Source organism: Brachybacterium massiliense (assembly GCF_900184245.1).
Classification (GTDB): Bacteria; Actinomycetota; Actinomycetes; order Actinomycetales; family Dermabacteraceae; genus Brachybacterium; species Brachybacterium massiliense.
Map to the genome: position 1 here is coordinate 342,837 of NZ_FXXB01000008.1, position 54,842 is coordinate 397,678.

Sequence of the window (54,842 nt, forward strand, 5' to 3'; positions counted from 1 at the left end):
GAGCGCGGCCGGGGATTGCCGGGCTGGGCCTTCGCGGTCACGGTGCCCACCTCGACGTGGCCGAATCCGAGATCGAGCAGCGCGAGTGGGGCCTCGCCGTCCTTGTCGAAGCCGGCCGCGAGGCCGAGCGGGCTGCGGTGCTCCGTGCCGAGGATCCGACGGGACGGGCGGGCGTCCCGCATCGGGTCGGGGGTGCCGAAGAGGGTGCGCAGCAGGTGCGGCCCGCCGGGCAGCCCGTGAGCCCCGGCCAGGGCACGCATGGTCAGGCGGTGGGCCTGCTCCGGCTCGAGCCTGCTCAGGACGTGGCGGAACAGCGCGGCGTACGGCCCGGTGCGGGCGGTGTCGTCGGAGGTCACGAGGAATACGGTACGCGCTCGCGGGGCGGGATCATCAGTCCTGAGGTCCCTTGCTCGTGGTGCGCGAGAGGTAGAGCAGGGCGATCAGGGGCAGCAGCAGCGGCACCAGGCCGTAATCCAGCCCGTACGCGCCCCACACGGTCCCGTCCGGGAACAGCTCCGGCCTCACGAGGGACAGGGTGCCGACGATCACCACGCCGGCCAGCTCCAGGAGGCACAGCAGGCGCGTGAGGGAGGCGCGCCGGCCCCGTCCCACCAGCGAGATGGTCACGGCGATGTAGGTCGCCGCGGCCAGCAGCGAGAGGCTGTAGGCCACCGGGGCGAAGTCGAAGTCGCGCATCACCTGCACCAGGCTGCGGGCGGTCGCGGAGAGGGCGAAGATCCCGTAGACGGCGATCAGCACCGTCTCGAAGCCGCGCCCGGTGCGGCGACCGGCATCAGTGGTGGGTGCGGGCGCGCTCATGCGAAACCTCCTGGCCAGATCTGATGGGTCCTCATCAGCAGCACCGCCGAGACGACGGCGCACACGGTGATCACCAGGCTCCCCCAGCGGCTGCGCTCGAAGATCCCGACCCATCCGCCGCCCACCGCCATCAGCAGCGCGGTCAGCAGGTAGCCGTACAGCGTGACCCGTTCGGGAGCGGGATGCCCGCCGCCGAGGTCCCGCAGCCCCAGGGCGATGCCGAGCACCAGCCAGACCAGGGCCAGCAGCGCCGTCGCGCCGAGCAGCACCAGGTCCGCGCTCAGGTCGCGCACGGTGTAGTAGAGGCCGAGCAGTGCGACCAGTGCGCACACCGCCGCGACCACGATGCCCAGCACCGTCATGAGTCCTCCGCCCTTCGCCCGGGTCTGCGACACCGTGTCCGACCCGCCCCTACGATAGAGCCATGCCCACCATCACCATCACTGATACATCCCTGCGCGATGTCGCTGCCGACGTCCTCGTCCTCCCGCTGCTCCCCGGAGCAGAAGGAGCCCCCTCCGCCGTTCCCGGCGCACCGGAGATCACCGAGGCCATCGCCGGTCTCGACGCCTCCACCGGCCGGGGCGATCTGCACCGGATCCCCTCCTACGGGCTCGCCTCCGCGGGCTCGCTCCTGCTGGTCGGTCTCGGTGAGGAAGATCTCGCGGCGGTCAGCGACGAGGACCTCCGCCTGGCCTTCGGCGCCGCCACCCGCTCCCTGACGGGCGTCGGCACCGCCGCGATCGCCCTGCCGACCGCCTCCGCGACGCAGCGCGCCGCCGCCCTCGAGGGCGCCGCGCTCGGCGCCTACACCTTCACCGCCCACAAGACCGGCAGCGGCTCCGCCGCGCCCAAGGGCGCCCTCGGCACGATCACGCTCGTCGCCGACGGCGAGGGCGAGGGCGAGGCGGCAGCGTCCGCCGTCGAGCGCTCCGGCGTGCTGGCAGACGTGCTGACCATCGTGCGCGATCTGGTCAACACTCCCCCGAACCTGCTCTACCCGGCCGAGTTCGCCCGGCGCGCGGAGGAGCTCGTGGGCGATCTGCCGATCTCCGTGACGGTCCTGGACGAGAAGCAGCTCGCCGAGGGCGGCTACGGCGGGATCGTGGGCGTGGGGCAGGGCTCGACCCGTCCCCCGCGACTGGTGCGCCTCGAGTACGCGCCCGCAGCCGCGACGAGCTCCGTCGCTCTCGTCGGCAAGGGCATCACCTTCGACACCGGCGGCATCTCGCTCAAGCCTGCCGCCGGGATGGACGACATGACCTCCGACATGACCGGCGCGGCCACGGTGCTGGCAGCCACGGTCGGCGCGGCCCGTCTCGGCCTCGACGTCAAGGTCACCACCTACCTCGCTCTGGCCGAGAACATGCCCGGCGGCGGCGCTCAGCGTCCCGGCGACGTGGTCACGATGCGCAACGGCAGGACCGTCGAGGTGCTCAACACCGACGCCGAGGGGCGGATGGTGATGGCCGACGCCCTGGTCGACGCCGTCGCCGACGAGCCCGACCTGGTGGTCGACGTCGCCACGCTGACCGGTGCGGCCGTGGTCGCCCTCGGCAAGCGCACGGCGGGCGTGATGGGCACCCAGGAGGGGCGCGACCTGGTCATGGCCGCGTCCGAGACCACCGGCGAGCCGTTCTGGCCGTTGCCCTTCCCCAGCGAGCTGCGCGCCGATCTCACCGGCCGTGTCGCCGATCTGCGCAACATCGGCGACCGACCGGGTGGTGCGCTCTCGGCCGGCATCTTCCTGGCCGAGTTCGTGGGCGACGCCCAGTGGGCCCACCTCGACATCGCGGGCCCCGGCTACGCCTCCTCGCCGCTGGGCTACATGGGCAAGGGCGCCACCGGCATGAGCACCCGCACCGTCCTGCAACTGCTCGAGGACGTCGCCTCCCGCGCCGGAGCGTGATGCTCACCGCAGCCGAGCGCTGAAGGATCGCGCGAAGCGGTCGGCCCGGCGCCGCCTGGTGCCCTAGCATGGGACACGCAGGCGGCGCCGTCGGCCATCCAGGTCCGAACGGGTCGCGGAGTTCACGTACACACCGAGGAGCACACAGGTGGCTGAGACACCCACTGACCAGTTCGACGTCGTGATCCTGGGAGGTGGCAGCGGCGGCTATGCGGCCGCGCTGCGCGGCGCCCAGCTCGGCCAGAAGATCGCCCTCGTGGAGAAGGATCAGCTCGGTGGCACCTGCCTGCACCGCGGCTGCGTCCCGACCAAGGCGATGCTTCACGTCGCGGAGCTCGCCGACGCCCCCTCCCACGCCGCCGCGGCGGGCATCGACCTCACCCTCAACAGCATCGACGCCGAGAAGGTGCTCGGTTTCAAGGACAAGATCATCGGCCGCCTCCACAAGGGCCTGCAGGGCCTGGTGAAGTCGCGCAAGGTCGAGTACGTCGAGGGCTTCGGCAAGCTCACCGGCAAGAACACCATCACCGTGGAGACCGGGTCCGGCACCCGCACCCTCACCGGCAAGAACATCATCCTCGCCTCCGGCTCCTACTCGAAGACCCTTCCGGGCATCGATCTCGGCGGCCGGTTCCTGGACTCCGAGGCCGCGCTGCAGCTGCCCGAGATCCCCAAGAACCCGATCATCCTGGGCGGCGGCGTCATCGGCGTAGAGTTCGCCTCGGTGTGGAAGTCGCTGGGCGCCGAGTCCGTGACCATCGTGGAGGGCCTGCCCCACCTGGTCGCCAACGAGGACGAGGCCCTGTCCAAGGCCCTCGAGCGCGCGTACAAGAAGCGCGGCATCACCTTCTCGCTCGGAGTCTTCACCGAGAAGGCCGAGCAGACCGAGAACGGCGTCAAGGTCACCCTCGCCGACGGCAAGGTGTTCGAGGGCGATTACCTGCTGGTGGCCGTGGGCCGCGGCCCGAACACCTCGGGCATGGGCTACGAGGAGCAGGGCATCGAGATGGATCGCGGCTTCGTGCTCGCGAACAAGGAGACCCTCGAGACGAACGTTCCCGGCGTGTACGCCGTCGGCGACATCGTCCCCGGCCTGCAGCTCGCCCACCGTGGCTTCGCCCAGGGCATCTACGTCGCCGAGCGGATCGCGGGCCTGAACCCCGCGCCGATCGTCGAGTCCGGCATCGAGCGCATCACCTACTGCGAGCCGGAGCTCGGCTCCGTGGGCCTCAGCGAGAAGCAGGCCAAGGAGCAGCTGGGCGAGGACGCGGTCGAGGTCTACGAGTACAACCTCGGCGGCAACGGCAAGTCCCAGATCCTCGGCACCACCGGCTTCATCAAGCTGGTGCGCGAGAAGGACGGCCCCATCGTCGGTGTCCACATGATCGGCTCGCGCACGTCCGAGCTGATGGGCGAGGCACTGCTCATCGTCAACTGGGAGGCCTACCCCGAGGATGTCGCCTCCCTCATCCACGGCCACCCCTCGCAGCACGAGGCCATGGGCGAGGCCGCGCTCGCGCTCGCCGGCAAGCCGCTGCACGCCCACGCCTGAGCCTTTCCAGGAGGAGAGAACCCCATGTCTGAAACCGTGAAGATGCCGGCTCTCGGTGAGTCCGTCACCGAGGGCACCGTCACCCGCTGGCTGAAGTCGGTCGGCGACACCGTCGAGGTGGACGAGCCGCTGCTCGAGGTCTCGACCGACAAGGTCGACACCGAGATCCCTTCCCCCGTCGCGGGGACCATCGAGAAGATCCTGGTCGAGGAGGACGAGGACGCCGAGGTCGGCGCCGATCTCGTCGTCATCGGCGACGGCTCCGGGTCCGAGAGCTCCGGCTCGGACGACTCCGGCGCTGAGGCCGAGGAGGCCTCCGCTGACGCCGAGGAGGCCCCTGCCGAGGGCGAGGACCTCGCCTCCGACGAGACCGTCGCTCCGTCCACCGACGAGGAGGCTCCCGCCGGGGAGTCCGAGAAGCCGGCCGACGCCTCCGGCGATGCCGGCTCCGGCGCCTCCGGCGGCGCGGCCGAGGGCCAGGAGGTGACGATGCCGGCGCTCGGCGAGTCCGTCACCGAGGGCACCGTCACCCGCTGGCTCAAGGAGGTCGGAGAGAGCGTCGAGGTGGACGAGCCGCTGCTCGAGGTCTCGACCGACAAGGTCGACACCGAGATCCCCTCCCCCGTCGCCGGCACTCTGCTGGAGATCAAGGTGCAGGAGGACGAGGATGCCGAGGTGGGCGCGGTGCTCGCCGTGGTCGGTTCGGGCGATGCCGCCTCCGCTCCCGCCGAGGACTCCTCCGCGCCCGCTCCTGAGGCCGAGGAGGCTCCGAAGCAGGAGTCCGCTCCGGCGAAGGAGGAGCCGAAGGCCGAGGAGAAGAAGCCCGAGCAGCCGAAGGCCGAGGCCTCTCAGGCCGCCGAGCCCGCGGCGGAGGAGGCCGCTGCGGCTCCCGCGCCCAAGGCCGCTGACTCCGTGACCGGTGCCGAGTCCTCCGGCTACGTCACCCCGCTGGTGCGCAAGATGGCGTCCGAGGCCGGGATCGACCTGTCCACCGTCAAGGGCTCCGGCCTGGGCGGCCGCATCCGCAAGCAGGACGTGCAGCAGGCGATCGACGCGCAGAAGTCGGCCGCTCCGGCCGCTGCTGCGGCGGCGCCCGCGGCTGCCGCCCCGGCGGCTCCGAAGGTCGAGGTGTCCTCCAAGCGCGGCACCGAGGAGAAGATGCCCCGAATCCGCAAGGTCATCGGCCAGCGGATGATGGAGTCCCTGCACGGGATGGCTCAGCTGACCACCGCGGTCGAGGTCGATCTGACCCGCATCGCGAAGCTGCGCGCCCGGGTCAAGGACGACTTCGCCGCCCGTGAGGGTGCGAAGCTCACCTACCTGCCGTTCCTGATGATGGCCGCGGTCGAGGGTCTGAAGACCTACCCGCAGCTGAACTCCACCATCGACGGCGACAAGATCGTCTACCACGGCTCCGAGAACATCGGCATGGCCGCGGACACCGAGCGCGGCCTGGTCGTGCCGGTGATCCGCAACGCCGGCGACCTGAACCTGGCGGGCCTGGCCCGTCAGATCGGTGACCTGGGCGGCCGGGCCAAGGGCAACAAGCTCACCCCGGACGATCTCGCCGGTGCCACCTTCACCATCACCAACACCGGTTCGGGCGGTGCCCTGTGGGACACCCCGATCGTCCCGGCACCGCAGGTGGGCATCCTCGGCACGGGCACGATCACCAAGCGCCCCGTGGTCATCCAGAACGCCGAGGGCGATGACACCATCGCCATCCGGTCGATGATGTACCTGTTCCTCTCCTACGACCACCGCATGGTCGACGGCGGCGACGCCGCCCGCTTCCTCACCTTCATGAAGAAGCGGCTCGAGGAGGGCGCCTTCGAGGGCGAGCTGGGTCTGTGACCCGCTGACCTCTTCCGAAGGACCTGAAGGGCCCCGGCATCACCGCGATGGTGCCGGGGCCCTTCGGCGTCCTGCTCAGTCCGGGCCCGGCACGCCGGCGTCCGGAGGGGTCTGTGCCGAGTCGATCAGCCAGTGCTGCCCGTCCCAGCTCAGCTCGAGAAGGACCTCGGCGGGCTGTGTGGCGGGGACCGTGCGCACCTGCCCCTGCGGGTCCTCGATCTCGTGCTCCGCGATCGAGGTCACCGCACGCAGTCGGGCCGTCCCCTGGGCGGTCGGGCCCTCGAGCAGCTCGACCTCATGGATCACCGGTCCGCCTCCGCTGACGAGATGGCCGGTGTAGGCGAGGCGTGTCTGCTGGTCCTGCTCGAGGGCGCTGCTGCCGGCCCCGGCGACCGGCACCTCCGAGACCCCGGTGACGAAGGCGTGCCGCCTCCCGGCGAGGTCCGCCACGAGCTGCCACGGATCCTCGATCTCCGGTGCCGCCGGGGCCTGGACCGCCTGCTGCTCCGGGGTGTGCGCGGGTGGCTGTGCGGCCCAGCGGACACCGAGCGCCGTGGCCCCGCCGAGGAGCAGCACGGTCACGGCGCTGAGCACCGCGATCCGGCGCATCGCAGGCCGATGCAGCGCGTCCGTGAGCGCGCTGCTCAGGGGCCGGGTGCGGGGCGGTGCTGCGCGGGGCGCCGGCTCGATGCGGCGGCGGCGCAGCTGCCGGCGGGGTGCGGGGAGCGCCTGGGCCAAGGCGCCGCCGGCCGCCGGGTCGGCGTCATCGGCAGCCGCCGAGGCTGGTGCAGCGGCCACAGCGGCCCCCGCACTCGGCGGCCCGGCAGGGGCCCCGGCCGACGCCAACTCCTGCGACATCGCCGTCTTCCTGCCACTGCCTGCGTCGACGGGTGCGGACGGGGCCCAGGGCGGGGCGGAGGTGTCGATCCTGCGGCGCAGCGTGCGCTGCTGATCCTGGAGCACGGTGTCGACCCAGCGGCGGTCCTCGGCACGTGGGGCGAGGCCCTCCTCACGGCGCAGCCCCTGGAGGTCGGTCACCACCACGCTCCCGTCGGCCCGCACTCCCAGTCCCTGACCGGCCGGCGCGCCCAGCACCCAGCCTCGCTGATGGAGCTCGTCGAGCAGGGCGTCGAGGTCCTCTCGGGCGCGGGAGAGCGCGAGCCGCTCCGCGGTGGGAGGGGAGCCGTCCTCGGCGGCACGGCGGCCCGTACGGCGCGTCAGAGGCGGTGCGGATTCGCGCGTGTACTCGCCGTCCTCCGTCTCGAGCACGGCGGGTGCGGCACCGATCCCCGCCACCTCGAGCGCGGCCAGCAGCTGCAGCTCATCACGCACGGCGCAGCGTCCCTCCAGGCTCCTGCCGCGAACGGCGACGCGAGGGTTCGCGTGCGCGCCGAGCAGGATCTCCTCCCGGTCCTCGTTGGAGCGCACCTGCTGGCCGGCAGTCTCCCTCTCGGGGCGCGGCGAGGGCGCCGCGCTGCTGCCGAGTGGGTGTGGGCCGCGCCGGAAGCGCTCCTCATCCATCTGCTCCATGCACGCAGTCAAGCGCACCGCCGGGATCCTCCCGCGATTCATCCACAACGCACTGGTGAGAGCAGGAGTAGTCTGGGTCGATGCTCGATGTGATCCGTCTCGGCTTCAGCGAGGACGTGCCCGGCGGGGACCGTCATGAGGAGTTCGACCTCCCGCCCGGTCCCGTCGAGTATCGGGCCGCGTGGGCGCTGCAGCGCACGCTCCATGCCGAGGTGGTCGCCGGTCAGCGGCCGGACACCCTGCTCCTGCTCGAGCACCAGGCGGTCTACACCGCCGGCAAGCTCACCGCGGACCACGAACGGCCCCGCGACGGTGCCGAGGTGGTGGACATCGACCGCGGCGGCAAGCTCACCTGGCACGGCCCTCAGCAGCTGGTCGGCTACCCCTTGGTGAAGCTGCCGATCCCGATCGACGTGGTGGGCTTCGTGCGGGACCTCGAGCACACGCTGATCGACGTCTGCGCCTCCGTGGGGGTGGAGAGTGTCCCGATCGAGGGCCGCAGCGGGGTGTGGGTCGCGCCCGAGGGCGAGGAAGCGCGCAAGGTGTGCGCGATCGGTATGCGCGTCTCCAAGCGCGCTACGATGCATGGATTCGCTCTCAACTGCGCGAATGACCTCTCCTGGGCGGAGAACGTGATCCCCTGCGGGATCGACGACGCCGGGGTCACCAGTCTCAGCCGGGAGGCCGGGCGCCGCATCGCTGTCGCGGATGTCATCGACGTCGCCGCCGAGGCGATGACCGAGCTGGTGGCGCACCGCACCTCCGCGCGGGTGGGCTGAGTCCCCCTGGGACGGGCCGGGTCGATAGACTCCAGGGAACGTCGAGATGAGGAGGCATCAGGGTGACAACCGCCCCCGAAGGCCGGCGCATGCTGCGCATCGAGGCACGCAATGCCGAAGTCCCGATCGAGCGCAAACCCGAATGGATCAAGACCCGCGCCGTCATGGGTCCCGAGTACACCGCCATGAAGAAGCGCGTGCACGGCCAGGGCCTTCACACCGTCTGCGAGGAAGCGGGCTGCCCGAACATCTTCGAGTGCTGGGAGGACCGCGAGGCCACCTTCCTCATCGGCGGTGACACCTGCACCCGTCGCTGCGACTTCTGCAACATCGCCACCGGCAAGCCGATGGCCGTGGATCCGATGGAGCCGTTCAAGGTCGCCAGCTCCGTCAAGGAGATGGGCCTGCGCTACTCCACCATCACGGGCGTGGCCCGCGATGATCTCGAGGACGGCGCGGCCGGGCTGTTCGCGCGCACCTGCGAGCAGATCCATGCCATGAACCCCGGCACCGGGGTCGAGCTGCTGATCGACGACATCAAGGGCAGCGGCCAGCACCTGCAGAAGGTGTTCGACGCGAAGCCCGAGGTGTTCGCCCACAACCTCGAGACGGTCCCGCGGATCTTCAAGCAGATCCGGCCCGGGTTCCGCTACGAGCGGTCGCTGGACGTGATCTCGATGGGCAAGGACGCCGGCATGATCACCAAGTCGAACCTCATCCTCGGGATGGGCGAGACCGATGACGAGATCATCGATTCGATGCAGCGCCTGCACGATGCGGGCTGCGACATCCTCACCATCACCCAGTACATGCGGCCCTCGAAGCTGCACCACCCGATCGACCGCTGGGTCAAGCCCCAGCAGTTCGTCGAGCTGTCCCAGGCCGCCGAGGAGATGGGCTTCCTCGCGGTGATGGCCGGCCCGATGGTCCGCTCCTCCTACCGCGCAGGCAAGCTCTGGGCGCAGGCGATGCGGAAGCTCGGCCGCGAGATCCCGGAGGAGCTCCTCCATCTCGATTCGAACCAGCCCGCCCGTCAGGAAGCTGCGAGCGTCGTCGCCCGCACCCAGCAGGCCGCCGCGAGCTGACGCCCGCCCGGCCCGAGAGGATCCCACCGCACATGGCTCGCAAGTCCGAGACCACGCCCGAGAAGGGCAAGAAGAACGCCGCCGGCACGAAGAAGCCGGGGCGGATCAAGCAGATCATCGAGGTGTACAAGTACACCCAGGAGGTCGATCGCTCCACGCTGCCGCTGATGCTGGTCGCGATCGCGGCCTCCATCGCCGTCGGCGTGCTGCTGACGATGCTGATCTTCTCCTCCCCCTGGTACGGCATCTTCATGGGGCTCGCGATCGGCGTGCTGATCGCGATGATGATCCTGGCCCGCAAGGCCGAGCGCGCGGCCTTCGGCCGTATCAAGGGCCAGCCCGGTGCGGCGCTCGCGGCGATGCAGTCGATCCGACGGGGCTGGAACGTGGACGACGAGCCGGTGCAGATCGATCCCCGCAGCCAGAAGATGCTCTTCCGCGCCTCGGGCCGGGCCGGCATCGCCGTGGTCGCGGAGGACTCCTCCTCGATCTCCATGAAGCTGCTCGAGAAGGAGCGGCGCAGCATCCGCCGGGTGCTCCAGCACGAGAACGTGCCGGTGCACCAGATCGTGGTGGGCGACGGCGACGGCGAGATCCCGCTGCACAAGCTGCCCACGCACATGCAGCGGATGAAGAAGCAGCTGACCAAGGACGAGGCCGCGCAGGTGACCAAGCGCCTGTACGCGCTGCGCCGCTCGCTGCGTGAGTCGATCCCCAAGGGTGTGGACCCGATGCGAGCACGCCCGAACCGCAAGGCGATGCGCGGCCGCTGACGGCGCCGCCCGCTCTCCCGACGGCCCCTCCTGCCCCGTGCAGGAGGGGCCGTCGACGTTCTCGGCGATACCGCGCGGGGACCTCGTTCCGCGCCCGCACCATCGCCGTGACCGTTTCGTGACCAAATTCGATGTCGCAGGTCAGAGCGATGAGGGCGGCAAGAACGCGAGGTTCCCCGTCGCCGGGTCCCGGCGCGTCGGCAGCCTGCCCGCAGGGGTGCAGGTGGGGTCAGACGGTGACCACGGCGGTGCCCGCGGCGACGTCGTGCAGGGGCTGCGCGTCGCGGTTCCACACGACCGCCGGAAGCAGCAGCAGGATCAGCGCGGTGCGCACCAGGGCGCGGCCGATCATCGGGGTGCGACCACGCACCGGCAGCACCCGCATCTTCAGCAGGAACTGCCCCGGGGTGGCCCCGAAAAGCGTCAGGAACAGCACGTTCATCGCCACGAACAGCAGCAGGTTCGCGAGCGCATCGCCCTGGAAGACGAGCGCGGACAGGAGCATGCACAGGCCCCAGTCGATCAGCAGCGCGAGCGGTCGGCGCCAGAACGGCGCGACCGAGCCGGGCCCGTCGGCGGGCAGCCCGAGCGAAGATCCCTTGACGTAGTCCGCCTCCTGGGGCGGGCCGTCGATCCAGCCTCCGAGGTCCTTGCGTTCGATCACGCGCACGACCTTAGCCGCCCGTCCTGGGAAGCGGTCGCCACCGGGCGACTCCCGCCGCCGCATTAGGATTGGGGTCACCTGAGATCCGGGTCGCAGAGATCCGCGGAGCTCATGTGGAAACGCCCATCGGGGTCAGACAGCACGCAACACGCGCCGGAGCGCGCGGACGGAGGACATGTGTTCAACAATCACAGCGAGGTCGTGAAGTACGTCGAGGAAGAGGGCGTCGAGTTCATCGACATCCGATTCTGCGACCTTCTCGGCGTGATGCAGCACTTCAACATCCCGGCCAGCACCTTCGACGAGGAGGCCATCGCGACCGGTCAGCTGTTCGACGGTTCCTCGATCCGCGGCTTCCAGGCCATCCACGAGTCGGACATGAAGCTGATCCCCGACCTGGAGACCGCGTATCTGGATCCGTTCCGCGAGCGCAAGACCCTCATCATCAACTTCTCGATCGTGGACCCGTTCACGGACGAGCCGTACTCGCGCGATCCGCGAACGGTCGCCTCGAAGGCCGAGGAGTACCTCAAGACCACCGGCATCGCGGACACCGCCTTCTTCGCCGCCGAGGCGGAGTTCTACATCTTCGACGACGTGCGCTTCAAGACCTCGGTCAACTCCGGGTTCTACTCGATCGACTCCGACGAGGCGGTGTGGAACACCGACCGCGACGAGTCCGAGTACGGCGGCAACCAGGGCTACAAGACGCGCCTCAAGGGCGGCTACTTCCCGGTCCCGCCGAACGACCAGATGGCGGATCTGCGCGATGAGGTCGTCGCGACCCTCGAGCAGGTCGGACTGCAGATCGAGCGCGCCCACCACGAGGTGGGCACCGCCGGTCAGCAGGAGATCAACTACCGCTTCAACACGCTGCAGCAGGCTGCGGACGACGTCATGAAGTTCAAGTACGTCGTGAAGAACACCGTGTGGAACGCGGGCAAGACCGCAACCTTCATGCCCAAGCCCCTGTTCGGCGACAACGGCTCGGGCATGCACACCCACCAGTCGCTGTGGAAGGACGGCGAGCCGCTGTTCTTCGACGAGCGCGGCTACGGCGGCCTCTCCGACATCGCCCGCTGGTACATCGGCGGCATCATCGAGCACTCCCCCGCGCTGACCGCGTTCACCAACCCGACGGTGAACTCCTTCAAGCGTCTAGTGCCCGGCTTCGAGGCGCCGGTGAACATGGTCTACTCGGCCCGCAACCGCTCGGCCGCGATCCGCATCCCGGTCACGGGCTCCTCCCCGAAGGCCAAGCGCATTGAGTTCCGCGCCCCGGACCCCTCGGCGAACCCGTACCTGGCCTTCGCGGCGCAGCTGATGGCCGGCATCGACGGCATCCGCAACCGCATCGAGCCGCCCGAGCCGATCGACAAGGACCTCTACGAGCTGCCCCCCGAGGAGCACTCCCAGATCCGCCAGCTGCCCGAGTCGCTCGGCGCCGCCCTGGACGCCCTCGAGGCCGATCACGACTTCCTCACCGAGGGCGACGTGTTCCCCGCGGACCTCATCTCGACCTGGATCGAGCTGAAGCGCACCACGGAGATCGATCCGTTCCGCTTCCGCCCGCACCCGCACGAGTTCGAGCTCTACTACGACATCTGAGCCGTCCCCCTCACAGAAGGCCCTCGACCTGCCCGATCAGGTCGGGGGCCTTCTCGTTGCCGCGGCCTCGCCGACGACTCGCCGCAGGCATGACTGGCGATGATCCCCGCGAAGGTATGGAATGGGGGCATGAACAGTATCGAGATCACCGTCATCGACCGTGAGGGCGTCAGCACCCCCGGTGTGCAGTGGGACGACGACGAGTCCCTCATGGAGTGCCTGGTCCGCAACCGGTACCCGATCCTCGCCAGCTGCGGCGGGAACGCCTCGTGCTCGACCTGCCACTCCTACCTCGACGAGGTCTCCTTCGAGACCGCCGGAGAGATCGACGAGGACGAGGCGGACGTGCTGGACACCCTCATGGACGACGAGCGCGAGCCGACCTCCCGGCTGACCTGCCAGATCCCCTGGGACGAGGATCTCGAAGGCGCCGTGGTGCGGATCGGCCCATTCTGATCGCGCAGCCCGCGCGCCCGGGGCTACCCCGCCACCAGATCCCGTCGGCGCAGGAGCAGCAGCCCGGCCACCACCAGCATCGCGGCCGCTGAGCCCATCACCGCGAGCGGAACGGCCTCGAGCTCCTCGGAGGGCACCAGGGCGACGTGCTCGAGCGGTGAGAGGTCCCGCGCCCACTGGGGAAGGCCCAGCAGGTCGCCGAGGAAGGTGACCAGCGCCGTCCAGATCACCAGCAGCCAGGCGAGGGCGGTGGCACGCAGCCGCAGACCGAACAGCGCGAGCGCGAAGGCGCCGTACAGGGCGATCGCGGGCAGATAGGCGAGCGAGGCCGCGGTCATCTCGCCGATCCAGGCGGTGTCCTCGGTCGCGCTCCACACGCCCAGGCCCACGCCGAGGCCGAGCAGCACCTGCATCACGGCCACCTCGAGGAGCACCACCACGAACCAGAGCAGGGCGAGCGCGGTGCGGGAGGTGCCGGCCAGGAGCATGCCGGCGAGGCGGCCCTCGAGCTCCTCGGAGCGCATCCTCAGCACGCCGGAGACGCTCAGCGCGACCGGTCCGATGGTGAGCATGGTGAGCACGAAGGCGGCGAAGGAGCCGGTAAGGTCCTCCGCGGTGATCGGCGCCCATTCTCCGATCGCGGGCATCTGCTCGACGAAGTCCGTCAGCGAGGAGGCCAGCGACCCGAAGGCGATCGCGAACAGGAACAGGCCGATGCCCCAGGCGAGCATGCCGGAGGTGAGCAGGCGCCGGGCCAGTCCGCCCGGGGCCAGCAGCGCGGCGGAGGCGCCGGCTCGGCCGTGTCGCGCGGCGCGCAGCCCCGCGCCCACGTCGCGGCGGCGGGAGAGGGCGGCGGCGATCGCGAGCAGCAGCACGATCGCCGCGAGGGAGACCAGCACCGGCCACCAGCGCAGGTCCACGTACAGGCGGGACTGCTGGGCCCAGGCGAGCGGGGAGAACCAGGACAGCCACGAGCCCTGGCGGTCGATCACGTCGCCGACGCCGCGCACCAGGAACGCGATCGCGAGCATCCCCAGCGCCATGCCGCTCGCCGTGCCCGCGTTCTCGGTGATCTGCGCGGTGACCATCGCGAGCGCAGCGAAGACGAGGCCGGTCAGCGCCGTGGCGAGCCCCAGCGCGAGCGAGTCCGCCACGGGCCCGCCCACCATCAGCGCGCCGGCGCTCACCGCGAGGCTCACGGCGAGGTTCGCGATGGTGACGATCACCAGGGCGGCCAGCGGCGGTGCGAAGCGGCCGACGGGCAGGGCGCGCACCATCTCCAGGCGCCCGGACTGCTCCTCGGCGCGGGTGTGGCGCACGGCCAGCAGCACGCTCATGATCGCCACGGCGATCAGCACGTACAGCAGCAGCTCGTTGGCGACCATCGCCCAGAAGGTGTATCCGTCGGCCGCGAAGTACGGACCGGTCATCATCACGGCCGAGGGGTTGTCCAGCAGCATCGCCCGGGCATCGAGGGCGGCCTGGTCGGGATAGGCCTCCTCCATCGCGAGGATCGAGGCGGGGACCAGTACGAGCATCGCGAGCGTCCACACGATGAGCGGCCGGCGGGAGAGCCGACCGTAGAGCCGGATCAGGGCTCCGAGCCCGGCCAGCGGTGAGGCGGAGGGGCTCTCGCGACGGTGCGAGTGCGGGACGCTGCGCGGAGGTGGGGCGACCGCGGTGCTCATGACGCCGTCTCCTGTTGCGTCGTCTCCTGCTGCGCTGCTTCCCGTCGTGCCGCGCCGTCGGAGAGGTCGTCTCCGTAGTGACGCAGGAACAGGTCCTCGAGGGACGGTGGTGTGATGGTCAGCCCCGTCACCTCCATCCTCGTCAGCTCGGGCAGGACCTCGTGCATCGCCCCGTCGTCGAGGTCGAAGCGGAGCCGTCCGTGCTCGGCGACCAGGTCGTGCACGCCATCCATCGCCGTGAGGGCCGTGTGGTCCGCGGCGGTGGTCGCCGCGACGGTGGAGCGGGTGAGGTGGCGCAGCTCCTCGAGGGTCCCGGACTCGACGTCCTTCCCGGCGCGGATGATCGTCACGGTGTCGCAGAGCTTCTCGACCTCGGCGAGGATGTGGCTGGACAGCAGCACGGTGCGGCCCTCGGCGCGCAGGCGGGCGACCTCCTGGGTGAAGATCGCCTCCATCAGCGGGTCCAGACCCGAGGTGGGCTCGTCCATGATGTAGAGGTCCACGTCGCGTGAGAGCGCCGCGACCAGGGAGATCTTCTGCCGGTTGCCCTTGGAGTAGGTGCGGGAGCGTTTGGTGGGGTCCAGCTCGAAGCGTTCGATGAGCTCCTCGCGCCGCCGACGGTGGGCGGCGCCCTTCGCGCCGTGGGTGAGCACGTCGATCGCCTCGCCGCCGGTGAGGTTCGGCCAGAGGTTCGTGTCCCCGGGCACGTAGGCGAGACGCTGGTGGATCCGCACCGCATCACGCCACGGGTCCATGCCTAGCACCTCGGCATGCCCGGAGGTGGCGCGCAGCAGGCCGAGCAGGATCCGGATGGTGGTGGACTTCCCGGCGCCGTTCGGGCCCAGGAAGCCGGTGACCTGCCCGCGGGGAACGGTGAGGCTGAAGCCGTCCAGGGCGCGGGTGGCGCCGAAGGCCTTGGTGAGGTCGCGGACCACCACGGCCGGCTCGGCAGTGTCAGCAGTGTCGGCAGTGTCAGCAGATGCTGCTGGGTCGCGGTCGTGGGCAACGGTGCGGGTCATGACGTGCTCCCATCGGTCGTCGGGTCGGAGGGCTCTTCGTCGGTGCGGGCGGCGAGGTAGGCGTCCAGCAGGGAGCTGTCTCTGAGCAGCGGCACGGTGTACAGCTCGAGCGTGGGCAGCACGATCGCCTCGGTGTAGCGGTGCAGCCAGGCGGGAAGCCCGTCGAGGTCCAGGGGCGCGCGCTGGGCGGGCAGCTGGAGCAGCAACGAGCCCAGCGCCATCTCGGTGAGCACGCGTGCTCTGGCCGCAGGGTCGCGGCTGGGGGTGATCATCCCGGTCTCCTCGCCCTGGGCGAGGTACTCCTGCGCCTGCGCGGCGAAGTGCTCGACCAGCTGTGAGGCGAGGGGCCCTCCCTCCTGGAGCCGGCGCAGCACGTAGCCGACCAGCGGGGCGTAGCGCTCGGCCGCGGCGAGCTGGGCGAGCATCACCCCCGCTCCGCCGGCGAAGACGTCCTCCTTGCTGTCCCGGGTGACCTCGAGGGCTCGCTGATCGCAGGCCTCCAGGAGGTGGGCGCGGGAGCCGTAGTGGTGGATGATCAGCCCTGCGCTGACGCCGGCGTCCTGCGCGACGGCGCGCAGCGGTGCGGACAGCCCGTCCACCGCGAAGCGTCGCAGGGCGGCCTGGAGGATGCGCTCCTCGGCGGGCGGGGTGCTCTCCATCGCGTCTCCTCGCTCCGTGCTGAACGTGTGTTCAATAGGCTATACACGCGTTCAGCGCGGCGCAAGGGACATCACAGGACCGCTGTGCGGGAGAGAGGTCGGCGCTCAGCCGAGGGTGTCGAGGCCGCCCTTGCTGCGCAGCAGCGACAGAAGCAGATCCTTGGGCCCGTCGGCCGGCTCGAGCGCGCACTCATCGGGCTCGAAGGACCAGGCGGCGCGCAGCGAGCGGAACACCTCGAACTCGGCATCCCCGGTGCGCAGCGGCACCGCCCGGTATCCCCCGGCCTCGGGGAGGTGGATCACGAACGCTCCGGTCAGCTCGGGCATCTCGCGGGTGCTGCCGTCCTCGTCCAGCAGCATCTCCGCGCGGCACACCGCCACCCCCTGCAGGGCGTAGTCGCCGCGCACCTTCTTCGAGGTCTTGATGTCGGCGCTGAGCACGGTGTTGCCGATCTTCACGATCGCATCCGTGGTCCCCGCATAGCCCACGGTGTGGTTGACGACGGTCTGCTCGACCTCGAGGAACTCCGGCTGGTAGTCGTCCAGGAACCGGCCATAGCCGTCCAGGCGCACCTCCGCTCGCGCGATCAGCGCCTGCGGGTCCTTCTCGTCGGCGAAGCAGCCCTGGTCGGCACGCATCTGTGCGGCGATCTCGCCGATCCGTGCCCCGTCGGGACGGGTGCCGCTGGTGCCCCAGTCCTCGCAGACGGCGTGCACGAGGGTGCCGAAGTCCGCCGCCGTGCGGGTGTACTCGGGGGCCGCGGCCGCGATCCGCTTCTGGGTCCCCCAGCGGTCACGGGTGACGCGGGAGATCTCCTCCGCGGCGCGGTGCGGGTTGCGGTCCAGCCAGGCGTACATCTCCAGCGCCCGCTTGGAGGCCATCGTCGCGTACCAGCCCTGCAGGAAGTCCTTCGCGCGCATCCCGGCGACCGTGGTGATCGAGGGGTACATGAGCGGGCCGTCCGGCTCGAGACGGTACATGCGGCCGCGCGGGGTGTCAGCGCTGAGGGAGGGCGTGGTCATGGATCCTCGGGGTGGCACGGTCGTCGCCGGGGCGACGGGGATGACGGACGACGACCACGGTACGACGGAGCGCACTGGGCATGGGACAGCCGCGGCCAGGACGCGCCGCGAGACGCTGACGGATCACACCTCGCTCAGCAACAGGTCGCTCAGCCGTTTCTCTGCGCTGCGCTCCTGCCGCTCGCGAGCTCGCAGCACGTCGCTCAGCCGTATCTCTCCGCTGCGCTCCTGCCGCTCGCGAGCTCGCAGCACGTCGCTCAGCCCTCCTCCCCGAAGATGAGCCGTTCGGCGATGGTGCGTGCCCGGCGGGTCAGGCGCAGGTAGCGCTCCTCGAGCTCGGAGGCGGTGCCGTCCTCTCCGTCGATCAGCAGTGCCAGGGCCCGCAGGTCGTGGCGATCGGTGGGCAGCACGTCTCCCTCCCGGCCCTTCCACAGGAACAGCCCGCGGCGGATCTGCCAGGCGAGGATCCAGGCCTCCCGCAGCTCCTCGGCCTCGCGGGCGGTGATCAGCTCCGCCGTCGCGGCCGCCTCGAGCTGCTCCAGGGTGCGCGGGGTGCGCAGGCCTTCGATCTCGTGGCCGTGCTCGAGGGCGAGGATCTGGGCGCTCCATTCCACGTCGGTCATGCCTCCCCGGCCGAGCTTCACGTGCCGGGAGGGATCGGCGTTGCGGGGCAGGCGCTCGGACTCGACCCGCGCCTTCATCCGCACGATCGCGCGGTGGGCCGACGGGTCCAGTCCGCCCTCGGGGTAGCGGTGACGGTCCATCTGCTCGCGCAGCTGCTCGGCGACGGCCTCGGAGGCGACGACGGGGCGCGCGCGCAGCAGCGCCTGCTTCTCCCAGGTCTCGGCGTCACGGCGGTAGTAGTCGGTCCACGATTCGAGGCTGCGGGCCAGCGGGCCCACCTTGCCCTCGGGGCGCAGATCGGCGCTGACCCGCATGTCGGCGCGGGCGGTGGGTGCGTTGAGGATGCGCTGGGTCTGCGCGGCGACGGCCCCGGCGATCTCGACGCTCGCGGCGCCAGCGCCCCGGTCGAGCACCACGAACTGCACGTCCGCATCGGAGGAGTAGCCCATCTCGCCCGCACCGAAGCTGCCCATCGCGATGATCGCCATCTCGATGCCCAGCGCGCGCGCCGGATCGGAGCGCTTCTCGCGCAGGCGATGCGCGGTGTCGACGTCGACCTCGGAGACCTCGTCGAGGGTCTCCGCGTCTTCGCCCACGGCCTCCCGCTCGCGGGCCACGACGTGCATCGCGACCAGCATGCCGGCCTCGAGCACGGCCTCGGCGAGGTCGGTGAGCGCTCGGGCCACCTCCTGCGGCGAGGCCACCCCGGTCAGGTGGGCCAGGCCCACGCGCAGCAGCTCGCGGTTGCGGGTGCGGCGCAGCACGTCGCGCGCCTCGTCGGCCTCGTCGACCCGGGAGATGACGGCGAGGAACTCGCGGCCCAGCACGTCCCGCGAGAGGGGGCGCAGCTGCTCGTCGCGAGCGAGCCAGCGCACCGCCTCGGGGATCTGCTCGAGCTGCTCGCCCACGTAGCGGCCGGCCGAGAGCACCCGGGTCAGGCGCTTGGCGGCGAGGCCGGAGTCGCGCAGCAGACCCAGGTACCAGTGAGCGGAGCCGATGGTGTCGGACAGCCGCCGGAAGGACAGCAGGCCCAGGTCCGGGTCGACCCCGTCGGCGAACCATTCGAGCATCGCCGGCAGCAGCTGACGCTGGATCTTGGCGCGCCGCGAGATGCCCTCGGTCAGCGCTGTGATGTGCCCGAGGGCCCGTGCGGGGTCGCGGTAGCCGATGGCGGCGAGCCGGGCGGCGGCGTCCTCCTTGCTCAGGCGGATCTGCCCGTCGCTGAGCTGGGAGGCGGTCAGCAGCAGCGGGCGATAGAAGATCTCCTCGTGGAGCCGGCGCACGCGGCGGCGGGTGCGCTGGTAGCGCTGGTGGAAGTCGTCGGTGGAGAGGTCCAGGCTGCGCGCGAGGCGGCGCAGGTCCGACGCCGCGGTGGGAAGCACCTGGGTGCGGCGCAGGCGGTGCAGCTGCAGGCGGTGCTCGACGCAGCGCAGGAAGCGGTAGGCCTCGTCCATCTCCGTGACGTGATCACGGGAGATGTACCCGCCCTCGCCGAGCCGGGCGAGGGAATCGAGGGTGGAGCGGCCCTGCAGCACCTCGTCGGCCCGGCCGTGGACCATCTGCAGCAGCTGCACGGTGAACTCCACGTCCCGCAGCCCGCCGGGCCCGAGCTTGATGTTCCGCTCCACCTCGGCACGCGGGATGTGGGCGACCACGCGGCGCCGCATCGCCCGGGTATCCTCGACGAAGCCGTCGCGGGTGGAGGCCTGCCACACCCAGGGCTCGACCATCTCCTCGAATTCCCCGCCCAGCTCCCGGTCCCCGGCCGCGGTGCGCGACTTCAGCAGCGCCTGGAACTCCCAGGAGTGCGCCCATTCGGTGTAGTAGCGCCGGTAGGAGGCGAGAGTGCGCACGAGCCGACCGTCCTTGCCCTCCGGGCGGAGGTTCGCATCGACCTGCCACAGGGAGCCCTCGCCGGTGCGCTCGGAGCAGGCGCGGGCCAGCTCGCGGGCGAGCGCCGCACCGGTGGCGAGCACGTCCTCCTCGGCGTCCTCTCCCCCGGCGGGCGCGACCACGTGCATGACGTCGACATCGGAGATGTAGTTGAGCTCGCGCGCACCCGTCTTGCCGAGCGCGATCACCGCCCAGCGCACGGTCTCCGCGCCCTCGACGGTGGCCCGGGCGATCGCGGCGGCCGCTTCGAGCGCGGCATCGGCGAGGTCGCTGATCGCGGCCGAGACACGGGGCTGCAGCGCGATGGGGTCGGCCGCGCAGACGTCTGCGGCGGCGATCTGGGCGAGTCGGCCGTGGTAGGCGATCCGCAGCGCGTCACGCACCTCCCGGCCGTGGTCGGAGGCGACGGGCACCTCGGCCCCAGGATCCGCGCCGACGGCCTCGAGCATCATCGTGCGGGCGTCGGCGGCGGTCATCGCGAGCTCGTCATCGCCCTCCCGAAGCAGCTCGAGCCGTTCGGGATGGCGGATGAGGAAGTCCCCGAGCGCGACCGAGGTGCCCAGCAGGCGGATCAGCCGCCTGCCGCCGGGCCCGCCCTGATCGATCTGGTCGAGGAACTCATCCCTGAGCGCCGTGGCGCCCGCCTCCGCGGCCGCCTCGGACAGGCGCAGCAATGCCAGCACCGCCTCGTCGCCGTCGGGCGTCCGGCCCAGGGCCCGGGCTGCGTCCTGCCCGAGCCGCGAGAGCGCCGGTTCGGACAGGAAGCGCTGGACCCGGTCGGTGCGGCTGAAGCCGAGCCTCGCCAGGGCCCCGGTGGTGGTCGCGGGTTCGGTGCTCATGGGCGAGTCCTCAGACGCGGCTGAAGGTCGAGCGCAGCTCGTGGTCGGTGACCTGCTCGCGGTAGCGTTGCCATTCCTGGCGCTTGTCCCGCAGGAAGAATTCGAAGACCTGCTCGCCGAGGGTGCTGGCCATCAGCTCGGAGCTCTCGAACACCTCGAGCGCGCGGAACAGGTCCGTGGGCAGCGGCTCGATGCCCATGGCGCGGCGCTCGCGCTCGGTGAGCTCCCAGACGGCGTCCTCCGCCCCCTCGGGCAGCTCGTACTCCCCCTCGATGCCGGCCATGCCCGCGGCCAGCAGCACGGAGAACGCGAGATACGGGTTGGCCGAGGAGTCCAGGCCCCGGAACTCGACACGCGAGCTGGTGCCCTTGGTGGGCTTGTGGAAGGGCACTCGCACCAGGGCGGAGCGGTTGTTGTGCCCCCAGCACACATAGCTCGGCGCCTCCTGCGCGCCCCACAGGCGCTTGTAGGAGTTGACCCACTGGTTGGTCACCGCGCTGTACTCCGGGGCATGGCGCAGCAGCCCGGCGATGAACTGCCGGCCCATGCGGGAGAGGCCGTACTCGGCCCCGGGCGCGTGGAAGGCGTTCTTCCCGCCCTGGAACAGGGAGAGGTGGGTGTGCATGCCGGAGCCGGGCTGGTCGATCATCGGCTTGGGCATGAAGGTGGCGACCTGGCCCATCGACAGCGCGACCTCCTTGACCACGGTGCGCAGCGTGACGATGTTGTCCGCCGTGGTGAGGGCGTCCGCGTAGCGCAGGTCGATCTCGTTCTGGCCGGGGCCGTTCTCGTGGTGGGAGAACTCGACCTGGATGTTCATCGCCTCGAGGTGCTGGATGGCGGAGCGCCGGAAGTCCTGTCCCTGCCCGCGGTGGACGTGGTCGAAGTAGCCGGCGTTGTCGATCGGGCGCAGCGGCTCGCCCTGGGTGTAGGGCTCCTCGAAGAGGTAGAACTCGATCTCGGGGTGGGTGTAGAGCTCCAGGCCCTTCTCCTCCGCCCGGGCCAGCGCCTCGCGCAGCACGCGGCGCGGGTCCGACGCGGCGGGCTCCCCGTCGGGGGTGAGCACATCGCACATCATCCGCCCGGTCGCGTTGGTCTCTCCACGCCAGGCCAGCAGCTCGAAGGTGTCCGGATCGGGCCGCAGGATCATGTCCGATTCGTAGCTGCGGGTCAGGCCCTCGATCGTCGAGCCGTCGATGCCGATGCCCTCGGTGAAGGCAATCTCCAGATCGGAGGGGGAGATCGCGATGGACTTCAGCGTCCCCGCGATGTCGCAGAACCACAGCCGGATGAAGCGCACGTCCTGGTCCGAGACGGTGCGGATGACGTCGTCGTGGAGATGTCCCATGCGCCCAGTGTGCCTCAGGAGCGCACGGCGCCGGAGACACGGCACCCCGGCATCCGAGGAGCGGATGCCGGGGTGCGCATGAGGCGGCGAGCAGAGCTCAGACGAAGTCCGAGCCGTCGATGTACCACTTGCCGTCCTCGCCCTTGACGAAGACGACTCGGCCGTCCTGGCCCATCATCGTGACTCCTGCGGTGCCATCTCCGTTGTCGACGCCCTCGATCATGGAGGGGTCGATGATGTCGAGCAGCGACTCGTCCATGCCCTCTTCCTCGGCGGTGCTGCTGAAGCCCTCGGCACAGGCCTCGAGCGCACTGCCCTCGAGCGGCGCGTCCGTGTACGGGTTCATCAGGAGACCGCAGCCGGCCTTCCCGTCGCCTTCCACGGTGGCCTGCAGGAACTCGTAGTAGCGGTCTGCGACGGCCGAGAGGTCGTCCTCGCTGAGCGCATCGCCGGAGGCCGAATCGCCGGCATCGTCCGCAGTGTCCTCCGACTCGTCCGAGTCCTCGGCGTCGCCGGCATCGTCTGCGGCGTCGTCCGCATCCTCGGTGTCGGTGCCATCCTCGGTCGCGCCGGAGTCATCGGACTCCGTGTCCGCGCCCTCGGCGTCCTCGTCTGTGCCCTCGTCCGCCGGATCCTGCTCCTCGACGGTCGGGTCGTCGCCTCCGTCGCCACCGGTGACCTCGTCGATGAGGCCGCCGCACGCTGCGGTGCCGGCGACGATCGCGAGAGCCCCCAGGCCCGCGGCGGTTCCTCGAACTGTCCTGCGCATGATCGACGTCATGATGCTGTCCTCCCTCACTGTGCCGGCGCGGATGCCGAACAGCTCCAGGATGGCACGGAGCCGGTCGCCTGTCTGTGGGGAGAACTCCCCACCCTCGCGGCGGCGGGACGGCTCAGAACGGGATGGAGAAGTACCAGCGGCCGTCCTCGCCCGGCACCATCGGGACGTCGACAGGCTGGTCCATGATGCTCAGCGAGACGCTGCCGTCCCCCTCGTCCACGGCCTCGACCATGGAAGGCTCGATCGCATCCAGCACCCCCGGCTCGAGACCGTCCGCGTAGCCGGAGACCGCGGGCCGGACGTCCTCGACGCAGTCGCTCAGCCTCTCCCCCTCGGGAGCCTTACCCGTGCTCGGATCCAGCACCATGGCGCAGGTCCCTGCCCAGTCCCGGTCCTCCAGCAGGGCCAGGGCCTCGACGAAGCGCTCTGCGGCGCGCTCGAGCTCGTCCTCGCTGAACGGCTCGGCGGTCTCGTCGCCCTCCTCGTCCGGGGTGGAGCTGGGGTCGTCCTGGGCGGGCTGCTCCTGCACCGACGGGGTCTGCGGACCGGGCGCGGTCTGCTCGTCCTCGCCGCCGGTGCAGGCCATGGCTCCCAGTGCGAGAGCGAGCATTCCCGCGCCCGCGGCGACGCGGCGCACGGTGGGGCGCATCCTGGATGTCACGTGAGGCTCCCTCCTAATCGACCGGTGCGGCGACTGGCACCAGGGTGGCACATCCGGGCTCGCTCCTCCCGGAGCCCGACGAGCCCTCGGAGCCGGGCTAGGCTGGTGCGGATCATTCCCCGACCTCGCACAGGAGAGTCTCGTGAGCACTGAGTCCCCCGCCTCCCCGGCGAAGATCCGGCTGCGTCATCTGCAGCAGGCGAAGGACCAGGGCCGTCCCTTCGCGATGCTCACCTCCTACGACCATTTCTCCGCGCAGGTGTTCGAGGCCGCAGGCATCGAGGTGCTGCTGGTGGGCGACTCGGTGGGAAGCACCGTGCTCGGCCACGCCTCCACCACCGCCACCACGCATCAGGACATGCTCACCTTCACCGGTGCGGTGGCGCGCAGCGTGCACCGGCCGCTGGTGATGGCCGATCTGGCCTTCGGCACCTACGAGACCGGGCCGACGGACGCCCTGCGCCACGGCGTGGAGCTGGTGCGCGCGGGCGCCGAGGTGGTCAAGCTCGAGGGCGGCGCGGAGATCGCCCCGCAGGTGCGGGCGCTGGTCGAGGCCGGGATCCCGGTGTGCGGGCACCTGGGCTTCACGCCGCAGTCGGTCAACTCGCTGTCCGGCCATCGAGTGCAGGGACGGGACGATGCTGGCGCCGAGAAGATGCTCGCCGATGCGGCCGCGCTCGAGCAGGCGGGCGCCTGCGCGATCGTGCTCGAGCTGGTGCCCGCCGCGCTCGCCGCCCGCATCACGCAGTCGGTCTCGGTGCCCACCATCGGCATCGGCGCCGGGCCGGACTGCGACGGCCAGGTGCTGGTGTGGCAGGACATGGCCGGGCTCTCCGACTTCCGCGGCCGGTTCGTGAAGACCTTCGCGGATCTGCGGGGCCAGCTCGAGCAGGCTGCGAGCCAGTACCGGGACGAGGTGCGCGAGCGCTCCTATCCCGGCCCGGAGCACTCCTTCGAGTGAGGGCCGCCCCTCAGCGGGGCTCGTCGGCGGCGGGCTCGCCGTAGTCCTCCCAGGCGTCGTCGTCCTGCTCCCATTTCTCGTTGCGGCTCGCGGCGGTCTTCAGCGCCCGCTCCGCCTCCTGCCGGGTGGCGTACGGGCCCATCAGCTCCGATCCCGGGGACTGACGGCCCTCCTCCACCGCGCCGGTGCTGAGGTTGTAGTAGAACTGCGTGCCCTCGCTCACGTCGGACTCCTTCGATGTCGGTGAGAGACTGGTGGACATGACTGTAGAGCAGGTATGGACCCGTCCAGAAGGCCGCGAGCCGCTGGTTCCCGGCACCCTCGGCCCGCGCCGCACCGTGCCGGCCCGGATCGAGCGGCCCGAGTACGTGGGCAAGGACGAAGCCGTCTCGGACAGCGGCCCGCGGGTGCAGACCCCCGACGTGATCGAGCGGGTGCGGGAGGCTTCCCGCATCGCGGCGCTCGCGCTGCAGGCCGCAGGCGAGGCCGCCCGGCCCGGCGTGACCACCGATCACATCGATCAGGTGGTCCATGACGTGCTGCTCGAGCACGGCGCCTACCCCTCGACCCTCGGCTACCTGGGCTTCGAGAAGTCCTGCTGCACGAGCCTGAACGAGGTCATCTGCCACGGCATCCCGGATTCCACGGTGATGCAGGACGGCGACATCCTCAACGTCGACGTCACGGCCTTCATCCATGGCGTGCACGGCGACTGCAACGCCACCTTCCTGGTGGGCGATGTGCATCCCCGGGCGCAGGAGCTGGTCACGATCGCCCACGACGCGATGCTGCGCGGCATCAAAGCGGCCCGCCCCGGGCGCGAGGTCAACGTGATCGGCCGGGTGATCGAGAAGTTCGCTGCCCGCCACGGCTGCGAGTCGGTGCACGACTACACCGGCCACGGCATCGCCGAGGGCTTCCACAACGGTCTGATCATCCCCCACTACGATTCGGCGCCGATGTTCGACGACGTGATCGAGGAGGGCATGACCTTCACGATCGAGCCGATGATCACCCTCGGCTCGCAGGAGTGGGAGTCCTGGGACGACGGCTGGACGATCGTCACCAAGGACCTCTCCTTCACCGCCCAGTTCGAGCACACGATGGTGATCACCGGCGAGGGACCCGAGCTGCTGACCGTGGTCTGAGACCTCGCGGACGCCCCCTCACCCGCCCCTGACCACCGGGTACCCTGGTGTGCTGTGAGCACCGCCACGTCCGGTGCACGTCCACCGCAGGGCGCGACTTCCCGCCCGTTCACGGCAACCAGGAGAGACGATGAGCAAGAAGGCCTTCGGGATCGACATCGGCGGCAGCGGAATCAAAGGGGCGCCGGTCGATCTGAACACCGGCGAGCTCACCGCAGATCGGGTGCGCATCCCCACCCCGCAGCCCTCGACGCCGGAGGCGGTGGCGGATGCCGTCGCCGAGCTCCTCTCCTCCTTCGACCTCGAGGAGGGGATGCCCGTGGGCGTCACCTTCCCCGCGGTGATCAAGGCGGGCGTGGCCCAGACCGCCGCGAACGTGGACGATGCCTGGATCGGCACCGATGTGGACGCGCTGCTGAGCGAGCGCACCGGGCGCGACGTGTTCGTGGTCAACGACGCCGATGCCGCCGGCATCGCCGAGGTGCAGTTCGGTGCCGCCCGTGACGTGCCCGGCGTGGCCATGGTGATCACGCTCGGCACCGGCGTGGGCAGCGCGACCTTCGTGGACGGGAAGCTGGTGCCCAACACCGAGCTCGGCCATCTGCTGCTGCACGGCGACTCCGCCGAGCGCTACATGGCCAGCTCCATCCGTGAGAAGGAGGATCTGGACTGGGAGACCTGGGCCGGGAGGCTGCAGGAGTACTTCTCCCACGTCGAGTTCCTCTTCAGCCCCACCCGCTTCATCGTCGGCGGCGGGGTCTCCAAGAAGCACCACAAGTTCCTGCCCCTGCTGGATCTGAAGGCCGAGATCGTGCCTGCCGAGCTGCGCAACGAGGCCGGGATCGTCGGCGCCGCGGCGCTGGCCCACCTCGAGCGCAAGGCTCTGCGCAAGTCCGAGAAGAAGGCCGCGAAGAAGGCGGAGAAGAAGCAGGCCGAGGCCGCGGCGACGAGCTGAGCGCTCCCCCGCCGGCCCCGCGCTGCGGGGCCCGCGGGGCGGACCAGCCGGCCTGTAAGCCGGGTTCTGTGATCGGCAGCCATCCCTCTACGATCGCCGTTGCCGACGACCTCCAGCGGTCCACCCGAGGACTCGGGCCGGCGCCCTCGAACATCCTCTGTCTGACCTTGCTCCCGGTGGGGTTTACCGTGCCGGTCCCGTCACCGGGACCGCGGTGGTCTCTTACACCACCCTTTCACCCTTACCGCCCGTTCCCCGAGGGGTGCGGGCGGCGGTCTGTTCTCTGTGGCACTGTCCCGCGGATCGCTCCGGGTGGGCGTTACCCACCACCGTGCCGGATGGAGCCCGGACTTTCCTCGGCCCCGGGGACGGAGCCCCGAGGACGCGGCTGCCCGGCCGACTGGTCCGCCTGACAGTCTACGCGGGCCGCGGCCGCGCCGCCCACCCGCACCCCGCCCCCGGAGCAGGCGTGCGCAACGTCTCCTCGTCGCTGCCGGGCCGCCCTGGGGCGTCGGCCGAGAATGGAGGGATGCTGATCCTGCTGCCGCCCTCGGAGACGAAGACCCGCCCCTCGGAGATCGGCGCCGCCGTGCTCGACCTCGCGGCGATGTCGCTGCCCGCGCTGCACGAGGCGCGCGAGGTGATGCTGCGAGCGGCCCGACGCACCGCCGCCGGCCCGGAGGGCGGCACGCGGCTGGGCGTCCCGGCCTCCTCGCCGGAGCTGGTGGGCCGCATGCTGCATCTGGCCGAGGAGCCCGTCGCGCCGGCGCTGTCCGTCTACTCGGGGGTGCTCTACGACCAGCTCGAGGCCGGCCTCTCCCCTGCCCAGGACCGACAGGTGCTGGTCCAGAGCGCCCTGTTCGGGCTGGTCGACGCCGCGACGGATCGGATCCCCGCCTACCGCCTCTCGGCGAGCTCCTCGCTCGCGCAGCTGGGGAAGGCGGGCTCCTGGTGGCGTGCGCGGCTGCAGCCTGTGGCCGCCGAGCTGCGTGCCGCGCAGGCCGGGGGCGACTCGCCGGTGGTGATCGACTGCCGATCGGGCGCCTACCGTTCGATGATGCCGATGCGCGGCGGCGAGGGACTCCACGTGCTCGAGGTCGCCCCGGTCCAGGAAAGGGGCGGGGTGCGCAAGGTGATCTCTCACGATGCGAAGCGCTACCGCGGCCTGGTCACCCAGGTGCTGCTCGCGGCCCCGTCGGCGCCGGCCACTCCCGAGGAGGTGGCCGAGACGGTGAGCGCCGGGCTCGGCGGGCTCACGGTCGAGCTCGACGGAGACCGGCTGGTCGTCGTGGACCGGGTGGACTGACCCGGGCGAGCACCTGTTCAGGCGGCGTGGCCGCCCCAGGGGTCGGTGGTGTGCTCGCTCAGGAGCACCTCGAGGCCGGGCTGCGCCTCGGCGAGCAGCTGCTGGGCGATCGGCAGCCACAGCGCCTCGCTCGCGGCATGGGGCACGTCGATCAGGGCCGGCACCGCGGAGGGCTCCACGGCTGACTCGAGGTGCTCGAGCGCCGGGTGATGGCGCAGATCCGAGGTGATGTAGACGTCCGCCTCGGCCATGATCGCCGCCTCGAGGAAGGAGTCGCCGGCGCCGGGGCACACCGCCACGCGGCGCACCGGCCGCTCGGCATCCCCGGTGTGGAGGATCCCCCGCGCGGTCGCGGGGACTTCCTGCGCGATCATCGCGGCGAGGGCGCCGACGGTGGTGGCAGCGGGCAGCGAACCCACCGCCCCGAGCCCGAAGCGCCGGGATCCGTGGGCCGCCTCCTCGCTCAGCTCCCCGGGCACCAGCGGTGCGGCGTCCTGCAGCGCGAGCGCATCGATCCAGGCGCCGACGGTGCCGCGGGTGGAGCGGTCCACGTTGGTGTGCCCGCACCACAGCGCGGTGCCGTGGCGCAGCAGCGTGGTGACCACGGCGCCCTTGCCCTCGTCGGCCGGCAGGAAGCTCGCGCCGCGCAGCAGCAGCGGATGGTGGGTGACCAGGAGCTGCGCCTCCCGGGCGACGGCCTCGCGGGCCACCTCGACGGTGGGATCCACGGCCAGCAGCACGCGGCGCACCTCGGCGTCCCGCTCCCCCAGCACCAGACCCACCCGGTCCCAGGCTTCCGCCCAGGCCAGCGGGTAGGCCGCCTCGAGGGTGCCGGTGACCTCCGCGACGCTCGCCGTCCCATTCCCCATGCTCGGGTCCATGCTCATGCCTGCAGCGCCCGCGCCTCGACCAGCGCCGCCTGGTAGGCCTTCCACGGCATCAGCACGCACTTCACGCGAGCAGGGAACTTCGCGGCGCCGAGCAGCGCGACGCCGTCCCCGATGAGCTCCTCATCGCCCTCCTCCCGGCCACGCGAGCGCATCACCGTCTCCATGTGCTCGTGCACCGGCTCGACCTCCGCCGTGGAGCGGCCGATCAGCAGGTCGGCCATGATCGAGGCGGAGGCGCGGCTCATGGCGCAGCCGATCGCGTCGTAGGAGACGTCCTCGATGTCGGAGGCGTCCTCGCTGAGCTGCAGACGCAGCGTGATCTCGTCGCCGCAGGTGGGGTTGACGTGGTGGACCTCGGCGGTGAACGGCTCGCGCAGCCCGGCATGCAGGGGACGCTTGTCGTGCTCCATCACGAGCTCGGTGTAGAGGGAGTTCAGGGGGCTGCTCATGCGAGGGCTCCGAAGAAGTCGACGGTGTGGGCGACGCCCTCCACGAAGGCGTCGACCTCGGCGGTGGTGGTGTGGACGGAGAAGCTCGCCCGGGTGGTGCCGTGCACGCCGAAGCGTCGGTGCAGCGGCCAGGCGCAGTGGTGACCCACCCGCACCTCGATGCCGAGGGAGTCGAGCACCTGGCCCACGTCGTGCGGGTGGCGCCCGGCGAGATCGAAGGAGACCGCGCCGGTGCGCTCCGGGGACAGGGCCGGGCCGATCACCCGCACCCCGTCGATACCGGCCAGTCCCGACAGGGCCCGCTGGGTCAGCGCCCGCTCATGTGCGGCGACCTGGTCCATCCCGAGCCCGTCGAGGTAGTCGCAGGCGGCGGCGAGGCCCACGGCCTGGGAGATCGGCGGGGTGCCGGCCTCGAAGCGGGCGGGCGGCTCGGCGAAGGTGGAACGCTCCATCTCGACCAGCTCGATCATGGAGCCGCCGGTGAGGAAGGGCGGCATCTGCTCGAGCAGATCGTAGCGTCCCCACAGCATCCCGATCCCGGTGGGGCCGAGCATCTTGTGGCCGGACAACGCCACGAGATCCACTCCCAACGAGGCGACGTCGAAGGGCATGTGCGGGGCGGACTGCGCGGCGTCCAGCACCGTCAGCGCCCCCACCGCGTGCGCCGCCTCGACCAGGGTTGCCACGGGGTTCACGGTGCCCAGCACATTGGACTGGTGGGTGAAGGCCAGGACCTTGGTGCGCTCGGTGAGCAGGGAGACGAGATCGGACAGATCCAGCGTGAAGTCCTCGGCCACCGGGATCCAGCGCAGCGTGGCACCGGTGCGTCGGGCCAGCTCCTGCCAGGGCACCAGATTGGCGTGGTGCTCCATCTCGGTCACCAGGATCTCGTCACCCTCCCGCACCCGCAGGTGCTCCGGGGTGGAGGAGTCGCCGCTGCCCAGCGAATGGGCCACGAGGTTCAGCGCCTCGGTGGCGTTCTTGGTGAAGACCACCTCGTCAGGGGACGGTGCGCCGAGGAACTCGGCGACCCGCTCTCGGGACCCCTCGTAGGCGTCGGTCGCCAGGCCCGCCATGCGGTGGGCTCCGCGCTTGACCGCGGCGTTGTCGCGCAGGAGGTAGGAGACCTCCGCATCGATCACCTGGCGCGGCCGCTGCGAGGTGGCGCCGCCGTCGAGATAGATCATCGGCGTCTCGGGATCGAGCATCCGGGTGAGGATCGGGAAGTCCGCGCGGATCGCCTCGACGTCGAACTCTCTGCTGGGGGCATTCACCTGCGCGGTTCCTCCTTCCACGGGCCGCCGGGCGAATCTCCGCGAGCTGCGGGCGCACCGGGCATGGCAGTGCGGCCAGTATAGGAAGCGTCCAGGACGGGGCCGCGGGCCGTGAGACCCTGTGCGCAGTCCCCCATCCCCGCGCTCACCGGAGGAACCGCCATCGACACGCTCATCCTGCTCGCGCTCGCCGTGGCGATCCTGGTCTCCGTGGTGCTCCTGATCGGTCAGCTGCTGGTGCGCCGCCAGCGCGAGAAGGAGCAGTGGGAGCGCGACGGCCGCCCCGAGACCCCGCCGCGCACCCCCGAGCAGCAGGCCCAGGACCGCAGGACCACGCTCACCTGGGGCTGCCTGATCGTGGCCGTGCCGCTGGCGCTCGTGGTGCTGTACACGCTCACCCGCTGAGCGGGCCTTTCTTCCGGTGGGTCGTGAGGGGCTCGAACCCCCGACCTTCTGGGTGTAAACCAGACGCTCTGACCAGCTGAGCTAACGACCCGGGCGGGGCGATGCCCCGTGGCGCTCGACGCATCGAGAGCCGTGACCCTCCTCACGGAGGGGATGCGCTGCGTGCCAGATCAGCTCGAGCGGCTGGCCAGGCGGGTGCCGGTCCAGTCCGGGGCGAGGCTCACCGAGCTCATCACCCGCAGCCCGGCGATCCCGGCGCACTCCTGGATCTCGCCGGGCATCACATGACCGGGCCGACCCGCCTTGGGGATCATCACCCACACGGGGGCACCCGGCTCGATGTTGCGCAGGGTGTCCACGAGGGCGTCGGTGAGATCGCCGTCGCCATCGCGCCACCACAGCACGACGGCGTCCACGAGCTCCTGAGTGTCCTCGTCCTCCAGCTCATCGCCGATGAGGTCCTCGATCGCATCGCGCAGATCGAGATCGACGTCATCGTCGTAACCGATCTCCTGCACGATCTGGCCCGTGGTGAAGCTCAGCACCTCGGAGAGGGAACTGGACGAGGGGGCGTCGGACGACGGTGACAAGAAAGGACTCCTAACGAGCGGGCAGTGCGTGCGATGCAGCGACGAGGGGCCGATCCGACCCCAGGACCGTGCTGCGCGGGCCTGATTCTATGTCACCGGACACCTGTGCGCATTACGGGACGAGAGTCCCGCCCGTCTCCGCCGCGATCGACGATGTCCTCTGTGTCACATATGAGGAGGCTCGGTGAAGGTCCCGCACCCACTCGGCGAAGGTAGGCTTGCACGCACCGAGGCCGACGGAGCAGGGCCCACCGGCGATTCCAGCTCCCCCGGCCGGTCCATCCCCTCCCGTAGAGAGAAGGACAGTGTGAGTTCGCACGAGACCCCTCGTCCCATCGGCATCAACCTGCCGAGCCATGCGCAGGATCCGGACCCGGAGGAGACCCGGGAGTGGCTGGAATCGTTCGACGGCCTCGTCGAGCACCGCGGCCCCGAGCGCGCCTCCGAGATCGTCCAGAGCCTGATCCAGCACGCGCGGGACGAGGATCTGCACCTTCCTGACTCGCTGACGACGGACTATGTCAACACGATCCCCGTCGATCAGCAGCCGGAGTACCCCGGCGACCTGGAGCTCGAGAAGGAGCTGCGCAACATCAACCGCTGGAACGCAGCGATGGTGGTCCATCGCGCCCAGCGCCCCGAGGTGTCCGTCGGCGGCCATCTCTCGAGCTACGCCTCCATCGCGACGATGTACGAGGTCGGCTTCAACCACTTCTTCCGCGGGCGCAACCACCCCGGCGGCGGCGACCACGTCTTCTTCCAGGGCCACGCCTCCCCCGGCATCTACTCGCGGGCCTACATGATGGGCCGCCTCTCGCAGGACGACCTCGACGGCTTCCGCCAGGAGGTCTCCAGCAGCCACGGCATGCCCTCCTACCCGCACCCGCGCGGGATGCAGGACTTCTGGGAGTTCCCCACGGTCTCGATGGGCATCGGCCCGGTCGCGGCGATCGAGCAGGCCTCCTTCGACCGCTACCTCCACAACCGCGGCCTCAAGGACACCAGCGAGCAGCACACCTGGGCGTTCCTGGGCGACGGCGAGATGGACGAGGTCGAGTCGCGCGGCGCGCTGCACATCGCCGCCAAGGAGCACCTGGACAACCTCACCTTCGTGGTCAACTGCAACCTGCAGCGCCTCGACGGCCCTGTGCGCGGCAACGGCAAGATCATCCAGGAGCTGGAGAGCCAGTTCCGCGGCGCCGGCTGGAACGTCATCAAGGTGATCTGGGGCGCCGGCTGGGACCCGCTGCTGGAGCAGTCCACCGACGGTGCGCTCATCGACCTGATGAACGCCACCCCGGACGGCGACTACCAGACCTACCGCGCCGAGTCCGGCGGGTTCATCCGCGACAACTTCTTCGGCCGCGACCCGCGCACGAAGGCGCTCGTCGAGGACATGTCCGACGAGGACATCTGGTGGAAGCTCAACCGCGGCGGCCACGACGCGAAGAAGATCTACGCCGCGTTCAAGCAGGCCACCGAGCGCAACGGCAAGCCCACTGTGATCCTCGCCCACACCGTCAAGGGCTACCGCCTGGGCAAGAACTTCGCGGGCCGCAACGCGACCCACCAGATGAAGAAGTTCACGATGGAGGATCTCAAGGCGCTGCGCGACACCCTGCGCATTCCGATCAGCGACGAGCAGCTCGAGTCCGGCACCATCTACGACGCGCCGTTCTACCTGCCCGAGGACGACTCCCCGGTCATGAAGTACCTCAAGGAGCACCGTTCGAAGCTGGGCGGCCCGGTCCCGTCGCGCCGCACCGAGCACAAGCCCCTCGAGCTGCCCGGCGACAAGGCGTACGAGGTCGTCAAGCGCGGCTCCGGCAAGCAGGAGATCGCCTCGACGATGGCGCTGGTGCGCCTGCTCAAGGACCTCATGCGCGACAAGGAGACCGGCAAGCGCTGGGTGCCGATCGTTCCCGACGAGGCGCGCACCTTCGGCATGGACTCGCTGTTCCCGACGGCGAAGATCTACAACCCCGACGGTCAGAACTACCTCTCGGTGGACCGCGACCTGCTGCTGGCCTACAAGGAGTCCACCTCCGGCCAGATCAAGCACATGGGCATCAACGAGATCAGCTCGACCGCGGCCTTCACCGCGGCGGGCACCTCGTACGCCACGCACGACTTCCCGATGATCCCGTTCTACATCTTCTACTCGATGTTCGGGTTCCAGCGCACCGGCGACTTCTTCTGGGCCGCCGGCGACCAGATGGCCAAGGGCTTCGTGATCGGCGCGACCGCCGGCAAGACCACGCTCGCGGGCGAGGGCCTGCAGCACATGGACGGCCACTCGCCGATCCTTGCCTACACCAACCCCGGCACGGTCATCTACGACCCGACCTACGGCTACGAGCTCGGGCACATCATCCGTGACGGCCTCAAGCGCATGTACGGCGAGGACGACCGCCTGCAGGAGGTCTTCTACTACATCACCGTCTACAACGAGCCGATGGTGCAGCCCGCGGAGCCCGAGGACCTGGACGTCGAGGGTCTGCTCAAGGGCATGTACCTGCTCGAGGCCAAGCCCGAGGGCGAGGGCCCCGAGGCGCAGCTGCTGGCCTCCGGCGTCGGCGTCCCGTGGGCGCTGCACGCCCGTGAGCTGCTCGAGCAGGACTGGGGCGTGAAGGCCAACGTCTGGTCGGTCACCTCGTGGACCGAGCTGCGCAAGGAGGCCCAGGAGGCCGAGAAGCACAACCTCCTGCACCCCGAGGACCAGCGCACCCCGTGGCTCGCGCAGCGTCTCGAGGGCGTGGAGGGTCCGTTCGTGGCGACCTCCGACTACGACTTCCTGGTCCCGGACCTGATCCGCGAATGGATCCCGGGTGCGTACGGCGTCCTCGGCGCCGATGGCTGGGGCTTCTCCGACACCCGTCCGGCTGCGCGTCGTCACCTGAAGATCGATGCGCACTCGATGGTCGTCAAGGCGCTTCAGCTGCTCGCCAAGGAGGGCAAGGTGGATGCCTCGGTGGTCCGCCAGGCCATCGACAAGTACGACCTGACCAACGTCAACGCCGGCGAGTCCGGTTCGTTCGGCGGCGAGTCCTGATCACCCCGTCGGGCTGTCCATCCCCGTGATGGGCGGCCCGGCGGTCTCTCCCCCGTCGGCCCGCTCCGCCTCGCGAGCGGGCCTTCCCCTTCTCTCCCCTGGAGGTTTCTCGTGCTCGCGATCGTCTGCCCCGGCCAGGGGGCCCAGAAGCCCGGCTTCCTGAGCCCCTGGCGTGAGCTGCCCGGCGTGGAGGAGTCCCTCGCGGGGCTCTCGGAGGCTGCGGGCATCGACCTGCTGCGCCATGGCACCGAGTCCGACGCGGACACCCTCCGCGACACCGCTGTGGCACAGCCGCTGCTGGTCGCGGCCGGCATCACCGCCGCCGACTGCCTGGCCGGCGGGGACGGCTTCGCCGCCGGTGCCCAGGCGGATCTGCTCGCGGGTCACAGCGTCGGCGAAGTCACCGCGGCGGCGCTGTCCGGTGTGCTCACCGCCGAGGATGCGATGCGCCTGGTCGCCGTGCGCTCGCGCGCGATGGCGACCGCCGCGGCGGCCGAGCCCACGTCGATGGCCGCAGTGGTGGGCGGCACGCGCGACGAGGTCATCGCCGCGATCCAGGAGCAGGGGCTGGCTCCTGCGAACATCAACTCCGCCGCGCAGGTGGTCGCCGCAGGCACCGCCGGGCAGATCCAGGCGCTGGTCGAGAACCCGCCGACCCGCGCGCGCGTGATCCCGCTGCAGGTGGCAGGCGCCTTCCACACGCAGTACATGGCCGGCGCCCGCGAGGAGCTCGCCGCCTTCGCGCCCGGCCTGCAGGTCTCCGATCCGCTCGCACAGGCCCCGCTGGTCTCGAACGCGGGCGGGGAGATCGTCACCGAGGGCGCCCGCTACCTCGAGCTGATCGTCGACCAGGTCGCCGCGCCCGTGGACTGGGAGGCCTGCATGCGGGTCTTCGCCGACAAGCAGATCACCGGGATCCTCGAGGTGGCGCCGGCCGGCACGCTCACGGGCCTGGCCAAGCGCGAGCTCAAGGGAGTCGCGCTGATGAACCTCAACACCCCCGACGATCTCGAGGCGGCCCACGACTTCGTGAACGAGCACGGGACGAACCATCACTCGGGCGCCGACGCGGACCAGGAGAACTGACCATGGCCATCACCCTCACCCCTCAACCCACCGTCGCCGGCTCGCAGGTCCTCGCCTACGGCGCGGCGCGCGGTGACCTCACGGTCCCCAACGACGACCTCGTCGGCCCGATCGACTCCTCCGACGAGTGGATCCGCCAGCGCACCGGGATCGTCACCCGCACCCGCGCGAGCGAGGACGTCGGCGTCAAGGACCTCTCCCTGACGGCGGCGAAGGAGGCCATCGAGCGCTCCGGGATCGACCTGGAGACCCTCGACGCGATCATCGTCTCGACCATCTCCTTCCCCTACCCCACCCCGTCGCTGGCGACCCTGCTCGCCGGTGAGCTGGGCCGTCCGGATGTCATCGCCTACGACATCTCGGCCGCCTGCGCGGGCTTCGCCTACGGCATCGGCCAGGCGGACTCGCTGATCCGCTCGGGCGCGGCCCGCAACGTGCTGGTGATCGGCGCGGAGAAGCTCTCCGACTTCGTCTCCCCCACCGACCGCTCCATCTCGTTCCTCCTGGGCGACGGCGCGGGCGCCGCGATCGTCGGACCCAGCGACGTGCCGAAGATCGGGCCGACGGTCTGGGGCAGCGACGGCGAGAACTGGGACACGATCCGTATGACCGGTTCCTCGATCGACTTCCGCGACGGCAAGACGGAATGGCCCACGCTCGAGCAGGACGGCCGCACCGTGTTCCGCTGGGCCGTGTGGCACACCGCCCAGAAGATTCGCGAGATGCTCGACCAGTCCGGGATCGGCATCGAGGACATCGACGTGTTCGTGCCCCACCAGGCGAACATGCGCATCATCGACGAGCTCGCCAAGCAGCTGAAGCTGCCGGGGGACGTGGTGATCGGCCGCGACATCGCCGAGACCGGCAACACCTCCGCGGCCTCGATCCCGCTGGCCACCCACCGCCTGATCGAGGAGGGCGCGGCCAAGAGCGGCGACGTCCTGGTGCAGTTCGGCTTCGGTGCGGGCCTGGCCTATGCCGGTCAGGTGCTGATCCTGCCCTGATCGCCCGAGGAGACTGTCACCCGCGTCACGCCGCATGGCTGACACGATCCGGGCTGGCCGGTTACCGAGAAGTAGCACGGGTAGTCTGTGACCGCCACACATCCGCATACCTGAAGGAGCATCCCATGGCACACACCGAGAACGAGATCCTCGAGGGCCTCGCCGAGATCGTCAACGAGGAGACCGGTGTCGCCACCGAGGACGTGAAGCTCGAGAAGTCCTTCACCGATGACCTCGACATCGACTCCATCTCGATGATGACGATCGTCGTCAACGCCGAGGAGAAGTTCGACGTGCGCATCCCCGACGAAGAGGTCAAGAACCTCGCCACCGTCGGCGACGCCGTCAAGTTCATCGAGGGCGCTCAGAACTGAGCCCCGCCTGACGCCCGGGACGCATCCCGTCCCGGGCGTCGCCGTCCTCTCAGCCACGTAGACCCGGAGGTCCGCATGTCCGCTTCCCGCTCACGAGTCGCCGTGACCGGCCTCGGCACCGTCAACCCGCTCGGCGGTGACGTCTCCTCCACCTGGGAGGCAGCCCTCGCCGGGACCTCCACCGCGCGCACCTTCGACAACGACTGGAAGGAGCGCTACGGCCTGTCCGTGGACTTCGCCTGCCAGCTGGTGCCGGGAGCGCTGGACTCGCTGACGCGCCCTGAGGCGAAGAAGCTCGACCCCTCGGGCCAGTACTCGATGGTCGCCGCGCGCGAGGCCTGGGCCGACGCCGGCACCCCCGAGGTCGACCCGAGTCGGCTCGGCGTCGTGGTCGGCACCGGGATCGGCGGCATCTGGACCACGCTGGACCAGTGGGACGTCGTGCGCGAGCGCGGAGCCCGGCGCGTGAACCCGTTCACGGTGCCGATGCTGATGGCGAACTCCTCGGCGGCCAACATCTCCATGGAGCTCGGCGCCCGCGCCGGAGCGCACACCCCCGTCTCGGCCTGCGCCTCCGGTGCCGAAGCGGTGGCGCTGGGGATGGGGATGATCCGTGACGGCCGCGCCGACGTGGTCCTCGTGGGCGGCACCGAGGCGTCCATCCACCCGATGACGATCGCCGCCTTCGCGAACATCCGTGCGCTCTCCGGCCGCGTCGACGATCCGGAGCACGCCTCGCGTCCCTACGACGTGGACCGCGACGGGTTCGTCCTCGGCGAGGGCGCAGCCGTCCTGGTGCTCGAGAGCGAGGAGCATGCCGCTGCCCGCGGCGCACGGGTCTATGCCTACGCCGCCGGTCGCGGCATGGCCTCGGACGCTCACCACATCTCGGCCCCGAACCCGGAGGGCCAGGCGCAGGCGGTGCGCGAGGCGGTCGCGGACGCAGGGCTCGAGGCGTCCGACATCGTCCACCTCAACGCCCACGGCACCTCCACCCCGCTCGGCGACATCGGCGAGCTGCGTGCGGTGGCTGACGCCCTCGAGGGCCGGACCGACCAGATCGTCGTCACCTCGACCAAGTCGATGACCGGCCACCTGCTCGGCGGCGCCGGGGCGCTGGAGTCGGTCTTCTCCGTCCTGGCCCTGCACAAGCGCACGGCGCCTCCGACGATCAACATCGAGAACCTCGACCCGGAGACCCCGATGGCGATCGCGCAGAACACGCCGGCGGAGCTGCCCGGCGGCGACATCGCCGTGCTGAACAACGCCTTCGGCTTCGGCGGGCACGATATAGCCACGGTCTTCACCACCGCCTGAGCACCTCGGGATCACCGAGCAGAGGGCCCACCCATGGGTGGGCCCTCTGCTCGTCCCTGAGAGCGTGAAGCGGAGCTGCGCGCGCTCAGCTGACCCGGTGGAGCCAGCGCATCGGCACGCCCTCCCCCGCGTGGCGGTAGATCTCCAGCTCCTCGTCCCAGGGCGATCCGAGGGCGATGCCGAGCTCTCGGCGCAGGGCCAGCGGGTCATCGCCCGCGCGCTCGATGCAGCCGCGCACATGGTCCTCGGTGAGCACGATGTTCCCGGCGTGGTCCGTGACCGCATGGTGGATCCCCAGCTCGGGCGTGCAGCTCCAGCGGGCGCCGTCCATCGCCGCGGTCGCCTCCTGGGTGACCTCGAAGCGGATGTCGTTCATCCCGCGCAGCGAGCTGGCGAGCCGGGCGCCGGTGTCCTCGCGGCCGCGCCAGGTCATCTCCCCGCGCTGGAGCCGGCTGCCCACCGGCTGGTCCTCCCAGCTGATGCGTGCGGGCACGCCGAGCACTCCGCTGGCGGCCCATTCGATGTGCGGCGTGAGGGCCCGCGGAGCGGAGTGCACATACAGAACTCCCTGGGTCATCTCGTTCCTTCCGGTCTCCGATGCGTCTTCCCCAACGAATCGGTGCTGCGGAGGGACCTGATGACAGCAGGTGCCTGTGAGTGCTGAGCTTAGAGGGTCTCCCTGATCTGGCGCAACGCCCGCTTCTTCACGGAGCGCTCGAGTCCGTCGATGTAGAGGGCGCCGTCGAGGTGGCCCACCTCGTGCTGGATCAGGCGCGCGGTGAGGCCCTCTCCTGCCAGCTCGATCTCCTCGCCCTCGAGGTTCGTGCCCACGCAGCGGGCGTAGGCGGAGCGGGTGCGCGGGAAGAACAGGCCCGGAACGGACAGGCAGCCCTCGTCCCCGTCCTGGAGCTCCTCGGAGAGCTCGACGATGACGGGGTTGAGGATGTACCCCACCCCGTTCTTCTCCTCGAGGTTCCAGGAGAAGGCGCGCAGGTTCACCCCGATCTGGTTCGCCGCGACGCCGGCGCGCCCCTCGTCGTCGACGGTGTCCATCAGGTCCCGGATGAGAGCGCGGGTGCCGTCGGTGATCGTCCTGATCGGATCGCACGGGGTGCGCAGCACCGGATCGCCGATCAGGCGGATGGGACGGATGCTCACTTCTGCGCCTCCTGCTGTGCCTGCTCGTCCTGCTGTGTCTGCTGTGCCTGCCCATCCTGCTCGGTGCCGAGGATCCGGTGGGTGACCTCCACGCCCGGGACCACGGTGCGCTCGACGGTGCAGCCGGCGGCGACCGCTCGACCGAAGACCTTGACCACGGAGGCGATCTCCAGCTCGGTGAGCCCCTCGAGCGGTAGCTGCACCTCCTCGGCGATCGAGAGGTAGCGGTTCTCGGAGCCGTCCGAGGTGCCGTGCGCCCACAGGCGCATCTCGAAGTCCTCCCCGAGGCGGCGTGCGAGGTTGGTGTCGCTGCTCATGCCGGCGCAGCCGATCAGCGCGAGCTTCAGCAGCTCGCCGGGATTGATCTCCCCCTCGCCGTGGCCGATCGGGATCTCGACGCCGCGCTGGTTGCGGCCCACCAGGGTGCGGTGGCCGGAGCGGTCCGCCCAGACGCTGCCGGGACCGACGTTCTCCGGACGCTCGAAACGATCATCGGGGACGGTGGGCATCGCCCTTCTCCTTCACGAGAACCAGCAGGAAACAAGACAGCCCCGGAGTGATCCGGGGCTGTTCTCCTTGGGCTCCCGCACTTGGATTCGAACCAAGAACCGCTCGATTAACAGTCGAGTGCTCTGCCGTTGAGCTATGCGGGATCGACCTGACCGACTCTAGCAGGACCCCTGGGGCCTGCGCATCTCGGAATGCGCCGTCGACCGGCCATTATGACGAAGGTTACTTCGAGCTGGCGCTCTTCTCGGCCGGCGGCGCACCCTGCGTCTCGGCCGCCGCTGCACCCCGGGCTCCGTCGGGCCCGGTGGACTCTCGCACCATCAGCGCAGGCACGGTCGCCCGCGCCTCCGACCCCTGCGCCGGTGCCGTTCCGCCTCCGGAGCGAGACTCCTCGATCACCTCGAGGAGCCTGCTCGCGGCGACCCGGCCGTACTCGATGGCCGAGCGGCCGATCGCGGTGATCGGAGGGCGGTGGGTGCGCGTCAGGGCGGAATCCTCGTAGCTCGCGACCGCGACGTCCACGGGGATCCTCGACCCGCTCTCCTGGAGCACATGGGCGCCCGCGAGGACCATCTCGGCGCTGTCGAAGATGATCGCGCTCGGAGGTGCGCTGCGCGCCATCAGCTCCGCGGTCGCGATCTCGGCGCCTCGGGAGCCGTAGCCGGCGTCCTGCAGGATCCCTTCGATCCCGAGGTCGGCGCAACGCTGCTCGAAAGCACGGTCCCGCAGCAGGGTGTGCAGGAAGTCCTCGTTGCCGGCCACGCGCGCCAGGCGCCGATGACCGAGCTGCGCGAGGTGATCCACGAGCAGCTCGGTCGCGTGGGCATCGTCGACATAGACCGAGGGCAGCGAACCGTGGTGCCCGGGCCCGCCCACCACCAGGGCGGGCAGGCCGATCTCCTCGAGCGCGGGAATGCGAGGATCATGCTCCCGCAGGTCCACGACGACCACTCCGTCGACCCGGCGCTGGGCGAACCAGCGCCGGAAGGTCTCGATCTCCGCGTCGGAGGTCTCGACGGTCTGCATCTGGAGCGAGTAGTCCCGGCGGCTGAGCACCTCCTGCAGGCCGGCCACGAAGGCGCCGAAGAACGCTTCGGTGCCGAGCACCTCGGCGGGCCTGGTCAGGACCATCCCGATCGTCTGCACCGGAGCGCCGGCGAGGGCGCGCGCCGCAGGAGAGGGCTCCCACTGCAGCTCGCGAGCGATCGCCATGACCCTCTCCCGCGTGGCGTCGGAAACCCCGGGGCGGCCGTTGACCGCGAGGGACACCTCGAGCTGGCACGTGGCTTCTCTTCCGCCCTCGATCGCCCGCTCTGGCTCCAGGAGGTCGGCGCTCCGCGCAGCATCCTCGAGGAGGAGGACGTGGCCTGGTTCGTGCGCACCACCGTCGACAACGCCCTGCAGAGCCCCGAGCTCTGGGGAATCACCTGGTGGTGCTCGCATGACGTCTCCCGCTCCCTCGCCGACTTCCCGCCGCTCGAGCACACCCTCGGCCTGTTCGACGAGGACGGACGGCTGAAGAGCGCCGGTGCCGCGTTCCGGGACGCGATCGCCGCGGCCCGCGAACTGCCTGCCCCGGCTCCCCGCGGCCGGGCGATCGAGCTTCCCGTCGGCCCGGAGCCGCTGCGGCGCCGCAGCGCGGCAGCCCCCGGCGGCGCGGTCTTCGAGCAGTGGATGGAGGCCTCGCGGCCGGGGAACGGCCGACGATCCACGTGGTGCGCGAGCATGCGGACCTCCTCGCCGGCGACACCCGCACCGGCGGCGCCGCAGCAACTCGCGCCGCAGTGTGAACAGCACCCCGCAAGAGGGTGTCAGAGCAGGTCACACGGTCTGATCGTGATAGATTCCTGAACGCCCTGCACGCAGGGACACGGCCCAGTAGCTCAGCCGGTCAGAGCAGCGGACTCATAATCCGTCGGTCGCGGGTTCAAGCCCCGCCTGGGCTACTTCCGGCGCCTCATGCGATGCACCGTCGTGCCGACAGTCCCGCGGCGCACTGCCGCGCACCGCCGCGCACCCGCTCTCCTCCGGGCAGCTCACCGCTCGTCGAGGTACCTCAGCACCGCCTGCACGCGGCGGCTGGTCTGTTCATCTCCGGGCAGCTCCAGCTTGTCGAAGATCGCGCTGATCGCCTTCTCCACGGTGCTCAGCGAGAGGAACAGCCGCTCGGCGATCCCGCGATTGGAGAGCCCCTCGGCCATCGCCTCGAGCACCTCGACCTCGCGCGGCGTGAGGCGGGAGACGACACGCTGCTGCTCCGGGGTGCGCAGCAGCGAGCGCACCACGGCGGGATCGATGACGGTGCCGCCGCCTGCGACCCGGTGCACGGCATCGAGGAAGCCATCGATCTCGGTGACGCGGTCCTTGAGCAGATAGCCGATCCCGGGCGCCTCGGCGCTGAGCAGTTCGCTCGCGTACTCGCGTGCCACGTGCTGGGAGAGCATCAGCACCCCCACCTGCGGGTGCTCGCGCTTGAGGCGCAATGCGGCGACCAGGCCCTCGTCGGTGTGGGTGGGCGGCATGCGCACGTCGACGATCGCGAGCTGGGGCCGGTGCCGGGCCACCTCCTCGAGAAGTTGCTCGCCGTCGCCGACGGAGGCGAGCACCTCGATACCCTCGTCCTCCAGCAGGCTGCGCACGCCCTCGCGCAGCAGCACGGCGTCATCGGCGAGGACGACGCTCAGCGGGCTTCCGGTCTCAGTCACAGGGCACCTCCGCGGTGATGATGGTGGGTCCGCCGACCGGGCTGTCGACGCTTACGGTACCGTCCAGCGCGGCGACCCGTCGGGCGAGCCCCTGTAGGCCGCCGCCCTCGGGATCCGCGCCGCCGATGCCGTCATCGCGGATCGAGACCACGAGGGTGCGCCGTTCCTCGGTGCCGCGCTCCTCGAGCATGATCCGCACCTCGCTCGCCGCCGCGTGCTTGACGACGTTGTTGACCGCCTCGCGCACCACGAAGTACGCGGCGGATTCAACCGCTCGAGGCAGCTCCCCGCTCACCGCGTGCTCGAGATGCACGGGCAGCGGGCTGGCGTCGGCGACGTCCCCGAGCGCGGTGGCCAGTCCGTGCTCGTCCAGGGCGTTGGGGTAGACCTGCCAGGCGACCTGACGGACCTCCTCGATCAGCGACTGGGACTGAGCGTGCGCCTGGTCGAGCAGCTCCCGTGCGCGGTCCGCATCAGGGGTGCGTCGAGCGCGGGCGAGGGTCACGGAGAGAGAGACCACGTTCTGCTGCACCCCGTCGTGCAGGTCGCGCTCGATGCGTCGACGCTCATCATCGATCGCGAGCACCACTCCGCGCCGAGTGGTCAACAGCCGGCTGATCCGAGTCTCGAGCGCGTCCTCACGGGCGACGCTCGTCCACCGCCGCAGCAGCAGGGCCTGCGCCCACGCGGCGAGCTCGGCGAACACCGCTGCGGCCAGCAGGCTCGAGGTGCCGAAGATCAGCAGCACGGGCAGGGCGGGCCGGCTGATCACCCAGAGGGAGAACTCGAACACCACGGGCTCGACGATGATCGTCTGGATGAGGCTGCCCAGCACGATGGCCGCGACCAGCAGGAGCAGGTCCGCCATGATGTAGCCGAGCACCCCGGCCAGCAGGGCGTGCAGCGCCGCCCGCCGGGGGCCCAGGAACTCCTCCGGGGAGGTGCCCAAGCGGAAGCGGTAGAAGCGATCGAGCCGCCCCGACTCCCAGCGGCGCACCGCACGGAACGGCCGGCGCCACCGCACCAGCAGCAGCGGGATCGTCAACAGCAGGAGCGCGCCCAGCACCAGGCCCAGCAGAGCTCCGACCACGTGACGCACCCCGCGACGCAGCAGTCGCACCGGTTCGCGCGGCAGCGAGAGGCCGGACGGGTCAGGCAAGCGCATGGAGCTCTCTTCGGAGGTCAGGGGCGCCGATCACGGCGCCGATGGGCACGCTACCAACCGCGCCCGGATCCCGACCACGAGGCTCCTCCCCGTCCCCGTTCCGGTTTTCCGCATCCGTGCGCGCAGTTCCCCGCCGCAGGCGCACGGTCTGCCCGGTTCCGGGCGCACGGCGCAGATTCCTACCGTGGAGCGCGTTCTTCCACCACCAGGAGCTGCCCGATGGATTCCGTTCTCCACCTCGCCGAGACCCTCATGGGGTCGCCGTGGCTCTACCTGCTCGTGCTCGCCCTCGTGGCGCTGGACGGCTTCTTCCCGCTCGTGCCCGGGGAGACGGTGGTCATCGCGGCCGGTGCCTACGCGGTCAGCGGGAGCACTCAGGCGCCCGCACTGCTGGTCGCTGCCTGGGCCGGGGCGCTCACGGGCGATCTCATCTCCCACCATCTCGGGCGAGGTGCGGGTCCGCTCGCCCGCTGGTTCCGCCGCCGCCGATGGGGCGGAGCGATGCTCGGCTGGGCCGAGCGGGAGCTGACGGACCGTGGCGGGATGCTGCTGATCTCCGGAAGGTTCATCCCCGGAGGGCGCACCGCGACGACTCTGACCAGCGGCATCGTGGGCTACCCACGTGCGCGGTTCCTCGGCTTCGCGGCGATCGCAGGACTGCTGTGGTCCCTCTACAGCGTGGGGATCGGAATGCTGGGCGGCCTCGCCTTCCGCACCGAGCCGCTGCTCGGCGTGGCCGTGGGCATCGGGCTGGCGCTCCTGCTCGGCGGCGGGATCGAGGCGGCACGCGTCCTGCGCCGGAAGGCGACTCGATCCCGCTCGCGAGCTCGCAGTTCGTCGGTCAGTCCTCGACAGCCGCGCGGAGGGCGCGTCGGCGTGCCTGGACCTGCCCCAGGCGGGACATGATCTCCTGATAACGCTCGGCATCACGGGGGTCGGTGCGCTGCAGGCGCTGCTTGAGCACCGAGTACTCGCGCGTGATCGACAGCTCGCTGAGACGATCCAGCAGGGAGCCGGCGAGCTTGCCCAGGCCCTCCTCGTCACGCGCGGGCAGGTCGAGGTTCGCGATCTCCACGATCAGCGGACGCAACGTCTCTCCCGAGACCTCGAGCACCTGCTCGAGATAGCGGGCAGGGTGCAGGGTGCCCTCGACGGCATCGAGCAGCGTCCCGGCGGCGAGCATCACGTCCCACACACCCTGCAGGGCGGGCACGTGGAAGGAGTCATCCGGCAGCGAGGCGACCTTCTCGGCCACCAGCAGCTGCGGGGCCTGGAGCATCACGGCCAGGGACTGCGTCTCCACCTGGCCCACGGGATCACGGGGATTGACCGCGTCGGCGAGCCGGGCATGGACCGGCGGGGCCTGGGCGCCGTCGGCCCCCTGGCCGCGCTCCCCCGGGCGCTCCGCCGCGGGAGCCGGCTCCTCCGCCCGATGCCCGCCGCGCCCCTCGCTGCGGGCGGCGTCATGCACGGCGCGCAACACAGTGCGCTCCTCCATCCCCAGCCAGCCGGCCAGGCGCCGGGCGTACTCGGGGCGCATCGCGCGATCACGGATGCGGGCCACCACCGGTGCGGCCATGCGCAGCGCCGTCACCTGTCCCTCGACGGTGTCGAGATCCACCTGGGAGATCGCGGAGCGGATCGCGAACTCGAACAGGGGGCGGCGGGTCTCGATCAGATCCCGCACCGCCTGATCACCCTGCTGGATCCGCAGCTCGCAGGGATCCATGCCGCTGGGCTCCACGGCCACGTAGGTCTGGGCGACGAATCGCTGGTCCTCCTCGAAGGCGCGCAACGCCGCCTTCTGACCGGCGGCGTCGCCGTCGAAGGTGAAGATGACCTCGCCGGCCAGGCCCCGGCCGTCGGTGTTCAGGCGCAGCCCCGCCGACGGGTTCGAGTCGCCCATCACGCGCCGCACGATCTTCACGTGGTCCGCGCCGAAGGCGGTGCCGCACGAGGCCACGGCCGTGGTGACGCCGGCCAGATGGGCGGCCATCACGTCGGTGTACCCCTCGACCACCACCACACGGTGCTGGGAGGCGATCTCCTTGCGGGCGATGTCCAGGCCGTAGAGCACCGTGGACTTGTGGTAGATCGCGGTCTCGGGGGTGTTGAGGTACTTCGGTCCCTGATCCGAGTCGAGCAGACGCCGCGCGCCGAAGCCGATGGTCTTGCCGGTGATGTCGCGGATCGGCCAGACCAGCCGCCCGCGGAAGCGGTCGTAGACACCGCGCTGGCCCTGGGAGACCAGGCCGCTCGCGACCAGCTCCTCCTCGGTGAATCCGCGGCCGCGCAGCACTCCGGTCAGCGAATCCCAGCCCTCGGGGGCGAAGCCCACGCCGAAGTGCTCGGCGGCGTCCTGGTCGAAGCCTCGCTCGAGCAGGAACCGGCGCCCCACCTCGGCGGCTGGGCCACGCAGCTGCTCGCGGTAGTACTCCTCCGCGATCGCATGCGCATCGATCAGGCGCCGACGGGTGCCGAAGTCGGGGCGATCGCCCCGCTCACCGCCCTCCTCGTACTGCAGCTGGACGCCGTAGCGGCCGGCCAGCATCTCGACGGCCTCGACGAAGCTGAGGTGGCTGATCTTCTGCACGAAGGAGATCACGTCACCGCCTTCGCCGCAGCCGAAGCAGTGCCAGTGGCCCAGCTGGGGGCGGATGTTGAAGGAGGGGGTCTTCTCGTCGTGGAAGGGGCACAGCCCCTTCATCGAACCGATGCCCGCAGTGCGCAGCGTGACGTGCTCGGAGACCACCTCGTCCAGGCGGGAGCGCTCGCGGACCTCGTCGACGTTCTTGATCAGACCTCTGGCCACGGCCTCACAGCTCCGATCCGAGGCCCGGCAGGGGCGTGTCCGCGGCGGTGACGTGGGTGATGTCGCGGTCGAACAGCTCGGCGTGCAGGCGCCGCGCGGTGACGTCCGTGTAGGAGGCGATCTGGTCGACCACGACCCGGCGCCGGGCGTCGTCGTCCTCGGCGCTGCGCCAGAGCTCGGCGAACAGCGGGCTGAGGTAGTGGGAGCCGGTGTGCCACAGCCGCGAGTAGAGGTCGCGGATGATCTCCTCCTGGGCCTCGTACACGGGCTGCTGCGAGGCGGAGGACATCACGTACGCGGCCGCGAGGCCCTTGAGCACCGCGATCTCGAGATGGGTCTGCTCGGGCACCATGACCTCGCCCGCGTAGCGGGACATGGCCTGCTCGCCGTGGGCGGCACGGGTCGCGGTGATCGCCGATCGGGTGAAGCGGCCGATCAGCTGGCTGGTCATGTCCTTCAGCGCGGCGGCCGAGCGGAACGAGCCGTCGAAGGCGGACATCCAGTACGGCTCGGCCTCGAGGCGGGCCAGCGCCTCGTCGAGCGCCTCGACCGGCTCATCGGGCATGTACCAGTCCTGGACCACGAACAGCGCGGCCGCCCGCTCCATCGGGTCGCCGAGCTTCTCGAGCTCGAGGGTGCGTCCCGTGATGGCGTCCTCGATGTCGTGGACGGAGTAGGCGACGTCATCGGCGAGGTCCATCACCTGCGCCTCGAAGCACTGCCTGCCGGGCACCGCACCCTCCCTCGCCCAGGTGTACACCCCGAGGTCGTCGGCGTAGGCACCGAACTTCGCCGAGCTCGGATCCGGTCCCTGCCCGCGGGTCCAGGGGTACTTGATCGCGGCGTCCACGCAGGCGCGGGTGAGGTTCAGCCCGTAGGGGCGCTCCTCGCCCACCACCTTCGGCTCGAGCCGGGTGAGCAGGCGCAGGGTCTGCGCATTGCCCTCGAAGCCGCCGAAGTCCGCGGCGAGATCGTCCAGCACCTTCTCGCCGTTGTGGCCGAAGGGCGGGTGCCCGAGGTCATGGGAGAGACAGGCGGCATCGACGATGTCCGGATCGCATCCGAGCTCGGCGCCGATGTCGCGGCCCACCTGCGCCACCTCGAGGGAGTGGGTGAGGCGGGTGCGCACGAAGTCGTTGGCTCCCGCGCCGAGCACCTGGGTCTTCGCGCCCAGCCGGCGCAGCGCGGAGGAGTGCAGCACGCGGGCGCGGTCACGCTGGAACGGTGTGCGGGCCTGCGATTTCGGCGGCTCCGGCACCCAGCGCTCGAGGTCGGGTGCGGTGTAACCGGCAGTCATCCGTTCATCCTCCGGAGGTGTCGAGCTCGGCCTCGTGGAGGCGGGTCGCATGCTGGGCGCTGAGCTCCCGCGAGGACATCCAGCCCTCGGGGACCACAGCGCGCTTGGGCGAGCCGGCGCGGCCGCGCGGGCCCTCGACCGCGGCGCCCGGGTAGGGGCTCGAGAGGTCGAGCTCGGCGAGCTTGGCGTCGAGGTCCTCGAGCGACTCCATGGTCGCCAGGCGGTGGCGCATCTCCCCGCCGACGGGATAGCCCTTGAAGTACCAGGCCACGTGCTTTCGCAGATCACGCAGGGCGCGGCCCTCGTCCTCGAAGAACTCGATCAGCAGCTCGGCATGACGGCGCAGGATCACCGCGATGTCTCCCATGGAGGGACGGATGCGGTCCGGTCGGCCGGCGAAGGCGGCCGCGAGGTCGGCGAACAGCCAGGGCCGTCCCTGACAGCCGCGGCCCACCACCACACCGTCGCAGCCGGTGCGATCCATCATCTCGATGGCGTCCTCGGCACACCAGATGTCCCCGTTGCCGAGCACCGGGATGTCGGTGACGAGCTCCTTGAGCTCGGCGATCGTGTCCCAGCGGGCATCGCCCGAGTAGTGCTGGACGACGGTGCGGCCGTGCAGCGCGATCGCGGCGGCGCCCACCTCCTGCGCGATCAGGCCGGCATCGCGGAAGGTCTGGTGGTTGTCATCGATGCCGATGCGGGTCTTGACCGTGACCGGCACCTCGGGGCCCGCGGCCTCGACGGCGCCGCGCACGATGCGGGTGAACAGCTCCGTCTTCCAGGGCAGCACTCCCCCACCGCCGCGACGGGTGACCTTGGGGACGGGGCAGCCGAAGTTCAGGTCGATGTGATCGGCGAGGTCGCGCTCGCGGATCATCTCCACCGCGCGGCGCACCGTCGCCGGATCCACGCCGTACAGCTGGACGGAGCGCGGGGTCTCCCGCTCCCCCATCGTCACCAGGCGCCAGGACTCCTTGTGGTCCTCCACCAGAGCGCGCGTGGTGACCATCTCGGAGACGTACAGCCCGCCGTCATCCTCGCTGTGCAGGGCACCGAACTCGCGGCACAGCAGGCGGAAGGCCATGTTGGTGATCCCGGCCATGGGGGCGAGCACCACGGGGGTGTCGATCGTGTGGGGGCCGATCGTGAGGGTGCGACGGGCCGCGCCGTCACCGGCGGCGGGAACGGGTCCGCTGGGCCGGTCGACGGCGCTGAGCGTGGCCGGGAACGGGGCGTCGAGGGTGGTCATCGTCTCGATTGTCCCATCACGGTGCGACGTCCGGGAGGGATGACGGGGGTGATGTGCGTCGGAGCGGTCCGGGGAGGACAGGTGGGGGCGCTTGGGGGCAGGTCCGGGGAGGACAGGTGGGGGCGCTTGGTCCCGGTTGCAGGGGCCCGGGATGGGGGACGATGGGGGCAACGGCGCATCGCCTTCCCCTCTCCCGGCGCCGTTCGGCTGACACCGGAAGGAGGCGCGAGATGTCTGCATCGGCGCCAGGAGTCGGAGCAGCGCTCCGCATCGGATTCGTCGCCCAGGTCGAGCACACAGCACCGCCCGGCGATGAGCAGGGTGTGGTCGGCGGCGGCCTCGAGGAGGGCCTCGACCTGTTCAGCACGGCGGAGGAGCTCGGCTACGACGTCGGCTATGTGCGTGTGCGCCACCTCCAGAGCTCCCTGGCCTCCCCGCTGCTGTTCCTGGCCGCGCTCGGTCAGCGCACCCGGCGCATCCAGCTCGGCACCGCCGTGATCCCGCTGCGGTTCGAGAACGCGGGGCGCCTGGCGGAGGACCTCGCCACCGCCGATCTGCTCACCGGGGGCCGGCTGCGCCCGGGAGTGAGCACCGGCTACTCCGCCCATGACGGGATGTATGCGCGCGCCTTCGGCGCACTGCGGGAGGAGCGCTCCGACCACGTCGACCGGGTGCTGCACGACCTCGTCGCCTTCCTCGACGGCGAGATCGTCGCCGGAGCCGACGCGCACATCGAGGATGTCGACCGCGGCAGTCCGCTGCGGCTGCAGCCCCGCGTTCCCGCACTGCGCGACCGTCTCGCCTACGGGGCGGCGAGCACTCACCGCGCAGAGCTCGCCGGACGGCTGGGACTGGGGCTGCAGCTGGCGACGATGGCGCCGGATGACGGCTCCGGGCGCTCCGTCGAGCAGCTTCAGCTGGAGACCCTCACCGCCTACCGCGAGGCCTCCCGCGCCTCGGGATTCGGTGACGGCCACGTGATGGTCAGCCGCCAGATGATCCCGGTGCGCACCGAGGCGGAGCTGGAGCGCTTCATGACCCTGGTGCCGCGCGAGCGGGCCGGGGATCCCCGGGTCATCGGCGAGCACCACGGCCAGGAGATCGGAGGGCATGACGCGGTCTACAGCGAGGTGGTGCTGGACCAGCCGTCGGTGGTCGCGAAGGCGCTCTGGGAGGACCCGGTCGTCGGCGCGGCCGACGAGCTCGTGCTGGTCCTGCCGCCCGGCGCCGCCCTCCCCGAGCAGCAGGCGCTGCTGCGGACCTTCAGCGCCCTCGTGGTCCCGTCGCTGCAGATGGTGCTCTCCCGCCTCCGCTAGTCCCCGCCTGCGGGGCGTCCGGCGCCGCCGAGGTTCGACTAGGGAGCCCTCGGCGACGCGCTACCTCCTGGCGATGCCTCAGGTCAGCTGCGACATCCACCTTCGCACCGCCTTCGCGGGCCCGCTCTCGCCCACGATGATCTCGCGCTACGTCTCGTGGCGGCGTGCACCGCATTCGTCGGCGGCGGGAGGCTCAGCTCTCCTCGATGCCCACGATGCTGGGCTTGGACGCGATCGGGAAGCGGAAGCCCTGCACCTGGAACACGTAGGTCTCGCCCTTGACGAGCTCGGGATGATTCTTCTCGAGCTCCTCCGCACTCGCCCCATCGGAGCCGAAGCTGCGGGCACCCCAGCGCAGCTCGCCGCACTGCTCGGTCTCGATCGTGCGGCCCTGGTTCGACATCCCCGAGCCGCGCTTGTTCTTGATCGTCACGTGCGCGCCGGTGACCGTGCACTCCATGGTGCTGGAGCCGACGTAGTTGCCTGCGATCCCGACGAACAGGCCCCCCAGCAGCAGTGCGCAGATGAGGGTCCAGATCCTGTCCCCGAGCTTCTTGAGCCCGGACTTCTGAGCAGAGGCCTGCGTCTCGTTCATGTGTTCCCCCGGACGGCCGTGTGATGACGCGATCTCCGCCGTCCCCTCCCCCGAGAGCGACCGCGGCGAGAGCACGGTACCAGGTGCCGCAGGAGCGCGGCGACCCCGCACCGCCGCCCGGTGGGGCGATGCGGTGCGGGGTCGTCCGGAGGGTCCTCGTCGCCAGCGCCGCGGCAGACGAGGTCCGTGGCTCAGGCGCCGATCAGTCGGGCCGCGAGGTAGGACTCCACCTGGTCCAGCGCCACGCGCTCCTGGGCCATCGAGTCGCGCTCGCGGATCGTGACGGCCTGGTCCTCGGCGGTCTCGAAGTCGACGGTGAGGCAGAACGGGGTGCCGATCTCGTCCTGTCGGCGGTAGCGGCGGCCGATTGCCTGGGTGACGTCCATCTCGACGTTCCAGTGCGTGCGCAGGCGTGCGGCGAGCTGCTCGGCGCGGGGCACCAGGTCCTCGCTCTTGGACAGCGGCAGCACCGCGACCTTCACCGGGGCCAGGCGCGGATCGAGCTTGAGCACGGTGCGCTTGTCGACCCCGCCCTTGGCGTTGGGGGCCTCGTCCTCGGTGTAGGCGTCCACGAGGAACGCCATCATCGAGCGGGTCAGGCCGAAGCTGGGCTCGATCACGTAGGGGGTGTAGCGCTCGTTCGCCGCCTGGTCGAAGTACTGCATCTTCGTGCCCGAGGCGTCGGTGTGCGCGCCGAGGTCGAAGTCGGTGCGGTTGGCGATGCCCATCAGCTCGCCCCACTCGCTGCCCTGGAAGCCGAAGCGGTACTCGAGGTCGATCGTGGCGGCGCTGTAGTGGGCGCGCTCGGTCTCGGGCACGTCGAAGCGGCGCAGGTTCTCGGGGGCGATGCCCAGATCGATGAACCAGTTCCAGCACGCCTCGACCCACAGGTCGAACTGCTCGGAGGCCTCGGCCGGCGGGGTGAAGTACTCGATCTCCATCTGCTCGAACTCACGGGTGCGGAAGATGAAGTTGCCGGGGGTGATCTCGTTGCGGAACGCCTTGCCGATCTGGCCGATCCCGAAGGGCGGCTTCTGGCGGGCGGCGGTGACCACGTTGAGGAAGTTCACGAAGATGCCCTGCGCGGTCTCCGGACGCAGGTAGTGCAGGCCCGCCTCGCTCGAGACCGGGCCGAGGTAGGTCTTCACCAGACCGGAGAACTCCTGGGGCTCGGTGAAGTCGCCGCGGTTGCCGCAGTTGGGGCACGCGATCTCGGCCATGCCGCCCTCGGGGGCACGGCCCTTCTTCTCCTCGAAGGCCTCCAGCAGGTGGTCCTCGCGGAAGCGGTTGTGGCAGCTCTTGCACTCCACCAGCGGGTCGGTGAAGGTCTGGACGTGGCCGGAGGCCTCCCACACGCGCCGCGGCAGGATGATCGAGGAGTCCAGGCCCACCATGTCGCCGCGGGACTGCACGAAGGTGCGCCACCACTGCTTCTTGATGTTCTCCTTGAGCTCGACGCCCAGGGGGCCGTAGTCCCACGCGGAGCGGGTACCGCCGTAGATCTCACCGGCCGGGAACACGAAGCCTCGCTTCTTGGCGAGGGCGATGACGTTGTCCAGCGTGCTGGCAGGGGCCTTGGCCACGGGGGTACTCCTGGTGACGGGATCGAACAGAACCTCTCCAGCATAGTCACCCGCTCCGCTGTGAGCGTGGCCACGTCAGCGCGCTCCCACGCCCGTCCGGCTTGCGTCGCACCCGCCCACTGGTGAGAATGATTGTCATGACGCGTGCTCTTCGTCCTTCACGACGCTCCCTGCTCGCCGCCGCCGGGCTCGGCGCCGGCGCAGCGGCGCTGACCGCCTGCGGCTCCTCGACCACCGAGGGGCGGGGCGGGCTGTCCGTCGTGACCTCGGCCTATCCCCTCGCCTACCTGGTCACCAGGATCGGCGGGGAGCACGTGGAGCTCACCGACCTCACCACCCCGGGAGCGGATGCGCACGGCATCGAGCTCTCGGTCAAGCAGGTCATGACGGTCGAGAGCGCCGATCTGGTGCTCCAGATCCCCGGGCTCCAGGCGTCGCTGGACGATGCGATCTCCTCGCAGGACGGCGAGAACGTGCTCGACGTCTCCTCCGTGGTCACGCTGCTGCCGGTCGGAGAGGCCGAGAAGCACTCGCACGAGTCCGAGGAGGAGCACGCCGCGCACGAGCACGAGGACGGCGGGGAGCACGAGGACGAGGGCCACGAGGGCCACGACCATGGACCCGACGATCCGCACTTCTGGCACGATCCGCTGCTGATGGCCGACCTGGCCGACGCCCTCGCCGAGCGCCTGGGCGAGCTCGCCCCGGACAGCGCCGACGCGTTCACCGCCTCCGCGCAGGAGGTGCGCACCGAGCTCGAGACGCTCGATGCCGAGCTCGCCGAGTCCTTCGGCAGCGTCGAAGGCCGCAAGCCCTTCATCACCAGCCACGCCGCCTACGCCTACCTCGCCGAGCGCTACGACCTGCACCAGATCGGCATCAGCGGGGTGGACCCCGAGAACGAGCCCTCGCCGCAGCGCCTGCTCGCGCTCGAGAAGGTGGTGGACGAGGAGGGCGTGACGACGGTGTTCTTCGAGACCTCGGCCTCCCCGAAGGTCGCCCAGACCCTCGCGAACAATCTCGGCATCAACAGCGCCGAGCTCGACAACCTCGAGACCCAGCAGTCCGAGGATGCCGATTACGCTCAGGTCATGCGAGACAACTGCACCGCCCTGGTCGAGAGCTGGTCATGAGCGAGACGATGCCTGCGGTCATCGAGGTCTCCGGCGCCTCCGTGCTGCGCGGCGGGCAGCGGGTGCTGGACGAGGTGGACCTGCGCGTCGAGGCCGGCGAGCTGGTGGCGCTGCTGGGAGCCAACGGCTCCGGCAAGTCGACCCTGCTGCGCGCCGCCGTCGGGATCCTGCCGCTCGAGAGCGGCACCGCCCGCCTGTTCGGCGCGCCCGTGCACCGCAGCACCGCTCATGACCGGCTGGGCTATGTGCCGCAAGACTCCGCCGAGGCCGGTTCGATCCCCGCGACCGCGCGCGAGGCCGTCGCCAGCGGTCTGCTGGGTGCACGCTCCTGGTGGCCGAGCCGCCGGGACGAACGGGTGTTGACCGCTCTCGAGGCCGTCGGCATGGCCGATCTCGCCTCCCGCCCCATCACCCGGATGTCGGGCGGGCAGCGCCGCCGCGTGATGATCGCCCGCGCTCTGGTGCGCGAGCCCGAGCTGCTGGTGCTGGACGAGCCGTTCTCCGGGGTGGACCTGCCCACCCAGGAGCTGATCTCGGAGCTGTTCCGTGAGCTCTCGGCAGCCGGCACCTCGATCCTGGTGGTGCTGCACGAGACCGGGCCCCTCACCGATGACATCCAGCGCGCGGTGGTCCTGGATCACGGTCGCGTGGTCCACGACGGCGCCGCGGCAGACCGCCCGCGCCTCCACCCCGGGCACGGCCATCCCGAGGATGCCGCCCCGCTCGATCAGTGCCTCGGACAGGAGATCCACCCCGCATGATCTCGCCGCTCGACATCCTCACCTCCGATCTGCTGCGCTACCCGCTGATCATCGCGGTGCTGATCGGACTCACCGCCCCGGTGGTCGGCACCTACCTCGTGCAGAAGCGGCTCTCGCTGCTCGGCGACGGCCTCGGCCATGTCGCCCTGACCGGTGTGGCGCTGGGCTGGCTGGTCGGCG

The 54,842-nt window shown here is 70.7% G+C and carries 53 protein-coding genes, 3 tRNA genes and 1 other RNA gene (2 of these 57 cut by a window edge); 25 read left to right on the top strand and 32 right to left on the bottom strand.

Annotation, left to right across the window (positions count from 1 at the left end; translation table 11 throughout):
* The 3 genes in view from BN4251_RS11540 to BN4251_RS11550 are tightly spaced (at most 34 nt apart) and all read right to left on the bottom strand, a layout consistent with a single transcriptional unit that may run on beyond the window.
* On the bottom strand, window positions 1-356 hold the 5' end (the start) of the coding sequence (locus BN4251_RS11540) for a quinone-dependent dihydroorotate dehydrogenase (protein WP_087485245.1). 751 nt of this gene lie to the left of the window's left edge; 356 of the gene's 1,107 nt are visible here — the first part of the coding sequence; the start codon lies at window positions 354-356; the stop codon falls past the left edge of the window.
* Window positions 357-390: 34 nt separating this feature from the next.
* Window positions 391-819 carry a hypothetical protein gene (locus BN4251_RS11545; protein ID WP_087485246.1) on the bottom strand — a complete coding sequence of 143 codons (429 nt, stop codon included), beginning with the start codon at window positions 817-819 and terminating at the stop codon, window positions 391-393.
* Complete coding sequence (locus BN4251_RS11550; protein WP_087485247.1) at window positions 816-1,181, bottom strand: hypothetical protein; 366 nt, start codon at window positions 1,179-1,181, stop codon at window positions 816-818. Before BN4251_RS11550 ends, BN4251_RS11545 begins: the two co-directional genes overlap by 4 nt.
* A gap of 62 nt (window positions 1,182-1,243) precedes the next feature.
* Here BN4251_RS11550 and BN4251_RS11555 point away from each other — a divergent pair, with 62 nt between their 5' ends.
* The 3 genes from BN4251_RS11555 (at window position 1,244) to sucB (ending at window position 6,134) form a co-directional block, all read left to right on the top strand.
* Window positions 1,244-2,728 (top strand): leucyl aminopeptidase, encoded by a 1,485-nt coding sequence (locus BN4251_RS11555; protein WP_087485248.1) that lies wholly within the window; start codon window positions 1,244-1,246, stop codon window positions 2,726-2,728.
* A 148-nt stretch (window positions 2,729-2,876) separates the two neighbouring features.
* Window positions 2,877-4,280: a dihydrolipoyl dehydrogenase gene (gene lpdA, locus BN4251_RS11560; RefSeq protein ID WP_087485249.1), complete on the top strand. Its 1,404-nt coding sequence runs from the start codon at window positions 2,877-2,879 to the stop codon at window positions 4,278-4,280.
* 24 nt (window positions 4,281-4,304) lie between these two features.
* The gene (sucB, locus tag BN4251_RS11565; protein ID WP_087485250.1) at window positions 4,305-6,134 is read left to right on the top strand and encodes a 2-oxoglutarate dehydrogenase, E2 component, dihydrolipoamide succinyltransferase; all 1,830 of its coding nucleotides are present in this window, start codon (window positions 4,305-4,307) and stop codon (window positions 6,132-6,134) included.
* Window positions 6,135-6,209: 75 nt separating this feature from the next.
* On the opposite strand, the gene BN4251_RS11570 is transcribed toward sucB, so the two are convergent.
* Window positions 6,210-7,664 carry a hypothetical protein gene (locus BN4251_RS11570; protein ID WP_170931947.1) on the bottom strand — a complete coding sequence of 485 codons (1,455 nt, stop codon included), beginning with the start codon at window positions 7,662-7,664 and terminating at the stop codon, window positions 6,210-6,212.
* Between the two features lie 80 nt (window positions 7,665-7,744).
* Here BN4251_RS11570 and lipB point away from each other — a divergent pair, with 80 nt between their 5' ends.
* The 3 genes from lipB to BN4251_RS11585 all read left to right on the top strand — a co-directional run bounded on the left by lipB (window position 7,745) and on the right by BN4251_RS11585 (window position 10,301).
* Window positions 7,745-8,443: a lipoyl(octanoyl) transferase LipB gene (gene lipB / locus BN4251_RS11575; RefSeq protein ID WP_087485251.1), complete on the top strand. Its 699-nt coding sequence runs from the start codon at window positions 7,745-7,747 to the stop codon at window positions 8,441-8,443.
* Window positions 8,444-8,505: 62 nt separating this feature from the next.
* Window positions 8,506-9,528 carry a lipoyl synthase gene (gene lipA / locus BN4251_RS11580; protein ID WP_087485252.1) on the top strand — a complete coding sequence of 341 codons (1,023 nt, stop codon included), beginning with the start codon at window positions 8,506-8,508 and terminating at the stop codon, window positions 9,526-9,528.
* A 32-nt stretch (window positions 9,529-9,560) separates the two neighbouring features.
* The gene (locus tag BN4251_RS11585; RefSeq protein WP_087485253.1) at window positions 9,561-10,301 is read left to right on the top strand and encodes a DUF4191 domain-containing protein; all 741 of its coding nucleotides are present in this window, start codon (window positions 9,561-9,563) and stop codon (window positions 10,299-10,301) included.
* Between the two features lie 229 nt (window positions 10,302-10,530).
* Here BN4251_RS11585 and BN4251_RS11590 read toward each other — a convergent pair whose 3' ends face one another.
* Window positions 10,531-10,965, bottom strand: a complete 435-nt coding sequence (locus BN4251_RS11590) for an RDD family protein (RefSeq protein ID WP_087486353.1) — start codon at window positions 10,963-10,965, stop codon at window positions 10,531-10,533.
* Window positions 10,966-11,142: 177 nt separating this feature from the next.
* Between BN4251_RS11590 and glnA the strand changes: the two genes are divergently transcribed.
* Together glnA and BN4251_RS11600 are read left to right on the top strand one after the other, a co-directional pair.
* Window positions 11,143-12,573 (top strand): type I glutamate--ammonia ligase, encoded by a 1,431-nt coding sequence (glnA, locus tag BN4251_RS11595; RefSeq protein ID WP_087485254.1) that lies wholly within the window; start codon window positions 11,143-11,145, stop codon window positions 12,571-12,573.
* A 129-nt stretch (window positions 12,574-12,702) separates the two neighbouring features.
* A complete protein-coding gene (locus BN4251_RS11600; RefSeq protein ID WP_087485255.1) occupies window positions 12,703-13,029 on the top strand; it encodes a 2Fe-2S iron-sulfur cluster-binding protein in 327 nt (108 codons plus the stop codon).
* Between the two features lie 23 nt (window positions 13,030-13,052).
* On the opposite strand, the gene BN4251_RS11605 is transcribed toward BN4251_RS11600, so the two are convergent.
* The 8 genes from BN4251_RS11605 to BN4251_RS11640 all read right to left on the bottom strand — a co-directional run bounded on the left by BN4251_RS11605 (window position 13,053) and on the right by BN4251_RS11640 (window position 23,564).
* Entirely contained in the window at window positions 13,053-14,717 is a 1,665-nt protein-coding gene (locus tag BN4251_RS11605) for an ABC transporter permease (RefSeq protein ID WP_087485256.1), read from the bottom strand.
* A complete protein-coding gene (locus BN4251_RS11610; RefSeq protein ID WP_087485257.1) occupies window positions 14,714-15,736 on the bottom strand; it encodes an ABC transporter ATP-binding protein in 1,023 nt (340 codons plus the stop codon). The genes BN4251_RS11605 and BN4251_RS11610 overlap by 4 nt, the downstream gene beginning before the upstream one ends.
* Window positions 15,733-16,395: a TetR/AcrR family transcriptional regulator gene (locus BN4251_RS11615; RefSeq protein WP_087485258.1), complete on the bottom strand. Its 663-nt coding sequence runs from the start codon at window positions 16,393-16,395 to the stop codon at window positions 15,733-15,735. Before BN4251_RS11615 ends, BN4251_RS11610 begins: the two co-directional genes overlap by 4 nt.
* A gap of 105 nt (window positions 16,396-16,500) precedes the next feature.
* Window positions 16,501-17,418: a PD-(D/E)XK nuclease family protein gene (locus tag BN4251_RS11620; protein WP_087485259.1), complete on the bottom strand. Its 918-nt coding sequence runs from the start codon at window positions 17,416-17,418 to the stop codon at window positions 16,501-16,503.
* 257 nt (window positions 17,419-17,675) lie between these two features.
* Window positions 17,676-20,774, bottom strand: a complete 3,099-nt coding sequence (locus BN4251_RS11625) for a bifunctional [glutamine synthetase] adenylyltransferase/[glutamine synthetase]-adenylyl-L-tyrosine phosphorylase (protein WP_087485260.1) — start codon at window positions 20,772-20,774, stop codon at window positions 17,676-17,678.
* A gap of 10 nt (window positions 20,775-20,784) precedes the next feature.
* On the bottom strand, window positions 20,785-22,122 hold the full coding sequence (locus BN4251_RS11630; RefSeq protein ID WP_087485261.1) for a glutamine synthetase family protein: 1,338 nt from the start codon (window positions 22,120-22,122) through the stop codon (window positions 20,785-20,787).
* Window positions 22,123-22,219: 97 nt separating this feature from the next.
* Window positions 22,220-22,903: a hypothetical protein gene (locus tag BN4251_RS11635; RefSeq protein ID WP_087485262.1), complete on the bottom strand. Its 684-nt coding sequence runs from the start codon at window positions 22,901-22,903 to the stop codon at window positions 22,220-22,222.
* A 112-nt stretch (window positions 22,904-23,015) separates the two neighbouring features.
* Window positions 23,016-23,564 carry a hypothetical protein gene (locus tag BN4251_RS11640; RefSeq protein ID WP_170931948.1) on the bottom strand — a complete coding sequence of 183 codons (549 nt, stop codon included), beginning with the start codon at window positions 23,562-23,564 and terminating at the stop codon, window positions 23,016-23,018.
* 142 nt (window positions 23,565-23,706) lie between these two features.
* Here BN4251_RS11640 and panB point away from each other — a divergent pair, with 142 nt between their 5' ends.
* Window positions 23,707-24,525: a 3-methyl-2-oxobutanoate hydroxymethyltransferase gene (panB, locus tag BN4251_RS11645; RefSeq protein WP_087485264.1), complete on the top strand. Its 819-nt coding sequence runs from the start codon at window positions 23,707-23,709 to the stop codon at window positions 24,523-24,525.
* Between the two features lie 10 nt (window positions 24,526-24,535).
* On the opposite strand, the gene BN4251_RS11650 is transcribed toward panB, so the two are convergent.
* Window positions 24,536-24,748 (bottom strand): hypothetical protein, encoded by a 213-nt coding sequence (locus tag BN4251_RS11650; RefSeq protein WP_087485265.1) that lies wholly within the window; start codon window positions 24,746-24,748, stop codon window positions 24,536-24,538.
* Between the two features lie 37 nt (window positions 24,749-24,785).
* Here BN4251_RS11650 and map point away from each other — a divergent pair, with 37 nt between their 5' ends.
* Together map and ppgK are read left to right on the top strand one after the other, a co-directional pair.
* Complete coding sequence (gene map, locus BN4251_RS11655) at window positions 24,786-25,673, top strand: type I methionyl aminopeptidase (RefSeq protein ID WP_087486354.1); 888 nt, start codon at window positions 24,786-24,788, stop codon at window positions 25,671-25,673.
* A 130-nt stretch (window positions 25,674-25,803) separates the two neighbouring features.
* Window positions 25,804-26,628: a polyphosphate--glucose phosphotransferase gene (gene ppgK, locus BN4251_RS11660; protein ID WP_087485266.1), complete on the top strand. Its 825-nt coding sequence runs from the start codon at window positions 25,804-25,806 to the stop codon at window positions 26,626-26,628.
* 39 nt (window positions 26,629-26,667) lie between these two features.
* Here ppgK and rnpB read toward each other — a convergent pair.
* An RNA gene (gene rnpB / locus BN4251_RS11665) (RNase P RNA component class A) lies at window positions 26,668-27,032 on the bottom strand.
* A 125-nt stretch (window positions 27,033-27,157) separates the two neighbouring features.
* Here rnpB and BN4251_RS11670 point away from each other — a divergent pair.
* The gene (locus tag BN4251_RS11670; RefSeq protein ID WP_087485267.1) at window positions 27,158-27,934 is read left to right on the top strand and encodes a YaaA family protein; all 777 of its coding nucleotides are present in this window, start codon (window positions 27,158-27,160) and stop codon (window positions 27,932-27,934) included.
* 17 nt (window positions 27,935-27,951) lie between these two features.
* Here the strand turns inward: BN4251_RS11670 and BN4251_RS11675 are convergent, their stop codons facing one another.
* The 3 genes from BN4251_RS11675 to BN4251_RS11685 are packed head-to-tail and all read right to left on the bottom strand — an operon-like array spanning window position 27,952 to window position 30,547.
* Window positions 27,952-28,803 carry a Nif3-like dinuclear metal center hexameric protein gene (locus tag BN4251_RS11675; RefSeq protein WP_170931949.1) on the bottom strand — a complete coding sequence of 284 codons (852 nt, stop codon included), beginning with the start codon at window positions 28,801-28,803 and terminating at the stop codon, window positions 27,952-27,954.
* Between the two features lie 14 nt (window positions 28,804-28,817).
* On the bottom strand, window positions 28,818-29,273 hold the full coding sequence (sufU, locus tag BN4251_RS11680; RefSeq protein ID WP_087485269.1) for a Fe-S cluster assembly sulfur transfer protein SufU: 456 nt from the start codon (window positions 29,271-29,273) through the stop codon (window positions 28,818-28,820).
* Window positions 29,270-30,547 carry an aminotransferase class V-fold PLP-dependent enzyme gene (locus BN4251_RS11685; protein WP_087485270.1) on the bottom strand — a complete coding sequence of 426 codons (1,278 nt, stop codon included), beginning with the start codon at window positions 30,545-30,547 and terminating at the stop codon, window positions 29,270-29,272. Before BN4251_RS11685 ends, sufU begins: the two co-directional genes overlap by 4 nt.
* A 111-nt stretch (window positions 30,548-30,658) precedes the next feature.
* On the opposite strand from BN4251_RS11685, the gene BN4251_RS11690 reads away from it, so the two are divergent.
* Window positions 30,659-30,952 (top strand): hypothetical protein, encoded by a 294-nt coding sequence (locus tag BN4251_RS11690; RefSeq protein ID WP_245810321.1) that lies wholly within the window; start codon window positions 30,659-30,661, stop codon window positions 30,950-30,952.
* 17 nt (window positions 30,953-30,969) lie between these two features.
* Here BN4251_RS11690 and BN4251_RS11695 read toward each other — a convergent pair.
* Together BN4251_RS11695 and BN4251_RS11700 are read right to left on the bottom strand one after the other, a co-directional pair.
* A tRNA-Val gene (locus BN4251_RS11695) sits at window positions 30,970-31,043 on the bottom strand.
* A 79-nt stretch (window positions 31,044-31,122) separates the two neighbouring features.
* On the bottom strand, window positions 31,123-31,542 hold the full coding sequence (locus BN4251_RS11700) for a DUF3052 domain-containing protein (protein WP_087485271.1): 420 nt from the start codon (window positions 31,540-31,542) through the stop codon (window positions 31,123-31,125).
* A gap of 307 nt (window positions 31,543-31,849) precedes the next feature.
* Between BN4251_RS11700 and aceE the strand changes: the two genes are divergently transcribed.
* The 5 genes from aceE to BN4251_RS11725 all read left to right on the top strand — a co-directional run bounded on the left by aceE (window position 31,850) and on the right by BN4251_RS11725 (window position 38,375).
* Complete coding sequence (gene aceE / locus BN4251_RS11705) at window positions 31,850-34,594, top strand: pyruvate dehydrogenase (acetyl-transferring), homodimeric type (protein ID WP_087485272.1); 2,745 nt, start codon at window positions 31,850-31,852, stop codon at window positions 34,592-34,594.
* Window positions 34,595-34,705: 111 nt separating this feature from the next.
* A complete protein-coding gene (locus BN4251_RS11710; RefSeq protein ID WP_087485273.1) occupies window positions 34,706-35,680 on the top strand; it encodes an ACP S-malonyltransferase in 975 nt (324 codons plus the stop codon).
* A gap of 2 nt (window positions 35,681-35,682) precedes the next feature.
* On the top strand, window positions 35,683-36,684 hold the full coding sequence (locus BN4251_RS11715) for a beta-ketoacyl-ACP synthase III (protein WP_087485274.1): 1,002 nt from the start codon (window positions 35,683-35,685) through the stop codon (window positions 36,682-36,684).
* 125 nt (window positions 36,685-36,809) lie between these two features.
* Window positions 36,810-37,058, top strand: a complete 249-nt coding sequence (locus BN4251_RS11720; protein WP_087485275.1) for an acyl carrier protein — start codon at window positions 36,810-36,812, stop codon at window positions 37,056-37,058.
* Between the two features lie 75 nt (window positions 37,059-37,133).
* Window positions 37,134-38,375: a beta-ketoacyl-[acyl-carrier-protein] synthase family protein gene (locus tag BN4251_RS11725; RefSeq protein ID WP_087485276.1), complete on the top strand. Its 1,242-nt coding sequence runs from the start codon at window positions 37,134-37,136 to the stop codon at window positions 38,373-38,375.
* An 85-nt stretch (window positions 38,376-38,460) separates the two neighbouring features.
* On the opposite strand, the gene BN4251_RS11730 is transcribed toward BN4251_RS11725, so the two are convergent.
* From BN4251_RS11730 to BN4251_RS11750, 5 genes are all read right to left on the bottom strand, one after another.
* Entirely contained in the window at window positions 38,461-38,952 is a 492-nt protein-coding gene (locus BN4251_RS11730) for a DUF3145 domain-containing protein (RefSeq protein ID WP_087485277.1), read from the bottom strand.
* Window positions 38,953-39,041: 89 nt separating this feature from the next.
* Window positions 39,042-39,533 carry a peptide deformylase gene (locus tag BN4251_RS11735; RefSeq protein WP_087485278.1) on the bottom strand — a complete coding sequence of 164 codons (492 nt, stop codon included), beginning with the start codon at window positions 39,531-39,533 and terminating at the stop codon, window positions 39,042-39,044.
* Window positions 39,530-40,042: an OsmC family protein gene (locus tag BN4251_RS11740; protein WP_087485279.1), complete on the bottom strand. Its 513-nt coding sequence runs from the start codon at window positions 40,040-40,042 to the stop codon at window positions 39,530-39,532. The genes BN4251_RS11735 and BN4251_RS11740 overlap by 4 nt, the downstream gene beginning before the upstream one ends.
* Before the next feature lie 72 nt (window positions 40,043-40,114).
* Window positions 40,115-40,186: transfer RNA gene (locus BN4251_RS11745), tRNA-Asn, on the bottom strand.
* A 79-nt stretch (window positions 40,187-40,265) separates the two neighbouring features.
* Window positions 40,266-41,255 (bottom strand): LacI family DNA-binding transcriptional regulator, encoded by a 990-nt coding sequence (locus BN4251_RS11750; protein WP_245810322.1) that lies wholly within the window; start codon window positions 41,253-41,255, stop codon window positions 40,266-40,268.
* Window positions 41,256-41,405: 150 nt separating this feature from the next.
* Here BN4251_RS11750 and BN4251_RS18335 point away from each other — a divergent pair, with 150 nt between their 5' ends.
* Together BN4251_RS18335 and BN4251_RS11755 are read left to right on the top strand one after the other, a co-directional pair.
* Window positions 41,406-41,894 (top strand): hypothetical protein, encoded by a 489-nt coding sequence (locus tag BN4251_RS18335; protein WP_170931927.1) that lies wholly within the window; start codon window positions 41,406-41,408, stop codon window positions 41,892-41,894.
* A gap of 21 nt (window positions 41,895-41,915) precedes the next feature.
* A tRNA-Ile gene (locus BN4251_RS11755) sits at window positions 41,916-41,989 on the top strand.
* Window positions 41,990-42,079: 90 nt separating this feature from the next.
* Here BN4251_RS11755 and BN4251_RS11760 read toward each other — a convergent pair.
* Entirely contained in the window at window positions 42,080-42,748 is a 669-nt protein-coding gene (locus tag BN4251_RS11760; protein ID WP_245810323.1) for a response regulator transcription factor, read from the bottom strand.
* On the bottom strand, window positions 42,741-43,913 hold the full coding sequence (locus tag BN4251_RS11765; protein ID WP_087485281.1) for a sensor histidine kinase: 1,173 nt from the start codon (window positions 43,911-43,913) through the stop codon (window positions 42,741-42,743). The genes BN4251_RS11760 and BN4251_RS11765 overlap by 8 nt, the downstream gene beginning before the upstream one ends.
* A gap of 219 nt (window positions 43,914-44,132) precedes the next feature.
* On the opposite strand from BN4251_RS11765, the gene BN4251_RS11770 reads away from it, so the two are divergent.
* A complete protein-coding gene (locus tag BN4251_RS11770; RefSeq protein WP_087485282.1) occupies window positions 44,133-44,819 on the top strand; it encodes a DedA family protein in 687 nt (228 codons plus the stop codon).
* Here the strand turns inward: BN4251_RS11770 and dnaG are convergent.
* From dnaG to dusB, 3 genes are read right to left on the bottom strand one after another with little or no spacing between them, the layout of a single operon-like run.
* Entirely contained in the window at window positions 44,755-46,725 is a 1,971-nt protein-coding gene (gene dnaG / locus BN4251_RS11775) for a DNA primase (RefSeq protein WP_087485283.1), read from the bottom strand. The two genes, BN4251_RS11770 and dnaG, sit on opposite strands and share 65 nt — an antisense overlap.
* 4 nt (window positions 46,726-46,729) lie before the next feature.
* Window positions 46,730-48,022 (bottom strand): deoxyguanosinetriphosphate triphosphohydrolase, encoded by a 1,293-nt coding sequence (locus BN4251_RS11780; RefSeq protein WP_087485284.1) that lies wholly within the window; start codon window positions 48,020-48,022, stop codon window positions 46,730-46,732.
* A 4-nt stretch (window positions 48,023-48,026) separates the two neighbouring features.
* A complete protein-coding gene (gene dusB, locus BN4251_RS11785) occupies window positions 48,027-49,274 on the bottom strand; it encodes a tRNA dihydrouridine synthase DusB (protein ID WP_087485285.1) in 1,248 nt (415 codons plus the stop codon).
* A gap of 230 nt (window positions 49,275-49,504) precedes the next feature.
* On the opposite strand from dusB, the gene BN4251_RS11790 reads away from it, so the two are divergent.
* Entirely contained in the window at window positions 49,505-50,590 is a 1,086-nt protein-coding gene (locus tag BN4251_RS11790; protein ID WP_087485286.1) for an LLM class flavin-dependent oxidoreductase, read from the top strand.
* Between the two features lie 193 nt (window positions 50,591-50,783).
* Here BN4251_RS11790 and BN4251_RS11795 read toward each other — a convergent pair whose 3' ends face one another.
* Both BN4251_RS11795 and BN4251_RS11800 read right to left on the bottom strand, forming a co-directional pair.
* A complete protein-coding gene (locus tag BN4251_RS11795) occupies window positions 50,784-51,185 on the bottom strand; it encodes a hypothetical protein (protein ID WP_087485287.1) in 402 nt (133 codons plus the stop codon).
* Window positions 51,186-51,376: 191 nt separating this feature from the next.
* Window positions 51,377-52,768, bottom strand: coding sequence for a glycine--tRNA ligase (locus BN4251_RS11800; RefSeq protein WP_087485288.1), 1,392 nt, complete (start codon window positions 52,766-52,768; stop codon window positions 51,377-51,379).
* A 137-nt stretch (window positions 52,769-52,905) separates the two neighbouring features.
* Between BN4251_RS11800 and BN4251_RS11805 the strand changes: the two genes are divergently transcribed.
* The 3 genes in view from BN4251_RS11805 to BN4251_RS11815 are tightly spaced (each overlapping or abutting the next) and all read left to right on the top strand, a layout consistent with a single transcriptional unit that may run on beyond the window.
* Window positions 52,906-53,901, top strand: a complete 996-nt coding sequence (locus BN4251_RS11805) for a metal ABC transporter substrate-binding protein (protein WP_245810324.1) — start codon at window positions 52,906-52,908, stop codon at window positions 53,899-53,901.
* A complete protein-coding gene (locus BN4251_RS11810) occupies window positions 53,898-54,662 on the top strand; it encodes a metal ABC transporter ATP-binding protein (RefSeq protein ID WP_170931950.1) in 765 nt (254 codons plus the stop codon). The genes BN4251_RS11805 and BN4251_RS11810 overlap by 4 nt, the downstream gene beginning before the upstream one ends.
* Window positions 54,659-54,842: the start of a metal ABC transporter permease gene (locus BN4251_RS11815; protein WP_087485290.1), read on the top strand. It continues 716 nt past the right edge of the window; 184 of the gene's 900 nt are visible here — the first part of the coding sequence; its start codon is at window positions 54,659-54,661; its stop codon lies beyond the right edge, outside the window. The genes BN4251_RS11810 and BN4251_RS11815 overlap by 4 nt, the downstream gene beginning before the upstream one ends.

What these genes read in the sequence shown, in the direction of transcription:
- BN4251_RS11715 (WP_087485274.1), top strand. Translation starts at nt 35,683, where the DNA reads ATGGCCATCACCCTCACCCCTCAACCCACCGTCGCCGGCTCGCAGGTC.
- BN4251_RS11765 (WP_087485281.1), bottom strand. Translation starts at nt 43,913, where the DNA reads ATGCGCTTGCCTGACCCGTCCGGCCTCTCGCTGCCGCGCGAACCGGTG.
- BN4251_RS11805 (WP_245810324.1), top strand. Translation starts at nt 52,906, where the DNA reads ATGACGCGTGCTCTTCGTCCTTCACGACGCTCCCTGCTCGCCGCCGCC.
- BN4251_RS11725 (WP_087485276.1), top strand. Translation starts at nt 37,134, where the DNA reads ATGTCCGCTTCCCGCTCACGAGTCGCCGTGACCGGCCTCGGCACCGTC.
- BN4251_RS11610 (WP_087485257.1), bottom strand. Translation starts at nt 15,736, where the DNA reads ATGACCCGCACCGTTGCCCACGACCGCGACCCAGCAGCATCTGCTGAC.
- BN4251_RS11630 (WP_087485261.1), bottom strand. Translation starts at nt 22,122, where the DNA reads ATGGGACATCTCCACGACGACGTCATCCGCACCGTCTCGGACCAGGAC.
- dusB (WP_087485285.1), bottom strand. Translation starts at nt 49,274, where the DNA reads ATGACCACCCTCGACGCCCCGTTCCCGGCCACGCTCAGCGCCGTCGAC.
- BN4251_RS11780 (WP_087485284.1), bottom strand. Translation starts at nt 48,022, where the DNA reads ATGACTGCCGGTTACACCGCACCCGACCTCGAGCGCTGGGTGCCGGAG.
- BN4251_RS11740 (WP_087485279.1), bottom strand. Translation starts at nt 40,042, where the DNA reads ATGCCCACCGTCCCCGATGATCGTTTCGAGCGTCCGGAGAACGTCGGT.
- BN4251_RS11615 (WP_087485258.1), bottom strand. Translation starts at nt 16,395, where the DNA reads ATGGAGAGCACCCCGCCCGCCGAGGAGCGCATCCTCCAGGCCGCCCTG.
- BN4251_RS11750 (WP_245810322.1), bottom strand. Translation starts at nt 41,255, where the DNA reads ATGGCGATCGCTCGCGAGCTGCAGTGGGAGCCCTCTCCTGCGGCGCGC.
- BN4251_RS11585 (WP_087485253.1), top strand. Translation starts at nt 9,561, where the DNA reads ATGGCTCGCAAGTCCGAGACCACGCCCGAGAAGGGCAAGAAGAACGCC.
- BN4251_RS11795 (WP_087485287.1), bottom strand. Translation starts at nt 51,185, where the DNA reads ATGAACGAGACGCAGGCCTCTGCTCAGAAGTCCGGGCTCAAGAAGCTC.
- BN4251_RS11605 (WP_087485256.1), bottom strand. Translation starts at nt 14,717, where the DNA reads ATGAGCACCGCGGTCGCCCCACCTCCGCGCAGCGTCCCGCACTCGCAC.
- BN4251_RS11555 (WP_087485248.1), top strand. Translation starts at nt 1,244, where the DNA reads ATGCCCACCATCACCATCACTGATACATCCCTGCGCGATGTCGCTGCC.
- BN4251_RS11670 (WP_087485267.1), top strand. Translation starts at nt 27,158, where the DNA reads ATGCTGATCCTGCTGCCGCCCTCGGAGACGAAGACCCGCCCCTCGGAG.
- BN4251_RS11600 (WP_087485255.1), top strand. Translation starts at nt 12,703, where the DNA reads ATGAACAGTATCGAGATCACCGTCATCGACCGTGAGGGCGTCAGCACC.
- BN4251_RS11635 (WP_087485262.1), bottom strand. Translation starts at nt 22,903, where the DNA reads ATGACGTCGATCATGCGCAGGACAGTTCGAGGAACCGCCGCGGGCCTG.
- sufU (WP_087485269.1), bottom strand. Translation starts at nt 29,273, where the DNA reads ATGAGCAGCCCCCTGAACTCCCTCTACACCGAGCTCGTGATGGAGCAC.
- BN4251_RS11730 (WP_087485277.1), bottom strand. Translation starts at nt 38,952, where the DNA reads ATGACCCAGGGAGTTCTGTATGTGCACTCCGCTCCGCGGGCCCTCACG.
- BN4251_RS11675 (WP_170931949.1), bottom strand. Translation starts at nt 28,803, where the DNA reads ATGGGGAATGGGACGGCGAGCGTCGCGGAGGTCACCGGCACCCTCGAG.
- sucB (WP_087485250.1), top strand. Translation starts at nt 4,305, where the DNA reads ATGTCTGAAACCGTGAAGATGCCGGCTCTCGGTGAGTCCGTCACCGAG.
- lipB (WP_087485251.1), top strand. Translation starts at nt 7,745, where the DNA reads ATGCTCGATGTGATCCGTCTCGGCTTCAGCGAGGACGTGCCCGGCGGG.
- ppgK (WP_087485266.1), top strand. Translation starts at nt 25,804, where the DNA reads ATGAGCAAGAAGGCCTTCGGGATCGACATCGGCGGCAGCGGAATCAAA.
- map (WP_087486354.1), top strand. Translation starts at nt 24,786, where the DNA reads ATGACTGTAGAGCAGGTATGGACCCGTCCAGAAGGCCGCGAGCCGCTG.
- BN4251_RS11570 (WP_170931947.1), bottom strand. Translation starts at nt 7,664, where the DNA reads ATGGAGCAGATGGATGAGGAGCGCTTCCGGCGCGGCCCACACCCACTC.
- BN4251_RS11790 (WP_087485286.1), top strand. Translation starts at nt 49,505, where the DNA reads ATGTCTGCATCGGCGCCAGGAGTCGGAGCAGCGCTCCGCATCGGATTC.
- BN4251_RS11545 (WP_087485246.1), bottom strand. Translation starts at nt 819, where the DNA reads ATGAGCGCGCCCGCACCCACCACTGATGCCGGTCGCCGCACCGGGCGC.
- BN4251_RS11625 (WP_087485260.1), bottom strand. Translation starts at nt 20,774, where the DNA reads ATGAGCACCGAACCCGCGACCACCACCGGGGCCCTGGCGAGGCTCGGC.
- BN4251_RS11720 (WP_087485275.1), top strand. Translation starts at nt 36,810, where the DNA reads ATGGCACACACCGAGAACGAGATCCTCGAGGGCCTCGCCGAGATCGTC.
- BN4251_RS11620 (WP_087485259.1), bottom strand. Translation starts at nt 17,418, where the DNA reads ATGACCACGCCCTCCCTCAGCGCTGACACCCCGCGCGGCCGCATGTAC.
- BN4251_RS11770 (WP_087485282.1), top strand. Translation starts at nt 44,133, where the DNA reads ATGGATTCCGTTCTCCACCTCGCCGAGACCCTCATGGGGTCGCCGTGG.
- BN4251_RS11810 (WP_170931950.1), top strand. Translation starts at nt 53,898, where the DNA reads ATGAGCGAGACGATGCCTGCGGTCATCGAGGTCTCCGGCGCCTCCGTG.
- BN4251_RS11550 (WP_087485247.1), bottom strand. Translation starts at nt 1,181, where the DNA reads ATGACGGTGCTGGGCATCGTGGTCGCGGCGGTGTGCGCACTGGTCGCA.